This window comes from Staphylococcus sp. 11007852 (assembly GCF_011394325.1).
Classification (GTDB): domain Bacteria; phylum Bacillota; class Bacilli; order Staphylococcales; family Staphylococcaceae; genus Staphylococcus; species Staphylococcus agnetis.
In genome coordinates this window covers 57,672-115,342 of the sequence record NZ_JAANBJ010000004.1, presented here as the reverse complement: position 1 = coordinate 115,342, position 57,671 = coordinate 57,672, and the positions used below count along the sequence as shown (strand labels likewise).

Here is a 57,671-nt window from a genome sequence, read left to right as displayed (position 1 = left end):
GCAGATAAAGTTATTTGTTAAAATTATCAATCTATATATTATTTTTAAATTGTTTAAATAGGGTATATATAAATATAACGTGTGAGGTTGAATAAGGAGTGCGAAAATGATGAGAAACTATTACAAATGTACGGTACCACTTGTTATTGCTAGCACGATGACTTTAGGATTAATGGCACCTTCCATAGATGCAACAACACCATCTTCAGAAACACCGTCCCAAGTGACAACGGCAGAGGCAAATGTGCAACTGAGTCAACAACAAAAAGTTGCTTTAGCATATTATATTCAAGGCTATGATCAATATACCTTTACTCGAAATGACATTCAAAAAGGTAAATTTACGGTGACATGGATGAGTGGTGAAAAGCATGTGTATCCATTAAACAAAATCACGTTGGTGAAACAACCTAAAAAGGTAAACAACATTGAATTGATGCCAGGTGCACCGAAAGATATGGTCTTTTATCAAGTGTTACCTGCAAAAGGGAACTTTGCTACAATTGTAGGCGTAAGTAATTCGCAAGTTGTGATTGGTGGTACACAAAATGCATCTTCGTATAAAGATTTCTTAAAAGGTGCGAAAGTACAAGATATGTCTACGCTATATCAACAGTATCATAAAGATACGATGTATTCACTTATAGCCAATAAAATGGTGGTTACGACTACCTTTCCGAAATAACGTAATAAAATGAATGACCTCACACACATAAAAATAAGGGGCCTGGTACGATGAACCGGGCTCCTTATTTTAATCCTATAGCGTTAGAATAATAGCGTTTATTGAGATTGGCCTGTAATGAAATCGAGTTGTTTAACAGTATGCGCATCAAGTGTGCGGTAGGAAATCACGCCTAAACCTTTGACATTTGTTTCAGAAATAACAATTGATCCATCGTCATTCACTTTTTCAACAAAAGCGACATGACCATAATAGCGATCTGCACCAAATTGATTTGGTTGGAATACCACAGCATTATGTGGTTGAGGCGTGTCAGTCACTTTGTAACCTTTAGTTAAAGCGTTATAGCTCCAATCACTGGCATTACCCATATCACTTGCGATATGCGCATTATATTGCGCCATTCGGTGATAAACGTACCATGTACATTGTCCTTGCGGGTAGTTTGCTTTACCTCCTGCAACTTTAAAAGGTTGGAAATTTACATTTCGCAGAGTAGCAGGTTTTTGTACAGTACCTTCCGAAAGTGGGCTTGCTAATTCTGGATTGTCATAGCGTTCAAGGTCGTACGTTTCAATTAAATGAATTAATTTTTGATCATAGTCTGGATCTGTTGCATAAGTGCCAACTAATCCTTGTGCGGCTTTTTTGTAGTTATTGCTTTGACTTTTCCATACATTTTTATATATTGTAGGATTACCATCAATACCTTTTTTAATTAATGAAGCATAATCATTTAACGATTCTTTATCGCTCGGATATTTTCGGAAATCTGCAGTAATTTGATACATGTGTTTGCCATCTGATTCTAGTGTTTGAAACGGTACAGATGCGCCTTGATATTGCCCTTTCATTCCGAATAAATTATGATTGGGCGCTTTAGATAAATCACTGCGTCCAGAATCGGATTCGAGCACAGCTTGCGCAATCATCACTGATGCATAAATGCCTTCATTTTTAGCGATGTGATGTGCATGTGGTGCGATTTTGTTAATGAATGCACGTGTTTCCGGGTCTTCTATGACACGCAGTTGCGTTTTGTTGCCTTCAGGTTGTGTTTGAAATAGTGTTGTTTGACGTGTTGGTTTTGTCGCTTTATCAGACGCTTGTTGTGGTGCGTGGTCACGTGATGATGTTAAATCATCTTTTGAAGGGAGTTGTGGGTTCTCTTTTTGGTGATCAGTTTGAGGCGCCTCTTTATGAGACGAATTTTGTTCATTGTCACCATATTTTTTGAAAAATGCATCCATTCCTTCAGTTGAAGTTGTATGATTGTGAGTACGCGTTTCGGATGGCGTATTGCGTGCATCTTCAGTAGTATGATTGTCTGAAGTCGCATGAGCGACAGGTGTGAAAGAGGGCGCGACAAGCGTCGTCGCGATGAGTGTTCGAACTACATAATGTCTTTTCACTTAAGTGCTCCTTCCTTGATCATAATACGTTTGGCTTTGCCGACTAATAAAAATTTACACGTAAAACGGTGGGGCATAAAGACTTTTTACAAAAAATTAATGAATTTTTAAAGTTTAGAAATTTCAAATATATACATTTTAAATTTTACATGATTATAATAGATTAATAAAGACTTTTTCATTTTGAGGTGAAATTATGAAAAAACCCATCGATGTGTTTGAGATGGATGTGAAACAACTTATAAAAAGTCCTTTCGCTTGGCTCGTTGTGATGATATTAACGTTGTTACCAGCTTTATTCGTATGGTATGACTTGAGTGCCAATAAAGACCCATTTCAACAGACCCAACATATGAAAATAGGGGTGGTCAATGAAGACCAAGGCACACAAATTCAAAAGCGCAAAGTGAATATTAGTAAAGAAGTAGAACAACAATTGAAAACACAATACAAGTGGGATTGGCAGTTTGTAGACCGTCAAACTGCGGATAAAGCACTAAAACAAGGCGATTATGTTGCTGTTTTATACATACCTCAAACCTTTTCAAAGGATGTTACGGGCATTATACGTCAAAAACCGAAACAAACTACGGTAACCTATCACGTCAATGAAAAAGTTAATGCGATTACACCTAGACTCACTGATGCGACAATGGGTGAAGCTATTAAACAAGCGGATGCCTCTTTTAATCGTTCAGTGATGAAAGTATTGTTAGATGAAGCTAATCAACAGGGGATTCACCTTGAAGATCAATTACCGTCGTATCAAAAAATCCGAGATAGTATTGCTATTGCAAATGAGACATTGCCTAAAATTGAGCAGTTCAAACAATCGATGATAACATTAGATCAACAATTGAACAGCTTAGAGCAGCATACAGCGACATTGCAACAGGCTGATCAATATAAAAATGAAGCGATGGCAGCAACACAAAATTTAAATCAAGTGCATCAACAAAATCTTGCAACGTATGGACCTGTACTGAGTGGTCAGGCTAACGATATATCCGTTATAACGGGACAGTTGAATGAAGCGTTACCGCCATTATTCAATCAATATGATACGGTGAGAGCAGGATTAGAAAATAATGAACCGGGTGCGCGAGAGGCGTTACATCAACTGGCACAATCACTGGAAAGAGATTTGCCTTCTGTTGAAAATGAGGTCGCTGAGGCTAACAAAACGTTTGAAACGTTAGATAAAGATAATACACTTGAACATATTGTTAAATTGATGCGCACGGATTTGAAAAAGCAAGCGGGTGTCGCATCCAATCCTATTCATATTGACCGTCAAAGTCAATTCTCAGTGGAAAACTTTCAAAGTGGTATCACGCCTTTTGTGACGTCTTTAGGATTATGGCTTGGCATAGTGCTCACAATTTTAATCATTCCAACACGCCATGCTTACGACATGACATCGGAAACATTAACGTCAAGACACCATTTTCTTGGGAGACTGGGTATATATACCTTCATTACTTGTATGCAATTTGTAGCCATTTTAGTTGCGTTGATAGGTATTTTGAATATCTCAATGCAAAGTCATTTATTATTTATTGGGATGACGATGTACATTGGATTGATGTATATGTTAATGATTTATTCCATCGTGACCTTGTTTGGCAAGGTTGGTAAAATGATGACGGTATTGCTCCTCGCATTTCAATTTGTGGGCACGGATGGATTATTTCCTATCAACGTGTCACCATTATTCGTACAACACATTCAACCGTATTTACCGTTTTATCATAGTTTTAAAATTTTAAGAGAAGCGGTCGGCGGGGTAGTGTATGATGTATTAATAACTGAAACAGCTTGGCTTGGTTTATACGGATTAATTATTTTTATGGTGGCTTTTATCATATATCCATGGGTACGTCGCCCATACTTAAGACGCATCGAAAAACGAGGGCAATCTAAATTGTTTAAATCTTCCTTATAAAATATCAATTGACACTAAGATAATTTAAAAGATTGAAAAAAGCAGTAGCGCCTAAAATCGCTACTGCTTTTTGTTTAAGGTTGTTTGTGGTTGGCATTTGGTGTGTTATTATTTGGTTTTGGTGCAGGCTGTGTTGTTTGAGGTGGTTGTGGTTTTGGTTGTTCAGATGATGCAGGTTGTTGTGACGGTTCTGAGGTTGATGGTTTTTCTTGAGTAGGTGCTTTCTTAGGTTTTTGTTCAGTTGATGGTTCTTTTGGCTTTCGTGGTTCTGGTGTCGGTTGTACAGGGGGTTGGTAGGTTGGTTGTTGCGTCGTGTGATATTCTTGCGTCGGTTGCTCAAAGTATTGTTCTGATGTTGCTTCTTCAGTAGATTTATCTTCAGTTGATGGTTCCTTTTTATCATGTTTCTTTTGTTGTTCTTGCTTTTGTGCACTGTCATCTGTACGTGATTCATGTGTAAATGCTTTTATCGAAACTGCGACTAAAGCGACAATAAGCAACAAAATGACGATGGCAGATACAATTTTTTTCATGATCGTGGTAGCCTCCTTCAATCAGCCTTTTCATTAATTATAGTATAGCGAATAATACCCCAATTCGTAAGAGGTTAATCTCTTATTAGAATGTCATGCGATTTTAAAATGATAAATCCATATTTATAGCAATGTTTTAAATTTCAGAAGAAGTTCAACCTCAGTTTATATAAAAAGGAGCCTCATAATGAGACTCCCGTTGGTCATTCATTAGAATGAATGATACGATCCTATTTTAAGGATCCGAACTGCATATATAATGCAATTGCTCGCTTGAGATCGGCATAATTCAATTGATCATACCGCTGAGCTTCTCGAAAGCACGCTAAAATCTCATCAGACGTATGAAGTCCTTCAGGGAACTCAGCGTGTGCATGTATATGCCGTGCCAAATCACCTAAGGGCGTATCATCTTCTAAGAAATCTTGCATGTAATCATAAAAGCTCAAATAATTCACCTCATTTACGAGCCGAACTATATTATAGCACAAATTAAGGATAGTGATTCAAAAAAATGTAGTCATTGGCGTGTAACGATAAAAATGATTCGTAACAGAGATACCTTTTAATGCATTCCAGAATAAGTATGGTCTCTACTCTATATCACCATTCCTTTAGAAAGATTTACATTTCATTCTTCATGAATAATGTTAAACTAATAAGTAATACGGCATAGATAAAGAAAGGGAGTCAGCGATGATAGAAGCAAATGAAATTTTAGACAAAATGAAAAATCAAAAAATAAATTATGATAAAGTATTACGAAAAATGATTCAAAATTGGGAACGTGAAGGAGTAAGACCTAAAATTTTACTACATAGTTGTTGTGCACCTTGTAGTACGTATACGTTAGAATTTTTAACACAATATGCAGATATAGCGATATATTTTGCGAATCCGAATATTCATCCTAAAAATGAATATTTACGTCGTGCGAAAGTGCAAGAGCAATTCGTACACGATTTTAATGAGCGTACAGGCGCAAATGTGAAATATATCGAAGCCCCTTATAAACCACATGAATTTATGAAAATGGCAAAAGACAAAGGTGTCACGGATGCACCAGAGGGTGGCGCACGATGTTCCGCTTGTTTTGAGATGCGTTTAGATATGGTGGCGCAAGCAGCGGTAGACTTTGACTACGACTATTTTGGTAGTGCAATTACGTTGTCACCTAAAAAGAATGCCCAATTAATTAATGGCATTGGACTTGAAGTTCAAAAATTGTATGATGTGTTTTATTTACCGAGCGATTTCAAGAAAAACAAAGGTTATGAACGTTCGATAACAATGTGTCAAGAGTATGATATTTTCCGTCAATGTTATTGCGGATGTGTATTTGCGGCACAACAACAAGGGATTGATTTTAAAACAATTAATCGCCAAGCAAAGTTATTTTTAGATAGCATTGAGAAGTAATTGTAAAGATGATATGTCTCTTTTGTAATTAGTTTAGTAATGATTTAAACACATAAATATTATTGTGATATAATATTTGTTGTGTTTTAAATCTTGTTTTTAACTTTAACCTAGCTAAACGAAAGAAGGCACGACATATGATTGGTAAACAGAAGTTTTTGGTTGCGTGTTTATGTCCTGTTTTAGTAGCAGGATGTGGCATGCAGTCAAAAGCGGAAGACGATATTTTAGATGTAGAACTTCCACTTAAAACAACCCATATCGCACCTTATGAATCCGATGCATCGGTCAAAATGGGGGCGACTGAAACACTTTTTAAAGTCACAGATAATGGCACCATTCAACCTCATTTAGTCAAACATTATCAACAAGTGACACCACATACGCTTAAACTCACTTTAAAATCTCACATATATTTCCAAAATGGCGTACGTTTAACTGGAGAAAAAGTTAAGCATAGTTTAGAACAAGCACTAGCCAAAGGAGACTTATTAAAATCAACATTGCCTGTGAAACATATTTCCTCGGACGGGCAGTCATTAACGATTACAACGTCAGAACCTTATCCACAATTAATTTCTGAATTGGCAAGTCCATTTTCTGCAATTTATGACACGGAGGCAACTGAGAATGTTGCGCAACACCCGATTGGGACAGGGCCTTATGAGATTACTTCATATACTCCATCAAAAGGGATGACGCTAAAGCCGAATCGCCATTATTGGAACGGTAAGCCAAAACTTAAAGGTATTCGCGTGACGTATCAAGAAGATGGACTCACAAGGGTGAATCATTTAGAAGCAGGGGCAACGGATGTCATTACAGATGTGCCTGCGACGAATGTCGATCGTTTAAAAACAAATAAAGCTATACGCGTGCAACATGTGAGTGGCTATCGGACTCAAATGGTGCTCTATAACCATGAGAGTGCTAAAATGACATACTCTGTACGACAGGCCATAGATAAGGTGATAAATCGAGACGGCATTGTTAAGGCAATGTCACATGGTTATGCCACGCCGGCTAACGGTCCGTTTAATTCACATTTGGATTTTATTTCACATAAAGAAAGCCCAAAACAAAATATTGAAGCTGCACGTCACATAATGGCACGCGCCGGTTATAGCAATGCACATCCGCTTGACATTAACGTGATGACTTATGATGGGCGACCTGAACTTTCAAAAATTGCACAAGTACTACAATCTGATGCTCGAAAAGCATATATTCATATTCATTTACGCCAAGTGGATGATATTGAAAGTTTTCTCAGTCATAAACAACAATGGGATGCCTCGCTTTATAGTATAGGGACATATCCTCGGGGAGATACCGGTTACTTTTTTAATCAAGCCTATTTAAAACAAGGGGGCATTAATAAAGGCGGTTATCATAATGGTGAAATTGCGACATTAATACATCAATTGAACCATACGGTACAACATCGAGAAAGAAATCAATTATCGAATGAAATTATTCAAAAATCTCAACTTGCAGTGCCAAATAGCTATATTTCATACAATGATACGATTCATGCTTTAAGTGCGCATGTACATCATTTGAAAACAACGCCGAACGACATTGTACTTATTGATGAAAAGGTGGCCATCGATCATGATAAATAAATTGTTACGCCATCGCTTCATACATATGGTTCTGATTTTATGGGTGCTATCTACAATCACATTTATTCTAATGAAAATCACGCCTGGTGATCCTATTAGTCAACAATTATATGCAAATGACGTTCATGTATCTCAAGCACAATTAGATCATATGCAACGCGCACACGGCTTAAATCAACCGTTTCTACTCCAGTACCGCTCATGGTTAGGTCATATTGTGCGATTTGATTTTGGACGCAGTTACCAAACGGGTGCAGATGTCATGTCAGCGATTTTACAATATGCACCACCGACAATACTATTAGCGCTACTTACAATTTTTGTCGTGTTATGTATATCTCTACCACTTGGGATTGCTGCTGCTTGGCATCATCAACGGACGTTGGACTATACGATACGTATAGGGACGTCGATAGCGGTCAGTGTTCCCTCGTTTTTCTTAGCGATTTTACTATTATATGTATTTGCGGTTCGCCTACAATGGTTACCTATTGCAGGATTTTCATCACCATTGCATTTGATTTTACCCGTGACGGCATTGAGTGTAAGTATGTGTGCTTATTACGTGCGGTTAATTAGAATAACTCTATTGTCGCTATACCAAAGTAGAGAAGTTGAAATGGCGCGTTTTAAAGGCGTGTCCGAATGGTTTATTTTAGTGCATGTCGTTCTCAAACCCACATTAATCCCAGTCATAACGATGCTTGCATTATCAATGGGGAGCCTCATAGGTGGCACAGTGGTCATTGAAAATATTTTTGGCATCCCAGGTTTAGGACAATTTTTGATGGAGAGCATTCGCGCGCACGACTATCCTGTAATTCAAGGCATTGTATTATGTTTAGGTGTCGTTGTAGTGTTCAGTAATACCGCTGGTGACTATGTCGTTTCAAAATTAGATCCAAAACGACGTCAATCGCATGTTAAAACCTCAAAACATCATATAGACGTTATGCATAAGGAGGGGATGTAATGCGACATGCAATACCTAAAATAGTATGGATTTTATTGGGCTATGTCAGCGCCATTGTGATTGCGCAGTTTCTAGTGGATCCGAAAACGGCATATGACGTGCAACTTAATCATATTTTTGAACCGATGAGTGTGTCGCATTTACTAGGTACAGATGATTATGGACGAGATCTTTTTACAAGAATCGTTATTGGAGCACGTCAAACGTTAATTGTTAGTTTACTCACACTGATGTTGAGTGTATGTATCGGTGTGCCTTTAGGTCTGATTTCAGGTTATTTGGGTGGTAAAGTGGATACGTTAGTTATGCGTATCGTCGATATTGGTTTAGGAATACCAGAATTTATTTTAATGATTGCGATGGCGAGTTTTTTAACACCTAATATTTGGAATTTAGTCATCGCGATGGCGTTATTAAGATGGATGATGTATACACGATTGACCCGTCAAATCGTGGCCGGTTTAAATCGTGCGCAGTATGTACAAATGGCACAATTATTACAAGTACCGCATTGGAAAATTCTCACCCAGCATATGTGTCCACACATCTTTTCATCAATGCTCGTTATTGCCATTGTTGATTTTGGGAAGATCATGTTATACATTTCGGCGCTGTCATTTCTTGGGCTTGGTGCGCAACCGCCAACACCTGAATGGGGAGCAATGTTAAATGCTGGTAGAGATTATATGACATCAAAACCACTAATGATATTGGCACCAGCATTATGTATCACTGTAACGATACTGCTTTTCCAACTTACAGGTGATGCTTTAAGAGATTATTTTGAAAGGGAGCGACATTAAAGTGACTGCGATTCATTTGAAAGTTAAACAACTTATCGTCACACAAAACGCCAAACGTTATCTCGACATCTCTGACTTCATTGTACGTCAAAACCGTGTGACCGCATTAATAGGTCCAAGTGGCTCAGGTAAAACATTATTTACGAAATCCTTATTTCATCAATTACCATCATCGATGCATATTGAGCATGTGGCGTTCCAATATCATACAACGGATATGACAGATTTGAAATCATTGTTAGGTAAGCATATCGGTTATGTAAGTCAAGATTATTTATATACATTTAACGATCACACCACGCTAGATAAACAATTAGAGCAACTCTATCGCTACCATAAACCTAGTTCAAAAATTGACGCACAACGTAAAATACAACAAGCATTGGAGTGGGTAGGTTTAGGTGAATTAAATTTAAAAAAACGCTATCGATTTATGTTGTCTGGTGGGCAATTACAGCGTCTAGCAATCGCAAGTGTCATGATGTTAGAACCTGAAATGATTATTGGCAGATGAGCCCACAGCTTCGTTAGACGTAGTAAGTGGCGCACGGATCATTCAATTACTTCAACATTTAGTTGAAAAGCATGATGTTACGCTAGTCATCATCACACATGATTTGGCGCATGTCGCACAGTTGTGTGATGATCTGTATATTATCGATCAAGGTAAAATCGTGGCTTCGGGACCGTATAAAACATTTAATCGTGCACACGAACATCCACTAGTCTCACAATTGTTCCAATACCGTCACGCGATTCAAAGGGGGCAAGTTCGGTGATTCAACTTAAAAATGTTTCTTTAGGTGATACAGCGCAATGGCGTTTACGTCACATCAATTTAACGATTAAAGATGGTGAAAAAATTGGCATTATCGGTGAGAGTGGCTCGGGCAAAACGTCTTTAGGAGACCTGCTTATTGGCATACAAAGACCGACGGAAGGCGTTATTCACCATGACCTTCAAATACGCTTGCCGATTTTTCAACAAGCGTCATTGGCCTTTAATGCGAAACGAACACTTGGTGATTCTTTAGAAGAAACACATATTTTAGCACCAACGCGACAAAGCAGTGTTCATGAACGATGTATGCATTATATTCAGCAATTTGGATTATCGTCGGATATTATGAGACGGTATCCTTATGAGGTGAGTGGGGGACAATTACAACGCCTGAATATGATACGCACAATGATTGTTGAACCCGATTTAATTGTTTGTGATGAAATCACTGCGAATGTCGATGTATTAGTTGAACAAGATATGATAAAGCATTTGAACAAATATCATAACGACACGGGCAAAACGCTCGTAATCATCTCACATGACCTTGCTTTTTTATCACAGTGCGTTGAGCGCTTCGTTGTATTAGAAGATGGTTATTGTGTTGATGATTTTCATATTGACGACATGTTTCACGCATCGCGAAGCATGACAACAAAAAGATTCATTGAAGTTTATGACCCGCCACCAATAAAATAAAAAAACGGCTCAAATTCATTTGAATTTAGAGCCGTTTTGATTTGTGCTAAAACACGTCACCCGCTTGTGGTTTAACCTATTAATTTTACTTTTTCATGATGTCTTTATAAATCATATCTCCAATAATTTTAGACGCTTGACCGTTTTCGATGGAACAAAAGCGATTATAAAACGCGTCAATATTTGGAGCGTATTGAGATTTAATATCATCTAATTGTTTTAAACCTTCAATCAGTTCATCCGCTTTTGTATAAATAGGACCTGGTAAATCTTTGTGATAATCAATATAGAAACCACGCAAATTTTTATCATATTTTTCAATATCGTAAGCGAAGAAAAATTGGGGTTTTTTCAATATACCATAATCAAACATTACAGAAGAATAATCTGTAATTAATGCATCACTAATTAAATATAGTCTAGAAATATCATTATAGTGAGATACATCAATTGCAAAATCTTCGTAACCATTTAAATCAATTGCATTCGCAATTAAATAATGCATACGTAATAAAATCACATAGTCGTCGCCAAGGGTTGCTTGAAGTTTAGGCAAATCAATTTTTAATTCGAATGTGTATTTTCCTTTTTTAATAAATTCGTCATCACGCCATGTTGGAGCATACATGACGATTTTTTTACCTTCTGGAATATTCAATTCTTCTTTGATTTCTTTGTGAAGTTGTTCATCTTTTGCGCGGTTTACTAAGATGTCATTTCTAGGATAGCCAATTTCTAAAATGTTTTCTTGAGACATCCAAAATGCCGATCTAAATATTTCAGATGAATAACGGTTCGGTGAAATTAAATAATCCCAACGCGATGTTTCTTTATTAAAGTTTCGTTTGTAAAGAGATGTTGTTGTACCTGGCATACGTACGACTTTCATATCATTAGCTAGACGTTTTAAAGGTGTACCATGCCAAGTTTGAACGTAGGTTTGATTTGGTTTCTTATTTAAAAACAATGGGATACGTGCATTTGACACCCAAACTTTTGCTTCTGAGTATGCATTATAATAAGCTTTAGTATCTTTTTTTACTTTAGATGCACTGCCAGGAAGCTGACAATTTTCTGGGTCTTTGAGTATCCATTTGTAATTTAATTCGGGATAATGATGTTGCATATATTCATAAATATATTTTGGACTATCACTATAGTTTTTACCACCAAATGATTCAAAGATAACTGTTTTATCATTAACGTTCTCTTCTTTATCTGTTAAGAAATACTCAGAACGTTCTTTTCCTTTTTGTCGTAATGCAATACGTTTGGCATGACGCGTGATAAAGCGAAATTTGTTAATTCGCAAAGCAAGTTCGGGTTTTCTTAGAGCAAATGCTAGCATTTCTAATCCGAAGAGCAACTTTTTCTCAGTGATGATTGCGACATTTAAGTGACGTGCAACCTTAATAAGCGCTTCAGTATGCAATTGACTGCGACGTGGTGTTTCATCTAGATTTGGCATAAAATCTTGATGCAATTTTTGAATCATCTTTTCCTTAATGAAAGCACGCACAGGTCCTTTTTTTACTCGGGATAATGCATCGATAAAACTGTTTACATAGTCTTCAAATAAAATGTCGAAACTTTGTTCAGATAATGTATTCGTTTCAAAAGGATCGTAAACTTCTCCCTTAAAGTAAAATGGGAAGTGTGTGATACGTACAAAGTTGTGTACATATTGAACGTATTCAAGGATAAACGACCAATCGCTATATACTTTCAATGATTCGTTGAATTGAATATTATGAGCTTTAACAATTCCGGTTCTAAAAATAATGTTACAAGCTGTATGTTTTCTTAAAAATGAATTGGGATTACTTTTTGTATCAAAATATTGAACTTGTACGCGATCTTGATCAACAAATTGAGGCATCTTAAGGCTAAATTCATGAATTGGAGCAACTAAACCATCCAAACCATTCAAATGCTTAAGATAAAAATTGACTGCATATGTCGCTAATTTGTCGTCAGCATCTACAAACATAAAGTAAGGTGTTTCTACGTGTGTTAAACCCACGTTTCTGGCATGCGCATGGCCATGATTTTTGTCTAATTTTACATATTTAATTTCCTTATCGTAATCCTTAAGCGCATCCTTCATTAATTGTTCACTGTTATCCGTAGAACCATCATTGATAAAAATAAGGTCAAATGATTGGTTTCGTTGGCGTTTCAAATAGTCAATACACGACTCTATATACTCTGCTGAGTTATAGAATGGCACTATTATTGATAGTGCATTCATAAAGAATCATCCTCTCTTTGCAATACTAATTCTTTCGTATTATAGCATTTATTAAAGATATAAAATAGCGGTTATCCTTTCCTATATACAATATATAGATTATACGTTCGATAAAATTTATTTGAATGATTGTTGGTATACTAATTATAGGTTGCATTTAATAAAATATAATCGTAAACATAGTTGCTAGTGGGAGGGATTGGTTTTTAATAACATTTTATATATGTTTAAATATAACAAAAGACTTAAAAATCTGTTGTTAATTATTTTTGTTTTGTGAATTGGATTAAATTGTATAATTTGAATCTAAAGATAAGTGTGAAAAGGAGACTCTGAACTCCTGAGTTTATTTGGTTGTATCGAAGTTTAATACATACCTAATTTATAAAGTCATTTTTCGTATCTCAAAATATGAATGACTTTAATATTAATATCCAAATTGAAATTATAAAAAAATTCAAATAGAGGATAAGAGTTGTTAATAAGTTAATAGCTTTGGTAAAATTAAAAAAATATCAAAATTGTGGGTGAAAATGTGGGAAAATTAATTTCAGTTATTATACCTGTATATAATAAAGCATCATTTTTGGAACGTTGCATCGAATCATTAGTTCACTTGAAAAATCACGCATCTGTTGAAGCTATATTTGTAGATGATTGCTCAACAGATGGTTCCTTGGAAATTATAAAGCGCTATGAATCAAAATATGAAATGATAAGATGTGTTGAACTCTCAGAAAATACAGGTGGCCCAGCAGTACCACGTAACATAGGTATGGAGCAAGCTCAAGGGGAGTACCTTACATTTTTAGATGCTGATGATTGGTTAGATCATGAATATTTTACTGAATTTGTTGAACGAGTCAAGATAGACGATTCAGATATTGGATTTGGACGAACGTTCAAACATACCGATAAATCTATCTCTCAAGTTGCACGATTCCAATCTTACGACAATTTATCAGGACTTATACCTTATGAAATTGAAAAAGTTTTTCGTGCTGTAGGTCCACCGGGTAAAATTTTTAAAAAAGCACTTATTGAAAATCATAAATTAGAATTTAAGCATTGGAAATATGGGGAAGACAAATTATTTTTTATTGAATTAATATCGAAAGCAGCGTCAGCGACAATGACTACTTTACCTGTATATCATGTTAATCGTTATAGCCAAAATATTTCTTTAGTAAAGTCAACTACACCCTTTGAAAAAGCTAAAATCAACTATAGCTTATTAAAAGAAATCATTAATCTAAATATACCTTATGTAGCAAAGATGTATGCTGTTTCAAGGTTTATGGAATTAGATTTTATGAGCCGCTTCTTTTTTACTAAAACTTTTAATAAAGCTCCAAATAAAAATGATTTTTATGAATTATTTAAAAAAGCGTGTGATTTGATCGAAGAAACAGGAATACCTATGGATGCACTTTTTACGATTGAAAAGTATAAAGTTGCTTACCAATTTTTTAAGGAAAATCAAATTTACGAGTTTGAAAACTTCGTGAAAACGTTGGTGGAAGATGATACATTTTCTCGATATATTGAAAATGGAATCGTACACATTGATACTTCAAATAGAGTATTCCCTACGATAGAAGTCCTATGTTACCCTGTATATCAAGGAACACAGATATCAAATGGTGAAAAATTTGAAGTGATAGAGGTATTTAAACCGGAAAACGTGTCAATTAGAGGTGTGAGAGCAGTAGAGGTGCGTAATGATATAAACGAAATGGTAATTCCCTATAGTTTAAAAGGCAATAAAATTTATATCCCATCTGAAGCATTACAATTCCACACAGAGATACCATTCAATATTGCTATTGATTATTTAAAGTATGATACAGAAATGGTTTTTGCCACATACCCCTCTACGCAAACAGAAAATGTTATGAAAAGAAAAGCTTTTAAAGTTGAATTTTCTCCACTAGATAGTATTAAAATTGGGGATAAACGTTATTTTAAACATGCTCCTGAAAAAGTAGTTGTTTTAAAAAAAATAAAATTGTACCAAGATGTTGACTTTAATACTATGATATCTGTGGTAGAACCGGGTACGTTTTTTAAAATTAAAGGAGTTACAAATTCTTCAAATGGTATACCACGGTTAGAAACAATAGACGGACATATTTTAACGGCCAATATTGACTTTATTGAACCGCTTCAATCTGTTGATGCGACGGTGTATATGACAGAACGGCCACAATTTGTAGAAGTAATCAAAAAATGCAAATTATATACGGATCGTTCATTTAAAAATGAGCCGATTCGTAGCATAAAAGTCGGGGAAAGATTTGAGGTTGAAACGCTTATTTACACTTCTAACCATACTCCGAGAATAAAAACTATTAATGGCGAATATCTTACTGCAAACAAAAATTTTGTTAAAGAAGTATAGAAATATAGTGTTAGAAGGAAGCGAATCTGAATGATGCTTGAACGTGTACTACGTTATCGTATTTTGGTACCAATTATATTTTTCTATTTTGTGATGAGTGTGTTGACTCCCTTAACACATGATGATTTAGAATGGGCAACATCATACGGTACAGAAATGTTAAATTCATTTTATGCGACATTGAATGGTCGATATTTGGGCAATACATTTGAAGTTATTGCGACGAGAATCCCACCTTTTCGTTATGTCATCTATGTTTTATTTTCGATAGGTATATTACTAATTATTCAAAAGAGTGCAGATGATATTTTGGGGGAAGATCGCCAGCCTAGCTACCATTTATTAGTTCTGTTTACCTTGATTTTATGCATACCTGCGACGATTTATAGTCAAATTTATGGATGGTTTGCAGGTTTTTACAATTATGTACCTGCTACTTTTGCCTCGCTTGTCATATTAAGGTATTGTGTTAAATTGATGTATCATAAAACATTGTTATGGTGGGAAATGGTAATTTTGATGATCACTGCTTTATTAGGGCAATGGTTCATGGAGAGTATGACATTGTTTAACGTTGGAATTATTTTGATTGCGACACTAGTCTATTATGTACAATATAGGAAACATTTAAAACAATTTTTAATCGCTTTAATTAGTTCAGTATTAGGCGCTATTATAATGTTTATCAATCCACAATATGTCAAAATTTTTAGTGGACAGTCTGATTATCAAAAAGTGGGCAACAAAGAGGAAGGGTTGTTAAATAGAATATTAAAAACGTTCTTAACGCAATTTCCTGAACATATCATTTATCAATCTATTTTAATATTATTGATTGTCGCTATATTATTAGGCATACTCCTTTATCGTAGTGACATATCACTTGTAATTAAATGGAGTTTGTTTGTAGGACTTGCGAGTGCACCTATTTATACATTTTTTATACGTATACCATTTGATTTGAATTTAAAATTACATGAAACATCCATTGCACTCTTGGATTTTACAATTGCCATTTTATTTTATAGTGTGCTCATTGTGGCAACGTGTTATACATCCGTACCAAAACGTTTAAAGACGTACATAGTTTTATTATTTGTTACAATTCCAATAATGGTTGCACCATTATTAATTGTTCAACCGATTGGACCACGTAACTTTTATTCAGTATTTATTATATTTGTGATGGTGGCGTTTTTAATATACCGATATTTGTTTTTCGAAGGACCACAATGGCAGGGGCTTATTAAAATTTTTGCAATTACTTTCTCAAGTATATATATCATCATGTTTTTAATTATTGCAATTTCTGATCACACAAGAATTGCAAAAATTCATCATGCTACTACTGAAAATCCTAAACTTAAAACGTATTATATGAAACGTCTACCTTTTGAAGATTACATGCAACGATCTTCACCTGAAACGGAGCGCCGGAAAAGAATATTTAAAGAGTACTATGAAATACCTCAAAATATAAAACTCGAATTCCCACCTAAAGTTGGGAAAGACTCATAAAAAGAGGCTATGACATAAGGTATCAGTTCCGTAATAGAAACACCACAAAGATCCTTTGAATGGGATTTTGTGGTGTTTTTCATTTGTATTCTATTGGGGCTAGGAATTATGTCCCTAATCCTTCGTTTTTTTATTTCTTATGGTGTTCCATTTGAACTTCCATTTCGTCAGCAACTTGTTGTACGTGTGTACCTATGATGACTTGAGCTTGATGTTTACCATTTTTCATAATGCCGACAGCACCTGCTGACTTTATTTTTGCTTCATTCATAAGGGTTGTATCATGTAATTCTAAGCGGAGACGTGTTGCGCAATTGGTGAGTGATACAATGTTTTCATGTCCTCCAAGCCCTTCAAGAATGTCAGAAGCGGTTTGAAAGTATTTTGTTTGATGCGCATGTGTTTCATTTGCCGTTAAATTCACTTCGGGATCAGGTATTTCTGTACCACGTCCAGGTGTTTTAATGTTAAATTTAACAATCATAAAACGGAATATGACGTAATACAAGACGAAAAATACTAGACCTTGCAGTATAAGCATCAATGGTGTGTGGGCGATTGGGTTAATTAAAGATAAAATATAATCGATTAAGCCCGCACTGAATGAAAAACCAGCTGTCCATTGGAAAGTTGCCGCGATAAATAACGACAAACCAGTTAAAAAGGCATGGATGACATATAACTGTGGCGCAACAAACATAAACGCAAATTCAATAGGTTCAGTAATCCCTACAACAAAAGCAGAAATTGCGCCTGCTAACATTAAACTAGCGACTTGTTTTTTGTTTTTAGAGTCAGCTGTATGATACATCGCAAGTGCAGCTGCTGGCACGCCAAACATCATAATCGGGAAAAAGCCCGCCATATAGCGCCCTGTAATACCTTCAGTTCCTTTTTGACTTTGGAAATTTGCAATATCGTTTACACCTGCAACGTCAAACCAAAATACGGCGTTTAATGCATGGTGCAATCCTGTTGGGATCAGTAAGCGGTTAAAGAAACCATATAGGCCTGCACCAATAGGGCCAAGACCTAATATAAATTCACCAAAATTCACTAAACCAGAATATACAAATTGCCACACAAATAATAAAAGTCCTGCCAATATAACACTGAACAAAGCGGTCATAATTGGGACGAGTCGTTTCCCACTGAAAAAAGATAATGCGGTCGGAAGTTCAGTTGAAGCAAATTTATTATAAGCATATGCGGCAATTAAACCGACCAAAATACCGATAAACACGTTCCCATTGTTAATATTTGCAAAACCGGCATTGACATCTTTAACAGCGATGTTCAAATAGGCTGCAACATTTTCGGGTTTGAGTAACGTTGTCACCGTAAAAAACCCGACGACCGTGGCCAGCGCTACCGCACCGTCGTTTTTCTTAGCCATACCAAGTCCGACACCAATGGCAAAAAGCAATCCTAATTGACCAATAATACCCATCCCTGCATTGAAAAAGAACGTATACGCAGCATTTGTATTATTTGTAAACGCTGCGATGGTGTTTGCAATCGCTATTAAAATAGCAGCAGCAGGAAGGACAGCAACAGGTAGCATTAAGGATCTACCGATGCGTTGTAAAAAGTTAAGCATATGTACACCTTCTATTCCTAAAATATGAAGTCCTATCAAGCTCAATTGATAAGCACAATCATTATATAATAGCGCTTTCAAATTAGATAGAGGCATGATACAAAATATGCAAATTTGTAATATTGTGGATAATTAAACATGCAGGAAGACATTAACCTAATATGTATAAGTATCAAATGGGACAAAGATAATAGCCTCGATAATGTTTGAACGTATTTTATGCAATAAGCAGATCAGTGACAAAGCTATGAAGACAAGAAATATATACGATTCATTAAACACTGACTTTATGTTTTTATATTTAAAATTGGTAAGTTAGCGTGCAATTGAACACTTAGGAAATGTGTTTTGACAGTTAGGCAAAAAATATGCGTAACTGTTTGGAGGAAATAGTGATTTTCAACAGTTAAGCACACAAATTTAACAGTTAGGCAACTTTACAATATTTTAATTGAAATTTGGTAGACTACTTTTAAACTCGCCGAAGTGGGGAGCTACTTTTACTTTTGAAGGGATTGGTTTAATGAAAGAAACAAAACAACATCACACATTTTCAATTCGTAAGTCGGCGTTTGGCGCGGCTTCAGTAATGGTCGCATCATTTGTATTTGTCATCGGAGGGGGCGCGGCAGAAGCACATGAAACGACATCACAAGTAGCACCAACAATAGAAGGCACACAAACAACACAACCAGCATCATCCATGCATAAGACTCAAACGGCATCTTTACATACAGCTTCATCTGAACATATTGATGCCTCTAAGGTAGAAACGCCAATGACTACAAAAGCAGTTTCACCTTCAACAACAGAAGCAAAAGGTCAACCTGCGACGGATGTGACATCAACGCAACAACCTCAAACAGTGGTTCAACCTTCACGTCATGCACATGAGACACCGGTAGTTGATAAAGCACAGCAACATCCGCAATCAGCGATACAGGCGACGACGTCAGTACCACAGTCATCAACTACTCAAAAGTCAGATGAACCACATAAATCAGTAGAAACGGAAGCTCAATCTGTTGAACGTCCTACGTCTAACGTAGAACACCATGAAACTAAATCTGCTTCTAAAGTGACAACACCACCATCAATAGATCGTGAATTTAGCCATAAAATCATCAATGACCCGCATGCAGCTACAACAACGCAAGACAAAAAGGATGAAAAAAGCGCTGCGACTGAAGATTCAGTGTCAACCCAAAATGACAAAACAATGACGGCGCAACCGACACAAGTAGAAGCACCAAAAGTGAAATCGGCAACAACGCAAAATAACGTCACACAACAAGCTGGCGACAAAAAGCCAACGGTCAAAGCAGCACCAGAGGCTGTTCAAAACCCAGAAAAACCTAAGAATAAAGATCCATTTGTATTTGTTCATGGCTTTACTGGATTTGTAGGAGAAGTTGCAGCTAAAGGTGAAAATTATTGGGGTGGTACAAAAGCGAACTTACAAAATCATTTGCGTAAAGCAGGGTATGAAACATATGAAGCGAGTGTCAGTGCGCTTGCGAGCAATCATGAACGTGCGGTAGAACTTTATTATTATTTAAAAGGTGGACGTGTAGATTACGGGGCGGCACATTCTGCGAAATTTGGCCATGATCGCTATGGTAAAACGTATCAAGGTGTTTTAAAGGACTGGAAACCAGGAAATCCTGTACATTTTATCGGACATAGTATGGGAGGCCAAACGATTCGTTTATTAGAACATTATTTGCGTTTTGGTGATGCTGCTGAAATCGCGTATCAAAAACAACATGGTGGTGTCATCAGCGATTTATTTAAAGGTGGTCACGATGGTATGGTCACGTCAATTACAACAATTGCAACGCCACATAATGGGACACATGCCTCTGATGATATTGGTAACACGCCTACGATTCGTAATATTTTATATTCTTTTGCGCAAATGTCGAGTCATTTAGGAACGATTGACTTTGGTATGGACCACTGGGGGTTTAAGCGTAAAGATGGTGAATCATTAACCGATTATAATAAGCGTATTGCAGAAAGTAAAATTTGGGATTCTGAAGATACAGGGCTTTATGATTTAACACGAGAAGGGGCAGAAAAAATCAATCAAAAAACAGAGCTGAACCCAAATGTTTACTATAAAACATACACAGGTGTTGCAACGCATGAGACACAATTGGGCAAACATATCGCAGATTTAGGAATGGAATTTACAAAAATACTAACAGGTAATTATATTGGAAGTGTCGCTGACGTATTATGGCGTCCAAATGATGGATTAGTATCTGAGATTTCTTCACAACATCCATCTGACGAAGACAATATTAACGTAGATGAAAAATCAGACCTTCATAAAGGGACGTGGCAAGTGATGCCGACCATGAAAGGTTGGGATCATAGCGACTTTATCGGAAATGATGCCTTAGATACGAAACACACTGCATTAGAATTAACCAATTTCTATGATTCGATTACAGATTATTTAATGCGTATTGAAAAGGCCGAAAGAGTCTAGAAATGATAATGAATGACGAATTTAAAGTAACACATGCGAAAACCTTCAAAATGATAAAATTTGAAGGTTTTCGTATAAGTATGAGGTTATTATGTTTAATCAATCCATTGAACGACATCATTGAATGTACGTCGTGTTTTTTTACGAGTGGGGTCGTCAAGACGACAACCAAAAGCGACCATGACAGACGGATAATAATCATCTGTATGGATATATCCTTTATCCCTTAAAAGTTGAGCGACCTCTTCATATAAAAATCCTTCCATAGGACAAGAATCTATACCTAACATTGCGGCAGTGGTCATCATATTACCGAGTGGGATATAAGTTTGTTTACCAGCCCAATCCAGTAAAGTACGCTCATTTTGATATAAATCATTACTTTCATTTTGGAATTTAGAAGTGGCGTCTAATTTTTGTTGTGCCATTTCTGGTGACATTTGATGAATGACTTCTAACATGTGACGGACATAATCATTTTGTGGTCGAACATTTTTACGTGCTAAAATAAGAATAAAGTGACTCGCAGTATCCAATTGTTTTTGTGCGCCCCAGCAATAAGGTTTAAGGGCTTCACGCAAATCTTTATTTTGTATAACTAGAAATTTCCAAGGCTCTAATCCTAGGGAACTCGGGGATAAGCGGCCCGTTTCTAAAATGGTATGCATGTCGTCTTCACTTATTTTTTTAACAGGATCAAATTGCCGTATGGCATGACGAAAATGATAGGCATCGAGCACACGTTGTTGTACATCTTTCATTTAATATTCGCTCCTTTTAAGTAATCATACTTAAAGTATAGAAAAGATATACTTTAATTTAAAATGAAGTGTTTCATAAACATAACGGTATAAGTGATTGTCATACTATACGGGTAACTTAAATACAAAAGGGATAAGAAGGGATGATACAAATGAAAATGGATTTATGGCGCACATCTTTACCACTTAATGACATCACAGCCATCACACCAGTTTCAGGTGGAGATGTCAATGACGCATATAAATTAGAAACGTTAGAAGAAACGTATTTTCTTTTGATTCAACCAAACCGTTCTGAACAATTTTATGCAGCAGAAATTGCAGGACTCGAAGCATTTGAAAAAGCGGGTATTACTGCGCCTCGTGTTATCGCAAAAGGGGAAGTTGATGGTGACGCTTATTTAATATTAACCTATCTCGAAGAAGGGACGTCTGGACGTCAAGAAGATTTAGGCCGTCTCGTTGCCAAATTACATCGTACTGAAAGTGAAAATGGACGGTTCGGCTTTCATCTCCCGTGTGAAGGAGGCGACCATCGCTTCGATAATACATGGACTGATAATTGGGCGACGCTCTTCTTAGAACAACGCATCATGCCATTAAAACACATGATCGTCTCTCAAAATTTAATGACTCAGGAAGATTTGGCATTGTTTGAAAAAGTGTATGACATCATGTCGCAGACGTTAAGCCATCATACGAGTTGACCATCCTTGTTACACGGAGATTTATGGGCTGGCAACTATATGTTTTTAACAGATGGGACACCTGCATTGTTTGACCCATCACCATTATATGGGGATCGAGAATTTGACCTCGGAGCAACAAAAGTATTTGGCGGTTTTTCAGAAGCGTTTTATGCCGCTTATCATGAGGCCTATCCTTTAAGTGAAGGGGCGAGTTCACGCATTCAATTTTACGAATTGTATTTATTGTTAGTACATCTTGTGAAATTTGGGACAATGTATGCAGGTAGTGTACGTAAAGTCATGAAACAAATTGTTGCAAAAACATCAATATAAAACGGAGTGAGGCATCATGAATAACAAGAGACATCTAATGAATGTATTAAATGGTTTATGTTTCATATTATGGTTGATTGCACTGAGTTACTTAGGTCTCATGTATCACAAAATGCCTGATCAGGTTGGAACGCATTTTACGCTTTTAGGTCATACAGATGCTTTCGGGAATAAGGCGAATTTATGGCTGTTACCTGTGGTGTTTGTGTTGATTTGGAAGATAGGGGTGCTTTTAATCTATGCGCTACCTACTTTGCGCAATATACTATCAAATGATAAACAGCCGGTCGTCACACATCAATTCATTATTACCGGACTCTTTAGTATCATACATGTCACTGTTTGGATGCTGTATATGAATCAATTACATCATCTATTACACGGCGAACACAATATCACTGCAATTTTTACATTGTTACCGATTGTTTCAATATGTATTTATAGCATCATTCTCATTAGTTATGGATTTAAAAAACAACGAAAAAAGCGTCACAGGAACTGAATGTTTCTGTGACGTTTTTAATGAGGAAATTTATACCATAAAAATGCTCAATAGAACACAGACAATCATATGAATGATTACAGCAACCCACGCCCATTTTTTGATAGATGACACGTTGAATACAGCAATACCCAAAATAACCATGACGAGACAATATTTTGAATGCTTATCGCCTCTAAAATTGGATTTCCTGGTGAAAGGATATTTAATGACCCGATATTAATATCAGGTAGTTGCAATCCGAATCCCCATTGTAGGCTTAAAATCACAATCTGAGCGGCACAAGCGGATCGCATCATTCATATTTTAAATGGGTGTATTCAAAAAGAAGAGGTAAGGTTGCGAATACGAATCCTTTTACTGCTACTGATATAGATATGGCACGTCAAGTTAAAGGGGTTAAAGACGTCAAAATTAAAACAAATGATGAGAACGGTTTAACAAGTAAAGCAAGTAGCACGAATAAAAAAACAGACATCGCGATTAAGCCAGTCTCTTCCGCGAAAGACGTTGAAGAAGGTCAAGCATTTACAAAAGATGATAATGACATGACAGAGCGTGTGGCGACGATTAGTTCAGATGTTGTTGACACTTTATTCAAAGGCGATGCAATTGGAAAAACGATTTATATCGATGGAATGGGATTTACAGTTAAGGGCATTCATGATGAGTTTATGACCCCAAATCTCGTACAAGTTCCGACAAAAACAGTAAAACGATACTTACCTACGTTGACATCATCACTGCCGCAATTAGAAGTGACATTTCAAGAATCTATGAGTAAAAAAGAAGTTGGTAATGCCGTTGCAGATAAATTAAACAAAAATGGATCGGCAGTTGGAGATGGAACATATCAATATACAGATTTAGAAGCGTTAATGAAAAATATCAATAACGTGTTCGATGCCATTACCTATTTTGTGGCAGCAGTTGCAGGCATTTCATTATTTATAGCAGGTATTGGTGTGATGAATGTAATGTATATTTCAGTCGCAGAACGAACAGAAGAAATCGCGATTCGTCGTGCCTTTGGAGCAAAGGGGAGAGATATTGAATTGCAATTTCTCACAGAAAGTATTATTCTATGCTTGATTGGTGGCGTGATTGGTTTGGTTATCGGTATGAGTATTGCGTCTATCGTGGATGCATTAACGCCAGACTATATACGCAGTTCAGTCACTTTGGGTTCTGTTTTACTCGCTGTTGGTGTATCTTCATTCATTGGGATTGTTTTTGGATGGATTCCAGCACGTGTAGCTTCTAAGAAAGAACTTATCGATATTATCAAATAGTGTTAAAATGAGTGTTTTGTTGAAAGGTTAAAAAGAGGGAAAATGTAGAGTGAAAAATAGAAGTAGAGCTTTATTAAAGAAAGTAATGTTAGGTTTAGTAGCTTTAGTCATTTTGATAGGTAGTGCCAGTATTTATCGTTATTTCAAACGCCAACATGAACAACACCTTACAGAATTTATAACCCAGCAACATGCGAAAGATGGCATCAAATCGGATAAAATTCCGCGATTAAAAACAATGGTTGATCAAGATAACAGCACGTATGCTACGATTGATCAATATTTAAATAAGACTGATTTTAATGGGGGTATTGCCATTTTTGACAATGGCGAGTTGAAAATGAATAAAGGGTATGGGTTCCAAGATATCGAAGCCGGTAAAAAGAATGGGCCTAATACACTTTATCTCATTGGGTCAGCGCAAAAGTTTTTTACAGGGATGATGGTTAAAAAACTAGAATTAGATGGTAAAATCCATCTTAATGATCTCGTAGATGACTATTTGCCTGATTTTGAAACCAATCCAAAAATCACATTAAAAGATTTGATGTTACATCGTAGTGGTTTATATCGATATGAAGGCTCTCATGATATCTTGGATTTAGACGATGCTGTACAAGCCATTCATGATAAAGGGATTAATCCTAAAACGTATCATAAACATTTTTATAACGATGCGAATTATCTTGTGCTTGCGAAAGTGGTAGAAGAAGTCACGCAAAAAAGTTATACAGAAAACTATTATAAAGCATTTGCCAAGCCGTTCAATCTTAATCATAGTGCGTTTTATAATGATGTCCGATATCAAAAAGATATGGCCAAAGGATACAAATTAAGTGATCATATCCCCGTGTTTAAACAACCCGTGTTTTTAGATCAGTATTATGGTGCGGGCAATTTATATATGTCGCCTTACGATATGGGCAAGATGATTCGAAAATTGCAAACGAACCAAGTTTTTTCATCACAAGAAACAGAGTCGTATTTGCATGAAATTAAGTCTTCACGTTACCCAGAAAATTACCGTTATGGTTTTTATGTATTTCCAGACTTTAACCGCATTAATGGTGTGTTTTTTGGACAAACATTTACAGCTTACTTTAACGGTCGTTTTACAGTCGTTCTAGCCACAAATTATGAAAATCATAAACCGAATTTGAACGAAAATAAAATTAAACACATCTTTTTTGATATATTACAACAACCAAAAAGAAAAAATAAAATCTTATAAATAGCCTTATACTACCCGCAAAGTCGATGTCTATGTGGGTAGTTTTTTATGTTGTTTTTCAATAGAGAAAAGATACATTGTAACTATCAATAAAATCATCATTGTGTGATTAACGTCATATTATTGCATAGAATGATGCGTTTTATATACTGCGTCATCGTGGTATATAATAGGGATAATATATTGAACAGGAGGCTTTGATCATGAAAACTTTTTATAAAGCATGTGCTTATGTGGCCGGTATGATTGGGGTAATGGTCATGTGGGGCGTCGCGATTTTAACACTCCAACAATATCGTATTGACGCGGATATGAATAAAGATGTCAAAACATCATAACAACTTAGAAAATATGAGGTGATTGAATGAAAGTCCTACTCATCGAAGACAATCGCATGATTGGGGATTTACTTCAAAATATGTTGAAACTTCGTCAGTACACTGTAGATTGGTTAACGACTGGCGAAGAGGTAGCATTATATATGGATCAAATTCATTACGACATCATTCTCGTGGACTGGATGTTACCGGATACGAGTGGTGTGGATATTATCCAGCGCATACGTGATGGGGGCAATCCAGTCCCTATTATTATGTTAACAGCGAAATCGCAAACTACAGATAAAGTTGAAGGACTTACTGCAGGAGCAGATGATTATGTGACGAAACCGTTTGAGTTTGAAGAATTAGAAGCACGTATGCTTGCGGTAATGAAACGGTACCATGCGATAGACCATCACGTGAAAACAATAGGGAACGTGACGTTTGATTATCAAAAACATCATTTTATGAAAGATGGGCATATCTTAGAGTTTACCCAAAAAGAGTATCAATTATTAGAACTTTTATTTTTAAATGCGGTTGTTTCAAGGGGCTTAATTATTGAAAAAGTATGGTATTTAGATCAAATCGTAACTGACAATAATATTGATGCACTCGTTCGACAACTTAGAAAAAAATTAACGCAACTACATACATCACTTCAAATTAAAAGTATTCGCGGCGTGGGTTATAAATTGGAAGTGATAGCATGACAAACTATCGATTTTGGCCAGCTTTTCTAAAATATGCAGGAATGTTATTTGCCTTATTAAGTGTCTTGTTCATCATTATCGTTATCTTGTTTAGCTATAAATTGAATCAAGAAATTAATGAGACGGCTCAACGTCAGACATCAAGTGTTCAAACAACACTCGCACAACATCAAAAGGTCAATCCAACACATGATTATTTTGTTGTGAAACATGGAAAAATCATTGAGGCATCCACCCCATTTTCAACACGAGAACTTGAAACACGTTTTCTTCAGAATTCAACGACTACACCATATATTGATGAAAGTCGGTACGGCGTATTTGATGTGAGAACCGTCTCGCTCTCGAATGAAAGGACATTATATAGTTTAACGAATGTTCATGATTTCCATGAAACTAAAGGATTTTTAATTTCAGTATTAATTGGATGCTTTTTGCTAGGATTTATTTTAATGATGGGATTAGCGTATTATCTTGCGCAGCGTCCGATTAAAGTTTATGAACAATTGATGCACGATCAACGCCTGTTCATTCAAAATGCATCACATGAAATGAAAACACCCATCGCATCGTTGTTACTTGGAACACAGTATATCGTCATGCTTGAACATGAACATTTAAGTACGACGAGTAAGCAAACGTTAGCGCAAATGAAAACTGAAGTGACCTATATGCAACAACTCATAGACTCGATGTTAGAACCTGATATGACCATTAAAGATTTAGATGAGATTCACATTGCCACAGTGTTAGATGAAGCGGTTCAATCTGTTGAGATGGCATATCATATACCGATTAAACGTTTATATGCACGTCATTTGAAATATCCTATTTTGCCTTTACATTTAAAGCAAATTGTGAATATTTTGTTGGAAAATGCGGTGAAGCATAATGAATCTGATGTAAAGGTAGCTATAAGTGCATCGAAAACAATCAATGGTATTGAATTACGTGTGAGTGATGATGGTGTGGGCATTGCAAAAGAAGAACAGCAGCATATTTTTAAAAGATTTTACAGAGGTAACCAAAACCAAAAGGGGTCTGGTATTGGTTTAGCATTGTTGCAAGCACGTGTACATCAATATGGGGGTGTTGTAACGGTAATGTCAAAAAAAGGAAAAGGCACAACATTTTTAATAAAACTTTAAAAATTTCAGGTTCATTTCAGTTTTCCTCTATATAGTAAGCTTATAAAGAAAACAAGGGGTTGATTGATATGCCATTACATCCATTATTTGTACATTTTCCAATCGCATTATTATCATTTGCGACTTTAATTGCATTATTAAACGTGATTTTAAAGAAAAAAGATTTATCTTTCTCACTCGCACTCACTCTTATATTTGGTATGTTGTCTGGTGCCATCAGTTATTTACTTGGCGATAGTGGGGAAGAATATGCGATGCAACATTTTAACCCGCAACATGTCGAAAGTTTAGTACATTTACATGAAACGTTTGCCATGCTCGCTTTAATTGCTTATGGCTTTGCAACAGTCATCCAATTAGGCGGAATGTGGTTTAAAACATATGCAACTTATTCTAAATGGGGTGTACTTATCTTTACGGTCATCGGATTTGGACTATTAATTGTAGCTGGGCACTTAGGTGCAAGTATTACTTACGGGAACTAGGGAGGATTAAGGAATGCAAAGAAATTATTATTTCCACCATGTCGAACACCGAAAACTTCAAAAAAGTTCTAAAAAAACTTTATGGGCGTCATTAATCATTACATTATTTTTTACAATTGTAGAGTTTGCTGGAGGGATACTTTCTAACTCACTGGCATTACTTTCTGATTCATTTCACATGTTAAGTGATGTGATAGCACTTGGTTTGTCAATGGTGGCAATCTACTTTGCAAGCCGTAAACCAACTGCAAAATATACTTTTGGATATTTAAGATTTGAAATTATCGCTGCCTTTTTAAATGGTTTGGCATTAGCAATCATTTCAATTTGGATTTTTTATGAAGCAATCATGCGCATCATCTACCCAAAACCTGTTGAGAGTGGTTTAATGCTTGTTATTGCTACGATTGGTTTAATCGTGAACATCGTTTTAACGATCATTTTAATGCGCTCACTTAAAAGTGAAAACAATATTAATATCCAAAGTGCGTTATGGCACTTTATAGGAGACTTATTGAACTCCGTGGGTGTTATTTTAGCTGTGGTACTCATTTATTTTACAGGTATTCAAATGATTGACCCGATTTTAAGTATGGTCATTGCTGTAGTCATTTTACGTGGGGGCTACAAAATTATGCGTAATGCTGTATCGATTTTAATGGAATCAGTACCTGAGCATTTGGATACTGATGAAATTATGGATGATATGAAACGTGTGGATCAAGTCCTTGATGTACACGAATTCCATTTATGGTCCATTACAACTGAGCACTACTCATTAAGTGCACATGTTGTACTAGATAGTAAAAGTGGTCATGACGCATATGAAACGATAAATAAATTAGAACGATTGCTAAAAGAAAAGTACGGTTTATCCCATACAACACTTCAAATTGAACATTTAGAAATGAATCATTTAGATGAAGCTTACTTTGAAGAGATAAAATAAACCTTTTAAATAAATAAGTCAGTATTTTTGGCGTAATGAAATAGCCTTCGAATTCATGACCAGATGAATTTGAAGGCTATTCATATACGATTTTATGAGAAATGCCCATTGCGTCGTTACGAGGCGCAATAGAAGTTGCTGATAAATTGATATTAGAGATGTAACGCGAAATATTAAAGTTGATGCGTGGTAGGTTGGTTTTGCCCAGCTAACAGCAATATCCAAGTAACGATGATGAACGGTAGCGTTAAAATTGGAATGCCAAAGGGTTCTAATAGTGTAGCGATAGCGCCATAAATCATTGGTGTCAATACAATAATAAGCACGAGCATGAGATAACGATGATAACGTGTTAAGTTCCTAAATGTGACTGCCACAGCAATCACGGTCAATATTAAATTGTATCCCAAAAGCCCGTGGTTGAATGCCATCGCATCAGTGCCTAAAACATATACAAATAACATTGAAAGCACGTTGGCGATGATGACGAAAAAACCGGCCCATCCTGATGCAACAAAGAAAGCGATGATAATTAAGATGCCTGATACAACATTTTCAACGAGAAATATTTGACTCATACTATTAAAAAAAGCGACCACAGGGTGCAGAGGTTGTGTGACATCAATTGTTGCGGTGTGTTTCAAAGGTAAAACTTTGACAGTACTTTTTAAAAATGCAAATTGTTGATTCATGAGCAATACCATCCATGTCACCAACACAAATGGTGTTGTGAGTTCTGGAAGTTGATAACGCCGAAACACGGTCTGCATCGATTTAGCAAGTGGCATTGCGATAATCGTTGCAATCAAACACACCATGACAGTTTGCCATGTCATCACCATAAAAATAGTCAGTGCAATGGCAACAAGTACACTATTAAATCCTGCTAATCCTGCGTGAATTTCCTCTCTTGTATACCCAAACCATGGTGCGGTCACCAAACTGATGGCACTTCCTATCATAGCGGCCAAACCGACTTTCCAATCTCCTATCCACAGCGCAATCAGAATAAGTAATCCTGTCCAGACATTCTCAAGTAAAACGACTTGTGAAATATTCTTCAAAAAACTTTGTAGTGGTAAAGGCATGTTCAATCCCTCTTTCCAATAATTTCTCAAACATTAATCAAAAATCCGAATGGAAATAAGTTATATTAATATAGTTTGTTCGTAAGTGAAACCTTTTATGTGGGATAGATATAGTTATAAATTACTTTTCAATAATAACATAATTATTTGAAGGTGGTCATTTAAAGGATTATAATTTGTTTGTAAGTTTTATTTTTGCGAAAAGGGAGTGAGTGATGAGATGAATTTTACACAACGAGAACAAGATAAACTCATGCTTGTTGTTGCAGCTGATTTGGCACGACGCCGTAAAGCGCGTGGATTAAAGTTAAATCATCCTGAGGCAGTTGCATTAATCAGCTATGAGATTTTAGAAGGTGCACGTGATGGTAAATCTGTTGCAGAACTGATGAGTTATGGACGTGAAATTTTAAATAAAGATGATGTCATGGATGGCGTTGAATCAATGGTGACAGATATTGAAATAGAAGCCACGTTTCCAGATGGAACAAAACTTGTTACTATCCATCATCCGATTGTTTAGGAGGATTAAGATGAAACCAGGGGAAATCATAGTACAATCAAGTGAAATTATGATAAATGAAGGACGTTCAAACACGAAATTAACAGTAAAAAATAGTGGCGACCGCCCGGTTCAAGTGGGGTCACACTATCATTTTTACGAGGCCAATCCGGCATTAACGTTTAATCGCGAGGAAGCTTACGGGAAACATTTGGATATACCTGCTGGTGCTGCAGTACGCTTTGAGCCAGGAGATGAAAAAGAAATTCGTTTAGTGCGATATGCTGGAGAACAAAAAATATATGGCTTTCATGGTGAAGTTGATGGGCCACTCGATCAATCCCGCATCACAGCTCCAAATATGGAAGAGGGAAGTGACGTCAAATGAGTTTTAAAATGACTGAATCACAATATACAAGTTTGTACGGGCCAACAGTTGGAGACGCAATTCGTTTAGGAGATACCAATCTTTTTGCGAAAGTTGAGAAAGATTATGCTCAATATGGTGATGAAGTCGCGTTTGGTGGCGGAAAATCAATTCGTGATGGTATGGGACAAAACCCAAATGCAACACGTGACAATAAAAAAGTAGCAGACTTAGTCATTACGAATGCAGTGATTATCGATCATGATAAAGTGATCAAAGCTGATATCGGTGTGAAAAATGGATATATCATGAAAATAGGTAAAGCAGGAAACCCTGATATTATGGATAATGTGGACATTATCATTGGTGCTTCTACTGAAATCATTGCAGCGGAAGGAAGCATTATCACTGCTGGTGGCATTGATACCCACGTGCATTTTATTAACCCAGAACAATCCGAAATCGCATTAGAAAGCGGGATTACGACGCAAATTGGTGGCGGTACAGGTGCGACGGAAGGGACTAAAGCTACTACAGTAACACCAGGTTCTTGGCATGTACATCGTATGCTTCAAGCTGCAGAAGCGTTACCTGTTAACGTCGGTTTTACAGGTAAAGGTCAAGCGGTCAATCATACTGCATTAGTCGAACAAATCCATGCAGGTGTCATTGGTCTAAAAGTACATGAAGACTGGGGGGCAACACCGTCAGCATTACGTCATGCGTTAGAAGTGGCGGATGAGTATGATATTCAAATCGCGCTCCACGCAGATACACTTAACGAAGCCGGCTTTATGGAAGATACAATGAAAGCCATTGGTGACAAAGTGCTTCATATGTATCATACAGAAGGGGCCGGTGGCGGTCATGCGCCTGATTTAATTAAAGCAGCGGCATACAAAAATATTTTACCTTCATCAACAAACCCAACACTCCCGTATACACACAACACTGTTGATGAACATTTAGATATGGTTATGATAACGCACCATTTAAATGCATCGATTCCAGAAGATGTGGCATTTGCAGATTCACGAATTCGAAAAGAAACGATTGCAGCTGAAGATGTACTCCAAGATATGGGGGTCTTCAGTATGGTGAGTTCAGATTCCCAAGCAATGGGGCGTGTCGGTGAAGTGATTACGCGAACATGGCAAGTGGCACATCGAATGAAAGCGCAACGTGGTCCATTAGAAGGTGATGGTGAACATAACGACAACAATCGTATTCGCCGTTATATTTCAAAATATACGATTAACCCTGCGATTACACATGGGATTTCAGACTACGTGGGTTCAGTAGATGAAGGCAAATTGGCTGATTTAGTGATGTGGGATCCACGATTTTTTGGTGTAAAACCTACATTAGTAATTAAAGGTGGCTTAATCAATGTTGCTATCAATGGGGATGCCAATGGCTCTATTCCGACATCAGAACCAATCAAATATCGTCCGATGTATGGCCAATATGGTGGCAATATGCAAAGCACTTCTTTGACATTTGTGTCACAAGCTGCATATCAGGATGGCATACGTCGCACATTAGATTTAAAGCGACACGTGCGTCCAGTTAAAAATATCCGCAATCTTTCTAAAAAAGATATGGTGAATAATGATGCATTGCCTCAACTTGATGTGGATCCAGAAACATATGAAGTATTTGTAGATGGTGAGAAGATTACGAGTGAAGCAGCGACAGAATTGCCGTTAACACAACGCTATTTCTTATTCTAAACCTAAATATAAAACATAAAAATGCCTACAATTTTGGTTATTAAAATCAAAAGTGTAGGCATTTTTTATTTTATTAAAAAATAACATCGCTACATTTGGATTTTAAAATAAAATATACTATTGAAAAACTATTTCGCAATTGGTAAATTAAAAAGTGTAAAAAATGAATAGGGGTGTTTGATACATATGAAAAAAGGAATCGTTTTGATTATGATGTCATAGCTACTCGTTGCTTGTGGGAATGGCGAAGACAAGGGAAAAGAAAAAGCTGAAAAACCAACTAAGGAAAATACAACTGAAACGTTAAAATTATCAGATGCAGAGCAATATAAACCAGAGGGTGAATTTAAAGGTAAACATTATGAAACTAAGAAGTTTAAGGTTGATTTTCAAAAGATGTCTCGAGTAGAAATGACAGGTTTTGATAACAAAAAATTCCAAGCCATTGTGATAGGTTATGAAGTGACAAACAAATCAGATGAAAAAATTTCAGCAATCGACGCTTGGATAAAAGGTTTTAACATTTATCAAGAAGTAGATGGTAAGGCTAAAGAATTAGAAGTAACGCCGTTATTGGATGACTCACATAAAAGTGAGTATGATATGCTTTCAGATAAAAAAATAAAAAAAGGTGGCAAATATAAAGCGATGATTCTATTTAAGTTAGAAAATACATCGGACCCAATCATTATTGAGGGGACTAATGAGAATCATGAGTCACTAGGTAAACAAAAATTTAAATTAGAAGCATTTAACGATGGTAAGTTTTAGGGGGATGAAGCATATGAAAAAAATATTAAGTGCACTATGTGTATCAACGCTTTTGCTGAGTGGCTGTGGTCTTATTGGAAACGATAAAGATGACAAAAAAGCATCTGAGGAAAACATTGGGGATGGTTATTTTAAAGGTGACACATTAAGAACTAAAGATGCTGAAATTAAAATAAAAGGTTCAAAACTTGTAGAGAATTTTAGACAAGATGATAAAAGAGGACCTTATATCGTTTTTGAATATGAATATACGAATAAAAGTAAAAAAAATATGACCGCTGAAAAGTCATGGGATGATCATTTTGAACTTATTAAAGATACTAAAAATATCGAAGAAAAAATTTCAAAAAGTTATATTTATATTAAAGATAATACGAAGTATCATGACTTAAATGAGAATAGCAATGTATTAGTTAAACAGAATGACAATGTCACAGCAATAGTTGCTTATTCAATAAAAAAAGAACCTTCTAAATTAATACTCAAAGGCCATACTACAGATGACGAAATTGAATCAAAAGCATTAGGTGAAAAAGTCATTAAGGTTGAAAAATAATACATGTATTTATTGACTAAAAGCTATCAAAGCGTATTTAGAACGTTTTGATAGCTTTTATATATTACTTTTAAATTAAAAGATGTATTTGGCACTTGCACAGAGTTTTAATTAAAATGTCTTTCATAAAAGCGAAATAGAAGATATAGCAAAACCTATGTTTTTGAAAGGTAAATTAGAAATAAAAGAATGTCTTGTATAGTTAATTTAGACATGATACATTTAAAAATATGTTTAAACTACGTAATGATTCCGATTTATACAGAGAAGAATAGAGGTGCACAAATGATTTTATCTGACAACGATATTAAAGGATACATACAATCGGGAGCACTTAAAGTGTCGCCATATGAGGCATCACATGTTGAGCCTGCTTCTATTGATTTAACGTTAGCAGATCATTTTTTAAGACCATTACAACCAATGAATGGTACACAAAAGTTAAGCGAGCCTATTCGGTATGAAGAAATCCATCAAAAGAGTGTAGTGGTTCCAGCACATGGATTTATTTTGGCGACGACCCAAGAATATATTAAACTACCTGAAAACTTAACTGGCTTTGTTGAAGGTAGAAGTTCGATTGGACGTGCAGGATTATTTATTCAAAACGCAGGGTGGGTTGATCCTGGTTTTGAAGGTGCAATCACATTAGAACTGTATAATGCGAATGACTTTCCTTTAGAAATTGAACAGAATCAACGTATTTGTCAAATTGTTTTAGCAGAAACAAAAACCGCACCCGATGCGATTTATTCAGGAAAATATCAAGGTCAAGCCACGACTACAGGAAGCCGCGTATTTAGAGACTGGATGAAGGATGGTGGCTATTAATGGAAATCGTAATTATGACAGGGTTTTTAGGTGGTGGTAAGACATCAACTTTAAACTTTCTTATCCAAGATGCGATTGATCACAATTTGAAGCCTGCTGTCATCATGAATGATTTTGGAGAACGTAATGTAGACCAATATTTTATAAGTGAACCAATACATATTAAAACAATGACGAATGGTTGTATTTGTTGCACGTTTAAAAAAGATGTTGCATCACAACTTCATTCCATTTATTTAGAGCATCAACCTGACATTATTTTTATTGAATGTAGTGGACTTGCACATCCATTAGAAGTGTATGATGCATGTTTGACGCCGGTGTTGACACCTATAGTAGAGCGTGTACGCATGTTAGGTGTTATCGATGCGTCTGTATATGATCAAAAAGATGACTATCCAGAAGATATTCGTAATTTGATTAAAGAACAAACGCAATTTTGTAGTCATTTAATTTTAAATAAAATAGATCTTATCGATACAACGCGTTTACTTTATATCGTTAATAAACTTGAAGCAGATTATCCGGGCATTCCTTACGTTCTGACACAATTTGGAGAAGTGACGTTAAATGAAATGCCTGAACAAGCGGTGATTGAACAGCAATCACGTCCAACAACACATGGTGCACTGACGCAATGCTTCCACGAATTTAATAAACCTATTAAACAATCCGCACTTATAGAAGGCTTGAAACAGTTAGAAGGACACATTTATCGTGTGAAAGGGTTTGTTGAGGTTGAAGGCATTGACCAACCGTGTATTATGCAATATGTTCCAGGACACCTCGAACTTAAACCGTGTCAAATGGATATGCCATCCTATTTAGTTGTCATCGGTCATCAACTTTGTCCGAAAAAAGTAATGCATACATTTGATGATGTCGAAATGGCATCTTAAGATATGAAAAAGAGGGGTTATTGACCGACTATTGTAGCCTGTTAAAATGGCGCTAAGATAGGTACAACATACCCAAATGTATATAGCCATCAACATTCATTGATTCGTGAATGTTGATGTTTTTTTAAATTAAATAGTAAAGAGTGTAATTATAGATGATATGAACTATATGTCACAATATGTACAAAGGGATACGTTGAGTAAGCGTTTTCAAAGTGTTAAAATGAAGGTGTAAAGATAAGAGCCATATTATAAAAAAGGGGTGACATTTTATGTATGAAAATGTACTAGTTCCTTATGATTTTGGGAATAGCTTCAAAAACGTACCGGATCAATTGAAAAAATTAACACATGGCGCTACAACGTATAACATCGTTATTTTTAACGTGATTTCTGAAACAGAATTGGCGAATTATGTGCGATACCAAGGTAAGCACTTTGAGGACGTTGTTGAAGAAAAGAAAGAAGAAATGCGACCATTTCTTAACACTTTAGATGAGCATGATTTGATATATCAAATTAAATTTACTACTGGAAGTCCTACGCACGAAATTGTAAATGAAATTGAAGGGTACGATTATGACATTGTTGTAATGAGTAACAAACGTGCGGAAATGGATATTAAGCATGTGCTTGGTCATGTCACACATAAAATTGCAAAACGGGTAAATGTGCCTGTACTTATAGTGAAATAATAGCATGTTTTTAGCCTTCGAATATTGACCTCATGTCATGGGGGCAATATGATGCGCATAGGATAATGAAACATCGCGGTTAAAATTGATATCGCCTTCAAAGTTCATCTCATGATGAATTTTGAAGGCTTTTTCGTGTTGAAATAGGGATTACCTTAAAATACTTATTTACGCTTTACATTGTTAAAGTGTTCTCATATAATGAACAAGTGACTTTATAAAACTAATTTTATAAAATATTCAGAAAATTTAATATAATGTTGTTTTTAGGAAGGGAATTTCAAGTGAATAAATTTGTAATTATATCTGGATTGATGCTGTTTTCTTTATTCTTTGGAGCGGGTAATTTAATTTTCCCTCCAATGTTAGGGCATACAGCAGGTATCCACGTTTGGCAAGCAATGTCTGGTTTTGTCATAACTGGGATATTGTTACCGTGTTTAGCAGTTATTATCGTTGCCTATTATAATGAAGGAGTTGAAAGTATCGGCAATCGAATTCATCCCATTTTTGGTACGACATTTGCCTTTGTCGTTTACTTAACGGCAGGTGCTTTTTATGGTATTCCAAGGGCTTCAAACGTTGCATATGAAATAGGTGTTGCCCCGATATTACCTGTGCACAATACGGCCACTCTTGTCGCTTTTGCGATATGTTTTTTCACAATCGTAACACTTTTGGCGATGTTTCCTACACGTATCATGAATGTTTTGGGTAAATATTTGACACCTATATTACTGGTTGTTATCGGATTATTATCTTTATTAGCTATTATCAACGCCGAACAGTCGCCAGTTGCTTCAAAAGGCGCCTTTGTCCAACAACCGACATTAAACGGGGTGCTTGAAGGCTATTTTACGCTAGATGTATTAGGTGCGCTAATATTTTCGGTTGTCGTGGTCAATCAATTTAAAGCCCATGGTGTGACTGGGAAACGTCAATTAACAATACGCGTATTGCAAGCGGTGCTCATTGCAGCAACTTTGCTCGGTGCAGTTTATATGGCACTTGCTTGGATGGGAGCGACGACGCCTTCTTCAGAAACCATCCATAATGGGACGTCTATATTAACATACCAATCAACGCGTGTTTTTGGCATGTATGGACATTATTTGTTTGCACTCATCGTGTTGCTTGCGTGTTTAACGACATGCGTCGGATTAATCAACGCATGTGCATCATTTACAATCAATTATGTCCCTAAGTTAGGCTATAAAAGACTAGTATTGTTATTTGCAACATTTGGCTTGTTTTTTACGACATTTGGTTTAAATACGATTTTAAAAATCGCACAGCCGATCTTGTTATTTATTTATCCCGTTGCGATTGTTCTCGTGCTAGTGTCGCTTGTTAATATGGTCTTTCCGTATCGTTTAAGATGGACTTATATCATTCCTACAATGGTGACATTACTTTTATCCATTGTTCAAGTGGCATTAACATTCAACTGGACAATTCCATGGCTTACAGATTTTTACCAACGTATGCCGTTAGCCGCATCTCAACTTGGATGGCTCATCCCATTTGTGATTTGTACATGTGTGGGGCTAGTCATCGATCATATATATCATAAACATATTGCAACAGTATAATGTGTTTTAATCACTGCTGAGAAATCATGAACCCTCTATTTTATCCTTTCGATAATACAGAGGGTTTTTTACGAGATAAAATAATGCATTTAATTTGTGGAAATAAGGTACAAAGCTATTATATTAAGATAGCAATGATTTAAGCACCACTGCTTGATTGTGTTGCGTGTCTTTTGCGCCATAAAGCAGATGGACATCTTCTTGAGTATCTCGAATAATGGATTTTAAAGTAGCTAAAGCTTCTTGTTGTGCTTTATTGTTTTTCAATTCATTTTCGTATTTTGTTTTAAACGCATCAAATTTGTCTGCGTCATGATTAAACCATTTTCTTAAAGAGGAAGAAGGTCCAATGTCTTTAAGCCAGTAATCGATTTTGGCTTCATCTTTAGACACACCCCTTGGCCAAACACGGTCAACTAATACGCGAACACCTTTTTTAGAAGATGAACTATAAATTCTTTGGACATAAATAGCCACAATCATCCCTCCTTTATCGGTCTTTTTCCCTTAAGCAGTCATGTTTAACGCAATAACTGGAAGATCAGCGTGCCAACATAATTGCCAATCACATAACCGAGTGTACCTACAATAAGAATTGGACCGATTAAGCCATGCCATCCTTTACTAATTGCAAGCGCCGCAGCTGTCGTTGGTCCTCCTGCAGTAGCATTAGAAGCAAGCAACATTTCTTCAATATTAAATTTAAAGAGCCGTCCAATCATTAGTGTGAGTCCTAGATTACATATTAAAATAATGATGACAAAGATAAAGAGGAGCGGCGCAGTTTTAAAAATAACCGCAAAGGATGCGGGTGTCCCAATGACAACGAAAAAATTATAAATCATAAATGTTCCGATTTCATTTGCACCATTAAGCTTGTCAAAGAATCGTTCGAAACGCATCACTAATAACAGCGTTATTGTTGTAATTAGTAAATATGGATCTCCAAAAAATGTTACGAGTGTCTTCATGATCACCCATGATTGAGGTATAAGGTTATTTAACCAATCTGACAACGTAAAACTCAATGCGACAATCGCTACAGATAGGCCAAAAGCAATCGCAATATCGTTTAAGTGAACGGGTTTTGCCTCCCAGTAATCATGATGATGTGCCGGTTGATGTTGCGTGTCATAGGAAGTCTTAAACCATTTTTTTATAAAAGAGAATTGGGGCAATGCGATTAATAAAATGAAGTAGAGTGCCATTACACTATTATCTGCGACAAATGTAGATGAAATGAGATCACTGGGGGGTGTGAGCTTTGCGCTTAATGCTGCAAAGTTAACACCACCTCCTATATAACTACCAGTCATCATTGCAGCGATTTTTTTTAGATGCGGAATGTGTGGATGTAAAAAAGCATATGCAATGATGACACCAATGACTGTTCCGGCACTGGCAATTAAGAAGATGCATAATAAACGTTTACTTTCATTCCAAATTTTCTTTAAGTTAGATTGAAACAATAATAACGGAATAGATAACGGAACAATATAGTCCCAGACTATATCATATGCTGGCGCCTTAGTAGGTATAATATTTAAATTAGAAAGCAACATAGCACCTAAAAGTGCGATAATCGCGCCTGATATGATTTTAGCAATTTTAAATTGTTGTTCTAAAATAATGCTGATTGCCGCCCATCCAATGATAAAAGCAAGTAATAACCACGTTTGATTTTGAGAAATAATTGTTCCGAAAATCATATGATTCCCCCTTAAAAGAAACACTTTTATCTATTTTATATTTTACAAAATGATTTGTCGATAAGGGTAAAATGTGACGTCTTTATGTTTTGGTAATAGAAAAAGCACTGAATAAAATGGAATATGCTAAAATAAATATGTAATTATATAAGTGGAGGTGTGCCATATAATGACAATAGTTATTGGCATATTAATCATTCTCTCTGTAGTTGCTTGGATAAAAGCGGTAATGGTTTCTAAAAAAGAGGGCGAGGCCGCTAAGAAGCAACTGAACACATGGGTGATGATTGGTGCAGTACTTACAGTATTATCACTGAGTTTAATGTTTATTGTCTCACAAAATTCTTAAATACATGTCATAAAATAGGTGATGCATTGGATTATAAAATGTGTATCATCTTTTTCTTATACGTATCTTACAAGGTTTAAAAGTACATTAAATTTTTAAAAGATTGGCCCTTTTAAAGTTAAAATATGATAGGACTTTTGATTTTATACGGGATGGTGACACATGCTACTCATAAATACGATAATTATTTTAATTTTATTCTTGCTTATAGGATTTCTAGTGGGACACGAAGAAGGAAGATTGGTTTTTATTAAAGCCATTGCGATTGGAACCCTTTTAATTTTCTTGAGTTATATTACCATTTTGATAGGTTCATTCGTAGTTTGGTTACCAATGGTGTTATTATTTGATATTACCGATGGTATCTTTCAAATTGGCCTTATAACAATGCTACTTAGTGGTATCATTCAATATATCTTTTTAAGGTTCATGAGTCGTAAAATTGTTATAAGTGACACGTTAATACAAATTTTAGAATACTTCATTCAATGGTTATTAATTTATTTTACGTTGTATCAATTCGTGGCAAATCAATTAAAAGGATTGGCTGATATCGATGTTCAAAATTTATTTGCCAACTTATTGACGGTAGACAGTATCAATATCTTTATTTTACCTTCCTTATTGGTGAGTTGGATTTCAATCTCTATGGTGAGAATGAGTCGAAAACAGCTTAAAGACCACAAATAACATAATGAAAAATCTCAAAACATGGCAATTTTGTTGCGTTTTGAGATTTTTTTGTTTTTTAGTTCAAAAGAATATTGTTTGTGAAATGATTTGATGCTACACTTTAAATGATAATGATTTTCATTGTCGATGTTTGTAAGGGTGAAAAGGAGACAGAATGATGCGCTATTTTATGAATGGCTATGTGTTGTTTGTCACACTCACTATCCTTACTGTGTGCTCTTTGTTCATTGGGGTGAGTAGCGTTCCGATTACAGCGCTATTTAACCTTAATGATGATCAACTGAATGTTCTATTCGCAAGTCGTATTCCCCGTACCGTAAGTATTCTTATCGCTGGGAGTTCACTCGCATTAGCTGGTTTAATTATGCAACAAATGATGCAAAATAAATTTGTTAGTCCTACGACAGCTGGAACGATGGAATGGGCGAAATTAGGGATTTTAATTTCTCTTGTTTTTTTTCCATCAGAACATATCCTATTAAAATTGTTGTTTGCTGTGCTATTAAGTGTAGCGGGCACATTTTTATTTGTTCAAATGGTACAACGCATACGATTTAAAGATGTTATTTTTGTTCCGCTGATTGGTATTATGCTCGGTGGTATCATCTCCAGTTTTTCAACATTTATCGCTTTGAAAACCAATGCGGTACAAAGTTTAGGGAACTGGATGAATGGTAATTTTGCCATTATTACGAGTGGACGCTATGAGGTCTTGTACCTAAGCATACCGTTACTTGTGATGACTTATGTATTTGCAAATCAATTTACAATTGCAGGTATGGGTCGTGATTTTAGTAAAAATTTAGGGCTGAATTATGATGTCATCATAAACATCGGCTTGTTTATAACTGCTACAATTACGGCGTTGGTTGTTGTCACAGTCGGAACGCTTCCATTTTTAGGTCTTATCGTACCCAACATCGTTTCTATCTTTAAAGGAGATCATCTGAAAAATGCTTTGCCACATACAGCAATGCTCGGCGCCATTTTTGTGATGTTTTCAGATATAGTTGGACGTGTTGTCGTTTACCCGTATGAAATCAATATTGGTTTAACGATTGGTATGTTCGGAACTATCATTTTTATTATTATGTTGATGAAAGGACGTCGTCAGTATGCGTAATTCGTCCTTAAAAAAGCTCATCATTTTAATTGTCGCAACCATCATGATTGGTGCGATGTATTTGTTGATTGGTCTTGATTTTGAAATTTTTGAGTATCAGTTTAGTAGTCGTTTGAGAAAACTCTTCTTAATGATCCTCGTTGGTGCAGCAATCGCCGCGTCTACTGTCATTTTCCAAGCCATCACCGTGAACCGTTTATTAACACCTTCCATCATGGGACTTGATGCTGTATATCTATTTAGTAAAGTATTAATTCTTTTTATTTTCGGCGCAAGTTCTATATTTATTACAAATTTTTATTTAAATTTTGCAGTGACATTGGTCGTAATGGTCATTTTCGCATTGATTTTATTTGAAGGTATTTTTAAATATGGTCAATTTTCGGTGTATTTTATTTTGTTAATTGGCGTCATTTTAGGAACATTTTTTAGAAGTATTACCGGTTTTCTTGAATTATTAATTAATCCTGAAGATTTTCTTGTTGTTCAAAGTGCGATGTTTGCTAACTTTGACGGGTCAAATCCAACACTAGTAACCTTAAGTGCCATCGCTTTAACGATTTTGTTACTTGTTACAGTGAAGATGTTGCCGTATTTAGATGTATTATTACTTGGTCGCGCTCAGGCGATTAACCTTGGTGTGAACTATACACAAATGACACGCATGTTGCTCATTTTAGTTGCACTGATGGTTGCCATAGCAACTGCACTTGTTGGACCTATTACATTTCTTGGATTATTAACTATAAACTTAGCACATGAGCTCATTAAAAATTTCGAACATCGTTATATTTTACCAGCAACAATTTGTATCAGTTGGATCAGTTTATTTGTCGCACAGTGGATTGTAGAGCACTTATTTGAAGCAACAACACAAGTTAGTATTTTAATTAACCTCATTGGAGGCATTTACTTTATCTATCTTTTAATGAGGCGGAGGGAAACGACATGATTCGCATTCAGCATTTGAATCAATTTATTGATGACAAGCAAATACTTACTGATGTGAGTGTTGATATACAAAAAGGACGATTGACTTCACTGATTGGACCCAACGGTGCCGGCAAAAGTACATTATTGTCAGCCATCAGTCGCCTACGAGATTTTCAAGAAGGTCAAGTCGAAATCGAAGATACGCCTTTAAATGACTATGGGTCACAAGCTTTATCTCAGAAATTGTCGATTTTAAAACAAACGAACCATACAGAATTAAACATCACTGTTGAACAGTTGGTCAACTTTGGTCGTTTTCCATACTCTAAAGGCTATTTAAAGAATGAAGATAAAGCAAAAGTAAATGAAGCAATTGCATTATTGAAGTTGGACGACATACGGCACCGTTATCTTAAAACGTTATCAGGCGGTCAACGCCAACGTGCATACATTGCCATGACAATTGCACAAGATACGGAATATATACTTTTAGATGAACCGTTAAACAACTTAGATATGAAACATTCTGTTCAAATTATGCAAACCTTACGTGAACTCGCAGTTTTTCATAACAAAACAATCGTTGTTGTGTTACATGATATTAATTTTGCATCTGTATACTCTGATGATATCGTCGCTTTAAAAGATGGCAAAGTAGTGAAAGCTGGCCATAAACGTGACGTCATTGACTCAGCGGTATTAAAACAACTCTATGATATGGATGTTAAAATTGAAACGATTCGAGGTCAACAAATTTGTATTTATTTTGATGAACTACCTTGTATGTATCATCAAATGTCTCATAAAGTAATGAGTTAAATGAGGAGGACAATATGAAAAAGTTAGGATTATTATTAATGGTTGCGATGGTCTTTGTATTAGTCGCATGTGGTAATGATGACAATAAGTCATCTAAAAAAGGTGGTTCTAAAGAGACTGTAGAAGTTAAAAATGATTTTAAATTGCGTGGTAAAGCAGATGACGGTAGCCAAGATAAAGCATATTCGGATACAGTAGAAGTGCCTAAAAATCCGCAAAAAGCAGTCGTGTTTGACTACGGTGCATTAAAAACATTAGAAGAAATGGGGCTTAAAGATAAAGTAGCCGCATTACCTAAAGGTGAAGGTAACGCACAATTACCAGATTTCTTAGATGATTTTAAATCAGACAAATATCAAAACACGGGTTCCTTAAAAGAAATCAACTTTGATGTTATTGCAAAAGTTAAACCAGATGTGATTTATTTATCAGCACGTACAGCAAATCAAAAAAATATTGATGAGTTGAAAAAAGCTGCACCAGACGCTCCAATCGTTTATATGGGCGCAAAAAATGATGATTTCATAGAATCTATGAAAAACGACACAAGCATTCTTGGTAAAATTTATGATACTGAAAAGAAAGCAGAAGCTTTAAATAAAGAATTAGATGAAAAGATTGCAGAAGTAAAAGCAAAAACAAAAAACTTAGATTTAAAAGCAATGTATTTACTTGTTAATGAAGGTGAATTATCTACTTTTGGAGCGGGAGACCGTTTCGGTAACCTCGTATTCGATACGTTAGGGTTCAAACCAGTTGATGATAATATTAAGAAAAGCAGTCATGGTCAAAACGTGACAAATGAATATGTGAGTGAGAAAAATCCAGATATCATCTTCGCGATGGATCGTGGTAAAGCAATCGGTGAAAAATCAACAGCAAAACAAGTTCTAGGCAACAATGTCATTAAAAATGTGAAAGCTGTTAAAAATGGTAAAGTTTTAGAATTAGATCCTAAACTTTGGTACTTTGCTTCAGGTTCTACAACAACGACAATAGAGCAAATTGAAGAAATAGAAGAAGGATTAAAATTAGATAAATAAAATTCTAAAATCAATTTAGGGGTTAGGACGTTAGCTATAATGTCCGAGCCCCTTTTTTATGGGAATGAACAATTGAGAAGCATATTACTCTCAATTACTATTGAAATTTTTAAAGGCTTGTTTTTAACGATTTAGCGATCTATGCCATTAAATAGATGTAGGAATCCCTTCATCTTGTATCAAATTGTTAAATCTTCAATACATATCAATCGCCTTCAAAGTGCATTTAATTATGTACTTTGAAGGCTTTTAAATTGATAGGAAGGTGTTATTCCAAACGCTGTATATATGATGATTTTAATCTTGATTGAAATTATTTTTAATGAAACGCTCTAATACTTGAACTAATTGTTCCATGTCGTCACCTTCGACATTTAATTCTTTGTATACTTCATTCGTGACTTTAAATAAATAGTCGCGCACTTCAATGCCTTTATTGGTCAAAGAAATATTCAGGTTTCGTTCATCTTCTTCATTACGAAGTTTTTGAACGAATCCTTTTTGGTCAAGCTTTTTTATTAATGGTGTGAGTGTACCTGAATTTAAATAAATACGATTGCCTAATGTTTTAATATTTACAACTTCATTAGGCTGTATCGCTTTTAAAGTAATGTATGACGTATACGTCAAATCGTATGACTTTAAGTGTGTCGCGTACTTCTTAATGACTTCTTTAGAAGCAACATAAAATAAAAAACATAGTTCATTTTTTAAGTCATCATGTTCTAATGTCATCATATTGGCCCCCTTGATCTCTTTATAATAGTATAACACTTTTTTCTTGATAGACGCAGAACGGTTACATATAATTGAATTGAACTTAATTTAATCAAAATAATATTTATTATGGTGAGAGAGGGATGTTGTTATATGAAAGATTTTAAATCCGTATTAGAAAGTCGACGTTCGGTTAAACAATTTGATCAGAATGTAAAAATTCCGCGAGAAGAAATGGAAGAAATGATCACACTTACTACGAAAGCACCATCATCTGTAAATATGCAACCTTGGCGTTTTGTCGTAGTTGATACACCTGAAGGAAAAGATATACTACGTCCGTTAGTGCAGTTTAACACGCGTCAAAATGATACATCTGCAGCTATGGTTGTTATTTTTGGAGATATGAAGAACTATGAATATGCTGATAAAATATATGATGATGCGGTTGAAAAAGGGTTCATGCCACAAGAAGTTAAAGATGTTCAAGTTGCGAAATTTGTTGAGCTATATGAAAGCTTAGATCGCCAAGGTATGAATGATATTGTTAAAATCGACAGTAGTTTGGCAGCGATGCAATTTATGCTCATTGCACGATATTATGGTTATGATACAAATCCGATTGGCGGCTTTGAAAAAGATGTTATTGCAGAAGCGCTAGGACTCGATTCAGAACGCTATATGCCTGTGATGATCATTGCAGTGGGTAAAGCAGCTGTGGAAGGGCGTGAATCCGTACGTCTACCGGTAGAGGATGTATTGTCATTTCGCTAAAACATAAAAAATAATCTTAATATTAAAAGCACCCCTTACAACTATCAAATTTGTTGCTAAAGTAGTACATTAGTAATGAAAGAGATAAAGTACGGGGTGACTGTATGTTTGTAGAGAAAAAAATACCCATTAATATTGAAAATTTAAAAAGTGAAGTTGCAACGTATACACAAAAAGCGATACATTCTGAGGATAATATCGAACAAGTTGTACAATTTATTAAGTTAGAACATATTTATGGGGCGGCATTAGAAGAAATTAGTACAAAACTTCATATTTTAGATCAAGATTTTCAGTTGAAAAATGCACATAATCCGATTCATCATATGGAAAGACGTGTGAAAAAAATACCGAGCTTATTACAAAAGTTGAAGCGAAAAGGGTTTGAAATTTCGGCCCAATCCGCACAATCACATATTATGGATATTGCAGGGATTCGTGTTGTATGTAATTACATGAATGATATTTATAACGTTGAGCAACTATTATTGCAACAAGCAGACATAAAGCTGTTAAAACGAAAAGATTATATTCAGTATCCTAAAGCAAATGGCTATAAAAGTTTGCATATTGTCGTGTCCGTTCCAGTATTTTTAACAGATGGCACGATTGAAGCGCCTGTAGAAATACAGCTAAGAACGATTGGTATGGATATGTGGGCGAGTTTAGAACATCAATTACATTATAAATCAACCAATAGTGATAGAGACATGTATCGTCAAACTTTAAGAGAATGTGCGCTTGAAATAGGGGACGTAGAACGCAAAATGGAACGAATCCATTTAAATATCCAACAAGATCAACTTAATGAGCATTAAAAAAATGTGCCGTAAAATCACACGATGTGATGTTAACGGCACTTTTTTTATTTTAAACGGTATAAACTTCGTTGTCCATGTGGCAATGATTCAATGAAAGCAGCTGGATTTTCAGCATAACGATTGCCGATGCCATCTTTCATACGTTGAAAATGTAGATGAGGACCTGTCGTTTGTTTACCAGTATTACCCGATTGTGCAATAACATCCTGAGCTTTTACCACATCTCCTGGTTTCACCTTAAACGTATTTAAGTGCATATACCATTGATAATATCGCTTATTGGATTCTTGAATTTCAAGTACATTTCCACCAAACTGATTTTTAAATGTTCGGGTCACTGTGCCGTCTGTAGCAGCCAGAATATCGGTATTTTCAGGCAAATGATAATCAATACCATAATGACGGTTGTCTCCATTAAACTTTAAACCATTGGCATATGTTCCAAACCCGTGAGTTTCACGGTCTTGATGTAAAATATGTGTGAATGACATATTATTTTGGATATCTTGGATAAATTGTTGTACACGTGAGTGATAAATGATTACTAATAAAGTGATTGTCGTAACGATGAGCGCACTTAAAACTATTCTCATTATCTTCTTCATTGAGATGTTCCTTTTTAGAAGTATTGAAATGAGTGTACCCAATCATATGGTGTCGTGCCAATAAGTTGCTCATAAGAAGGCATCGAAGCAAATAGGAAAGAGGGATGAGGTGACAAGTAAAGATAAAAAAACACGCTACTTATGAAAGTAACGTGTTTTGGATTATCTTATCTGTAGATGAAGTTTTGTGAAGCAGCTTGACTAGCTGATAAGGTACGTGATGTTACAACACCAGCGCCGTGACCGTAGTTCATTTCAGAAACTGTTACAGAACCATTTTTGCCTACGCTTTCAACGTATGCAACGTGACCGTAAGGACCAACTGATGTTTGCATGATAGCGCCTGCTCTTGGTGTATTGTTTACTGTGTAACCAGCAGCACGTGCAGCGCTTGCCCAGTTATTCGCATTACCCCAAGTGTTACCGATACCGCCACCTACACGGTTATATACGTAGTACGTACATTGACCAGCAGTGTAAAGATTAGCACCACCACGAGATGTGAAACGAACTGGTGTGCTTGAGTAACCTGAGTTAGAAGGTGCTGGCGCAACAGTTGTTGTTGTGTTGTAGCTTGTAGTTGAAGCAGCAGGTGCTTGAACAGTGCTTTGTGCATTATAGTTATAGCTATAATTGTAATTATAGTTTGGTGCTGAGTAGTTATAATTGTATGAATTGTTTTCATAGTTATATCTCGCAGCAGGTGTTGCTGTTGTATAATATTGTGAAGAATAGCTATAGTTATAGCTTCCGTTATAGTTGTAATAATAGAAATCATACACACCGTTAGCGTCAAATGTGTAGTAAGTGTATTGTGCAGATGGATCCCAGTTACCATCTAAAGTATGGTGTTTGTTACCATATTGATCTACTGTAATATAGTCGTTAGTCTCTTGAGAATAATAAGTTGAATATGCATATGAAGATGTGTGTTGCTCAGCAGCTTGAGCATCATCTTGTGCAGCAACTCCTAAAGTAACCAAGCCGAACGTAGCGATTGTAGCAGTAGTTAATTTTTTCATTGTAAAAAAGTCTCCCTATCTAAATTTTAATATCGTTTTCTATGTGCTTCATGCAATCCTCTAGAATCATAGCACATATTATTAAGAAGTAAAGCGTTGTAAACAATTTTAAGTCGTACTGTAACAAAACTGAAATAAAAGATAACAATTTGACTCATTAATAGTTATTTGGAAACAAAAAATTATAAAGCTTGGGTAGGCGATTTTTAAAATATCAATGTGAAATATTACGCTTTTTTCTTTCTGATTAGGAGCATGATAGGAAGAGATAATTTATTAAAATATTGAGAACTTTATTTAATGATTAAATTATTTATCGAATAATGCTAGATTGAAAATGTGCTTAATGAATAGAAGTAAACGTAAATAAAAAATTACACATATATAATAGAAGAAAAGCGGTACAAAAGATGAAAAGTTATTTTTAAAATATGTAGATAGATTCTAATGATGAAGGTGACAACAAGAGTGGCACTGTAAATTTATTGAATGTATAAATTTATGATATATGCAAAATAAGAATGCGATAAAGTGATCATATCGCAATTAAGAAAAAGGGGGCATCCATTTTATTTACGTAGTACCGCAGCACAGTAAATAATGAATGATAGTGCTTTAATTTTAAATATAGATGAGATACTTAATTCACAACGTTCAGGCACATGTACGATTTAAAATGGCTATCGTAGCATATATAGCGTTATTAAATTTCGAACTGAATGAAAAATAAAGGAATAGATATAAAAAAGAGCCCTATGAAGGACTCTTTAAAGAAAGCATTAAATTATGCTGTTACCCAGTGACCAGCGCCACCAGTGTTATATAAGTGTTGCGCGAATTTATCTTGAACTGCAGCTGGAGCTTGAGCTGGGTTAACACCTACGTATGAAGGGTCAACTTGTTGTGCTACAGCGTTCCATGTTGATGGTAAGAATTGGTAAGCACCTGCAGCACCTGATGATGGGTTAATTGCTGAGTAGTCACCACCAGATTCACGTTGTTTGATTAATTGTAAGTGTGAGTTTACACCTGAACCACTTGTAGATGTAGTTGATGTTTTTGGTGCTTGTGTTGCAGCTGGTGCTTGAGTAGAAGCTTGTTGGTTAGATTGAACTGCTGCTGCATTGTTAGTTTCAGCTTGAGTAGAAGCTTGAGCTGAAACGTCTTGAGTTTGAGCTACAGCTGCTTGACCATAACCATTGTATGACCAACCGAAGTACGTACCATCTGACCAGAAGTGGAAGTTAGTACCTTTGTAAGTGAATTTGTAATCGTAAGCACCTGCTTGGATAGGTGATTGATTTAATGATGGATCGTTATTTAAAGCTTTATGCGCTAAAGCTGCTTTATCAATTGAAGATTGAGATACTTCACTTGCGTGAGCGTCTGTTGTATGCGCAGCGACACCTGTCGCACCGATTGCTACTGCTAAAGATGATGCTAATAATGTTTTTTTCATAATTGAAAGTCCTCCAAATAAAATTTTTTTCATTTTCAAAAAGTCTGCTTAACTAAAAATTTCAACAATCACACTCTAACAGGCATCTGGATTGATGTAAATTACGAGTTGATAACAAAACATTACGAGAGTATTTCAAAATGATGTTCTGTAATGTGATTGTGATGTGAGATGTTTATATCTATTTCATTAAGATAAACTCAAAAGGTCAACAGCATGAATTACAACCGTATTCTGAAAATAAAGAAAATATACCGTTATATTACAAATATTACAGAAAATCATAGAATTGTAATTTAGATGTCAGGTGTTTGATGACGCTAACAGTAAAAAATAACAAAAAAGTGGTATTTACCTTTTAGAATGTTGATTGCTATCTTTTAAAACACGTATAATAGACTAACCGAGGTGAAGAGATATGGACAAGAAAATTGAAGCACTACAACTTAAAGCCGCAGTATTAACACGTGAAAGCCATGCGCTTGGAATACCCGTAATGGTTGTGTTTGAGGGTGTGCCCGCTTCTGGCAAAACACGCTTAACCAATGAGTTACTATTAACATTAGATGCGAAGTACACACATTTTATCGCCACTAAAACACCTTCTGAACATGATTTGCGTTATCAATTCTTACAAAATTATTGGAATACACTCCCTTCTAAAGGAGATATTAATATTTATTTTAGAAGTTGGTACGCACATTTTATTGATTATAAGATCCATGGGATAAAGAAAAGTACATTTAAACATTATGATAAATTAAAAGCTGAAATCCGCGCATTTGAATCAATGCTTCAAAACGATGCGCATGAAATTATTAAATTTTATATTCAAATTAATGAAGAAAAGCGTCAAGAACATATTAATGAAATGAAAGATAATCCTTTAACAAATTGGAAAGCACAAGAATATGAAAATGTAATCCCTTCAGATGTGTATCGTCAAGAATTTCAACATATACTCAATGATGAATGGGAAGTGATTGACTATACAAATAGAACACACGCAATACAACATATGTATGAACATTTGATAGCGCGACTGGAAAAAGCCATTCACCGATATCACAATCGTAAAAAGAAAATAAATGGTGCCTTTAGTGAACCATTTTCTACAGACATTTTTAATGTTCAAATTGAAAAAACACGTAAAAGTGATTATGACGCATTACTACTATCATTACAATTACGACTTAAAGAGTTACAATTCGCCTTATATGAACGTAAAATTCCGCTCATTTTAGTTTATGAAGGCATGGATGCTGCAGGTAAAGGCGGCAATATTAAACGTGTCAGAGAATATCTTGATCCAACTGGCTATGAAGTGAATGCAATTAGTGCACCTACTGATGTTGAATTAAATCATCATTACTTATGGCGTTTTGCGAAAGATATGCCTAAGAGTGGTCATATTGAAATTTTTGATCGTAGCTGGTACGGCCGCGTCCTCGTAGAACGTGTTGAAGGTTTTGCTACGTACGATGAATGGTCTCGAGCCTACGATGAAATTAATGCATTTGAACAAATGTGGGTCAACGACGGAGCTATTGTGTTGAAATTTTTTCTTACTTTAGATAAAGATGAACAACTCAAACGATTTAAAGATAGAGAACAAAATATTAATAAACAATGGAAAATTACCGATGAAGATTGGAGGAATCGTAAAAAATGGGATCTATATTTAGAAGCCAGTCATGATATGATAGAAAAGACACAACACCCGCATGCACCTTGGCTGATTGTACCAGCTGATCATAAAAAATCTGCGCGTATCGAAGTGCTAAAATATATTATACAAAAATGTGAAGAAAGATTATGGGGCGTTAAATATTATTAAATTTAGGGCTTATGACTTATGCAATTTTGACGAATTTCTACTATAATAATAGTTAAATAATTTTCATACATGTTTGTGTAAATGAAAAGTTAGAAAAGAGACTGAGGAGCATTCATGTTATTTAATCACTACGAGCCATATACTGTTAAGTTATCTCATCATGATGGAGACGTATTAGAAATGGTCACAATAGGAGATAATGATTCTGAAAATGTTATTGTGTTACTTCACGGTGCCATAATGAACTACAAAATCATGACAGTATTTGCGAAATATCTTCATCATGCCAAGTTAATATTTATCAATTGTCCTGGTCGTGGAAAAAGTACGTCGCTTTCGAGAATGGATCATAATTTAGAAGATTATGCTACGCGTATTAATGAAGCGTTAGAACAAGAACTTGCGCACAGTAACATCAAACGTATGGCTATGATTGGTTATTCGATGGGTGGGCTAATTGCGACTAAAATCGCCGGATATAATACACTTCCTATCACGCATCTCATTTATTTAAATAGTGCTGCGAAAATTGATTATAAAGAATTACGCATTTCCAAGCTTTTTTATGAAGTTTTTAAAGACATTAAGCCTGATCACCAAGATGGAATGATTAAGAGTATCCCGGAATTTATATTGGATCAAGGTGTTTCGAAAAAGCATTCGGATAAATTCAATTTTACGGAATACTTAGCACCTGTTGATGCGATGATTACGGATTTAATGTATACGCTGAAAGCAGATTATTTAGAGGATATTGATAAAATTAAACATATGCCTAAAGTGTTGTTTTTATTAGGAGAAGATGATGTCATCTTCCCAAACAAAGATTCGGCTGTCACTGTCGAGAAATTCGAATCACGGCATGCAGAAGTCAAATCCATCATCTATCCAGAAGTTGGTCACTTAGACTTTTTACGTGTATTAGATAAAGGAAATGGTGGCAATATTGGAAGTATTGAACATAATATTAATGCATGGTTAAATCTATCACAAACAACGACCAATGAATTGTCATGAAAGTACGATGAATAAGGAGTAGGATATGAATCTCAATGATTTTTTATTCTGCTCCTTTAACTTTAAACTTATAAATAAGGAGTTTTAAAATGTGGATTGATATCACGCACGCACTCTCCAAAGATTGGGCCGAGTGGCCAGGAGATACACCGTTTCAATTCAATTATTTTGCGACAAAAGCACAAACACATTCTGTGAATATCGGTGAAATTGTTGGAAGTACACATATTGCAACACATGTCGATGCACCTAAACACTTTGATGATGATGGATTGACGATAGATGCATTACCAGTAGAACGATTTATTGGCAAAGCGACAGTAGTAACTTTATTAGATATACCTGTCATTGAAGTAGACTATCTTAAAAGTTGTCCCATTGAAGGAACCATTATTTTAATTCAGACACAGCGCGAAAGTCATCCATCAGTTTTTCCAGAAGAAATACCTGTACTCAGTATTGCAGCGATTGACTACCTTGCTTCTATAGGTATCGAAGTCATTGGTGTGGATGTACCATCGGTGGATCCTATTGACTCGGAAACGCTTGAAAATCATCATCGTATTGCACATCATGAAATGTATAATATAGAAAACTTATACTTGGCCCATGTTAAGGCGGGTATTTATCAATTTATTGGGTTGCCGTTAAAAATAAGTGGTGCGGATGCATCATATATTCGTGCAGTAATTCAACCGATATCATGATAAAATTAAGATTGTGATACAATAGGAACGATTTTGATAAAGAATAGAGGCACAATGAGTATGGAAAATATTGAAAAGAAATACACCACCATGCCGTTATTGTTCATCATTTTATTAGGTACAATGACTGCATTTGGACCCCTTTTATCAGATATGTATAGCCCAGCATTACCTTTAGTTCAAAAAGATTTAATGACATCGACATCAGAGACACAGTTGACATTATCTATAGCGATGATTGGGATCGCGATAGGACAATTTATGTTTGGAATTATGGCAGATCGCATATCACGACGTACATTAGCGATGATGATTTTATGCGTGCTGATCGCAGCCTCATTATGTATTGCAATCAGTCATTCTGTTTATGCCTTACTCTCATTAAGGTTTGTACAAGGGCTTGCAAGTGGTGGTGCGATTGTTATCGCACGTGCAATTGCTGGAGAAACTTTTAAAGGTGCGTATCTCAGTCGCTTCTTTACGGCACTTATGGTTGTTAATGGTTTGATTTCAATTTTAGCTCCTTTAGCCAATGCATTATTGTTATCATTTGGAACTTGGCGTTATATCTTTTTCGCATTAGCTGGCATAGGGGCGATTTTATTGCTATCTGTGATGGTTCACCCACATATGAAAACCATTCAACACAGTCAAACGAAGGCAAAGAAACTTTCAGTAGTCTTTAAAGATTTTATACAATTGATTAGAACACCATCATTTGTATTACCCATGTTATTGCAAGGCGTCACATATATAATGATTTTCAGTTATGGTGCAGGTGCACCATTTATTACTCAAAATGTATATGGCATGACGCCACAATCGTTTAGTCTTTTGATGGTGTTAGTTGGAATTGGATTAATCCTTTCAAGTCAAGTTTCTAATGTCTGTCTACGTTTTATGCCACAACTTCGAGTACTTACGTTATTTATTATGATTCAAGTTGTTGGCGCGATCCTTACGATTATCGTGTGCGCTTTTCATTTGCCAGTCGCTTATTTAGTAGTAAGTTTATTCATTACAGTGACACCTGTTACAGCGATTGGACCAATTGCATTTAGTTTAGCGATGCAAATGAGAACTGGGGGAAGTGGCAGTGCTTCCAGCCTATTAGGTTTAGTTCAATTTATATTAGGTAGTTCGATTGCGCCATTGATAGGTATTCAAGGACCAGAAAGTGTGATTCCGTATTGTATCGTGTTAGGCGTCACAACGATATTATTATTAGGGCTTGGTCATTTTACATTTCATCGATTAAAACATCACATTCATTAAATAAAGCATGTGATTTGAAGTCTTCAAATTTATGGGAAACCTTAATTTGAAGGCTTTTTTATGTTAATCCTACAAGAGATTTAATGTCGTGTGCATTTCATTGTCCGATAAGAGATTGAAACATTGTGCGTAAATACACTATAAAAATATAGATGAAACAACAAAATTTACTTTGATATGTATACGTATTCTGATACTATATAAACATCTGTATTATATTGAACTAAACATAAAGGAATGAAACAATTTGAAACGTCAAGCCACGTACAACTTTAAACACAAAGCGCAACGATTTTCGATTCGTAAATTAAACATCGGTCTCGCATCGGTCGTATTTGGGACATTATTTTATTTAAATGTTTCTGAAGATCTCCAAGCTGCTGAAACTTTCAATGCGTCACCAACATCTTTTCAAAAAGAAGGTGAGAATCCTTCTGAAAACACTATAAATTATCAAACTGAAACACATGATGGCTTAAAGGATAATGTCATAACACTTACACATTTAATCAATCCAATACCAGCTGATCAGAAAACAGCTGAATATCATTTTACGTCTCCAATTGAAAGACAAATGACATCTTTACGTTCAGCGCAACCTGATACATTTGAAGCAGATGTACTTCAAACTCCCACTGTGCATATACAACAAGCAGGGAACCATCATATTAATGGGACAGCTCAACCTAATGTGACAGTCGTTGCTCGTGTTAATGAGGGGCAAAAATTGGAAACGGCAGCGACCGCTGATGGGATGTGGTCTATAACAGTACCTATGCCTTTAAACATGAATGATACGATTACTGCCTATGCGGTTAACAGTGCAGGGCAACAATCGGGAACTTACTCGACACATGTGATTGATACGTTACCTCCGAATCCTCCAGGTGTATCGTATTTAGAAATAGGAAAAAATATCATTACAGGAACAGGTGACCAATATCGAAATAGAATTGTCGCATGGTTTCCTGACGGTCAAATGATGTGGACAAAAGTTGGAAAAAATGGAACATGGATGATGGGTGTGCCGTATGAAACGCAGATGAAATTAAAAGTAGGTGATGTCGTTCAGGTGTATGAAAATGATACTGCCAATAATCGTTCAGAAGTGGCTTATGTGCACGTAGTAGAAGCACCAAGTCCAGCAATAGCATCTTCTCAACCAGTGAATACAGAATCAACACCTGAAGTATCAGTACTTAAAGAAGAGGAATCAACATCGGTTGTAGAAACGGTCCCTTCTGAAATTGAGAAAGTCGATGAAATAGTGCCATCAGCACCTGAATTAAGTGAATCTTTGACAACACCTCTACAAAAAGAGGATATCTCACAAGAGGCGCAAACAACACCGGTCACCGTACCTGTGCCACAAGAAGATCAAATAAGAGAAGAATCAGAAACTTCTAAATTGGTTGAGACTGCGCCTGAAACAATCGAATCTAAGGAAGATAATGCATCCGACGCTGTTATGTCACAAGAAACTACAGAAGTGGCAACTCCACCTTCAACAATTGCATTAGATACCGAAGTGATCGAAGCACCCACGTCGGTAGCGCCTTTGAATCATGAGAAGATTTCCGTTCCTGTTTCAGAAGAGGCGTTACAAAATGATATGGGTGTCGATGATGCACAAGCGTTAATCTTGATTCCATTATTAGATGATGAAAGAGTAAGTGAAACATCTATAACGAATACAACAGATGAAGCTGCTACACCTAAGGAACAATGGATGAATATAGATGATGCGTCGTCTGGTGGCATTGAACATGGAATAGTGTTAAATCATATAATGATGCTTGAACAAGATGAAAAGGGCATTCAAGGTGTGCTGGCTGACAAAGGATTACCGATGTCGAACAAAGCGGGCGCATCTGAAGGGAAATATTTCAAACACGCGCATGTTGAGAACAACACGAGCAATGACAGCAAAGCACATGGTGCACGTTGGAAAAAATTACCTGAAACAGGTAACATGAATGAATCATTAGTGATGAGTTTAGGAAGTATCGTGTTAGGTGTGGCATTACTGTATCGCACGTTCAAACGACGTAAGCACTTGAATTTAATGAAGTAGATAAGTATTATTTTTTTTATGTTATAGAGTGGCGTTAAACGAGTGATGGTCATGCTGTATTGCACGACAGCGGACTGATAATAAGCATCGTCATT

At 35.8% G+C, this 57,671-nt stretch carries 54 protein-coding genes and 2 pseudogenes; 43 read left to right on the top strand and 13 right to left on the bottom strand.

The annotated features are described in order from the left end of the window. The first annotated feature begins 106 nt into the window (after positions 1–106). Complete coding sequence (locus G8Y85_RS01020) at positions 107–685, top strand: hypothetical protein (RefSeq protein WP_165805301.1); 579 nt, start codon at positions 107–109, stop codon at positions 683–685. A gap of 98 nt (positions 686–783) precedes the next feature. Here the strand turns inward: G8Y85_RS01020 and G8Y85_RS01015 are convergent, their stop codons facing one another. Further along, on the bottom strand, positions 784–2,097 hold the full coding sequence (locus G8Y85_RS01015; RefSeq protein ID WP_234022036.1) for a glucosaminidase domain-containing protein: 1,314 nt from the start codon (positions 2,095–2,097) through the stop codon (positions 784–786). Between the two features lie 196 nt (positions 2,098–2,293). On the opposite strand from G8Y85_RS01015, the gene G8Y85_RS01010 reads away from it, so the two are divergent. After that, entirely contained in the window at positions 2,294–4,042 is a 1,749-nt protein-coding gene (locus G8Y85_RS01010) for a YhgE/Pip domain-containing protein (RefSeq protein WP_165805300.1), read from the top strand. Between the two features lie 74 nt (positions 4,043–4,116). Here the strand turns inward: G8Y85_RS01010 and G8Y85_RS01005 are convergent, their stop codons facing one another. Both G8Y85_RS01005 and G8Y85_RS12495 read right to left on the bottom strand, forming a co-directional pair. Next, a complete protein-coding gene (locus G8Y85_RS01005) occupies positions 4,117–4,575 on the bottom strand; it encodes a hypothetical protein (protein ID WP_085622773.1) in 459 nt (152 codons plus the stop codon). A 230-nt stretch (positions 4,576–4,805) separates the two neighbouring features. After that, positions 4,806–5,033: a YozE family protein gene (locus G8Y85_RS12495; RefSeq protein WP_157950530.1), complete on the bottom strand. Its 228-nt coding sequence runs from the start codon at positions 5,031–5,033 to the stop codon at positions 4,806–4,808. Positions 5,034–5,271: 238 nt separating this feature from the next. Between G8Y85_RS12495 and G8Y85_RS00995 the strand changes: the two genes are divergently transcribed. The 7 genes from G8Y85_RS00995 (at position 5,272) to G8Y85_RS00965 (ending at position 10,875) form a co-directional block, all read left to right on the top strand. Next, on the top strand, positions 5,272–5,994 hold the full coding sequence (locus tag G8Y85_RS00995) for an epoxyqueuosine reductase QueH (protein WP_060551843.1): 723 nt from the start codon (positions 5,272–5,274) through the stop codon (positions 5,992–5,994). A gap of 137 nt (positions 5,995–6,131) precedes the next feature. Further along, positions 6,132–7,619, top strand: coding sequence for an ABC transporter substrate-binding protein (locus tag G8Y85_RS00990; RefSeq protein ID WP_165805299.1), 1,488 nt, complete (start codon positions 6,132–6,134; stop codon positions 7,617–7,619). Next, entirely contained in the window at positions 7,609–8,592 is a 984-nt protein-coding gene (gene nikB / locus G8Y85_RS00985) for a nickel ABC transporter permease (protein WP_165805298.1), read from the top strand. The genes G8Y85_RS00990 and nikB overlap by 11 nt, the downstream gene beginning before the upstream one ends. Continuing rightward, entirely contained in the window at positions 8,592–9,395 is an 804-nt protein-coding gene (gene nikC, locus G8Y85_RS00980) for a nickel transporter permease (protein WP_103346301.1), read from the top strand. Before nikB ends, nikC begins: the two co-directional genes overlap by 1 nt. Position 9,396: 1 nt before the next feature. Further along, complete coding sequence (locus G8Y85_RS00975) at positions 9,397–9,909, top strand: ATP-binding cassette domain-containing protein (protein WP_165805297.1); 513 nt, start codon at positions 9,397–9,399, stop codon at positions 9,907–9,909. Then, the gene (locus G8Y85_RS00970; protein WP_165805296.1) at positions 9,899–10,174 is read left to right on the top strand and encodes an ATP-binding cassette domain-containing protein; all 276 of its coding nucleotides are present in this window, start codon (positions 9,899–9,901) and stop codon (positions 10,172–10,174) included. Before G8Y85_RS00975 ends, G8Y85_RS00970 begins: the two co-directional genes overlap by 11 nt. Then, positions 10,171–10,875 carry an ATP-binding cassette domain-containing protein gene (locus tag G8Y85_RS00965; protein ID WP_103346302.1) on the top strand — a complete coding sequence of 235 codons (705 nt, stop codon included), beginning with the start codon at positions 10,171–10,173 and terminating at the stop codon, positions 10,873–10,875. The genes G8Y85_RS00970 and G8Y85_RS00965 overlap by 4 nt, the downstream gene beginning before the upstream one ends. A gap of 85 nt (positions 10,876–10,960) precedes the next feature. Here the strand turns inward: G8Y85_RS00965 and G8Y85_RS00960 are convergent, their stop codons facing one another. After that, positions 10,961–13,126 (bottom strand): bifunctional glycosyltransferase/CDP-glycerol:glycerophosphate glycerophosphotransferase, encoded by a 2,166-nt coding sequence (locus tag G8Y85_RS00960; RefSeq protein WP_103346490.1) that lies wholly within the window; start codon positions 13,124–13,126, stop codon positions 10,961–10,963. Positions 13,127–13,649: 523 nt separating this feature from the next. On the opposite strand from G8Y85_RS00960, the gene G8Y85_RS12475 reads away from it, so the two are divergent. Next, the gene (locus tag G8Y85_RS12475; protein WP_165805295.1) at positions 13,650–15,527 is read left to right on the top strand and encodes a DUF5776 domain-containing protein; all 1,878 of its coding nucleotides are present in this window, start codon (positions 13,650–13,652) and stop codon (positions 15,525–15,527) included. A gap of 30 nt (positions 15,528–15,557) precedes the next feature. Then, the gene (locus tag G8Y85_RS00950) at positions 15,558–17,045 is read left to right on the top strand and encodes a DUF6056 family protein (RefSeq protein ID WP_165805294.1); all 1,488 of its coding nucleotides are present in this window, start codon (positions 15,558–15,560) and stop codon (positions 17,043–17,045) included. A 130-nt stretch (positions 17,046–17,175) separates the two neighbouring features. Here G8Y85_RS00950 and nagE read toward each other — a convergent pair whose 3' ends face one another. After that, complete coding sequence (gene nagE, locus G8Y85_RS00945; protein WP_103345170.1) at positions 17,176–18,645, bottom strand: N-acetylglucosamine-specific PTS transporter subunit IIBC; 1,470 nt, start codon at positions 18,643–18,645, stop codon at positions 17,176–17,178. Between the two features lie 451 nt (positions 18,646–19,096). Between nagE and lip the strand changes: the two genes are divergently transcribed. Beyond that, entirely contained in the window at positions 19,097–21,142 is a 2,046-nt protein-coding gene (lip, locus tag G8Y85_RS00940; RefSeq protein ID WP_165805293.1) for a YSIRK-targeted triacylglycerol lipase, read from the top strand. Positions 21,143–21,237: 95 nt separating this feature from the next. On the opposite strand, the gene G8Y85_RS00935 is transcribed toward lip, so the two are convergent. Further along, positions 21,238–21,903: an NAD(P)H-dependent oxidoreductase gene (locus G8Y85_RS00935; RefSeq protein WP_165805292.1), complete on the bottom strand. Its 666-nt coding sequence runs from the start codon at positions 21,901–21,903 to the stop codon at positions 21,238–21,240. 158 nt (positions 21,904–22,061) lie between these two features. On the opposite strand from G8Y85_RS00935, the pseudogene G8Y85_RS00930 reads away from it, so the two are divergent. From G8Y85_RS00930 to G8Y85_RS00895, 9 genes and pseudogenes are all read left to right on the top strand, one after another. Further along, positions 22,062–22,925 (top strand): annotated as a pseudogene (locus tag G8Y85_RS00930) (fructosamine kinase family protein). Between the two features lie 16 nt (positions 22,926–22,941). Next, positions 22,942–23,427 (top strand): DUF1648 domain-containing protein, encoded by a 486-nt coding sequence (locus G8Y85_RS00925; RefSeq protein ID WP_165805291.1) that lies wholly within the window; start codon positions 22,942–22,944, stop codon positions 23,425–23,427. A 314-nt stretch (positions 23,428–23,741) separates the two neighbouring features. Further along, a complete protein-coding gene (locus G8Y85_RS00920) occupies positions 23,742–24,719 on the top strand; it encodes an ABC transporter permease (protein WP_342448008.1) in 978 nt (325 codons plus the stop codon). Between the two features lie 85 nt (positions 24,720–24,804). Next, positions 24,805–25,950, top strand: coding sequence for a serine hydrolase domain-containing protein (locus tag G8Y85_RS00915; protein WP_165805307.1), 1,146 nt, complete (start codon positions 24,805–24,807; stop codon positions 25,948–25,950). Between the two features lie 203 nt (positions 25,951–26,153). Next, positions 26,154–26,288: a hypothetical protein gene (locus tag G8Y85_RS12425; RefSeq protein WP_256903602.1), complete on the top strand. Its 135-nt coding sequence runs from the start codon at positions 26,154–26,156 to the stop codon at positions 26,286–26,288. A gap of 26 nt (positions 26,289–26,314) precedes the next feature. After that, on the top strand, positions 26,315–26,983 hold the full coding sequence (locus tag G8Y85_RS00910; protein ID WP_103345166.1) for a response regulator transcription factor: 669 nt from the start codon (positions 26,315–26,317) through the stop codon (positions 26,981–26,983). Next, a complete protein-coding gene (locus tag G8Y85_RS00905) occupies positions 26,980–28,131 on the top strand; it encodes a sensor histidine kinase (protein WP_165805290.1) in 1,152 nt (383 codons plus the stop codon). The genes G8Y85_RS00910 and G8Y85_RS00905 overlap by 4 nt, the downstream gene beginning before the upstream one ends. Positions 28,132–28,199: 68 nt before the next feature. Then, positions 28,200–28,616: a DUF2231 domain-containing protein gene (locus G8Y85_RS00900; RefSeq protein ID WP_103345164.1), complete on the top strand. Its 417-nt coding sequence runs from the start codon at positions 28,200–28,202 to the stop codon at positions 28,614–28,616. A gap of 13 nt (positions 28,617–28,629) precedes the next feature. Continuing rightward, positions 28,630–29,565 (top strand): cation diffusion facilitator family transporter, encoded by a 936-nt coding sequence (locus tag G8Y85_RS00895; RefSeq protein WP_037567325.1) that lies wholly within the window; start codon positions 28,630–28,632, stop codon positions 29,563–29,565. Between the two features lie 173 nt (positions 29,566–29,738). Here G8Y85_RS00895 and yut read toward each other — a convergent pair whose 3' ends face one another. Continuing rightward, a complete protein-coding gene (gene yut, locus G8Y85_RS00890) occupies positions 29,739–30,653 on the bottom strand; it encodes an urea transporter (protein WP_165805289.1) in 915 nt (304 codons plus the stop codon). A gap of 220 nt (positions 30,654–30,873) precedes the next feature. Between yut and G8Y85_RS00885 the strand changes: the two genes are divergently transcribed. The 9 genes and pseudogenes from G8Y85_RS00885 to brnQ all read left to right on the top strand — a co-directional run bounded on the left by G8Y85_RS00885 (position 30,874) and on the right by brnQ (position 38,599). Then, the gene (locus G8Y85_RS00885) at positions 30,874–31,176 is read left to right on the top strand and encodes an urease subunit gamma (RefSeq protein WP_060551826.1); all 303 of its coding nucleotides are present in this window, start codon (positions 30,874–30,876) and stop codon (positions 31,174–31,176) included. 10 nt (positions 31,177–31,186) lie between these two features. Further along, entirely contained in the window at positions 31,187–31,543 is a 357-nt protein-coding gene (locus G8Y85_RS00880) for an urease subunit beta (RefSeq protein WP_060551825.1), read from the top strand. Continuing rightward, positions 31,540–33,255 carry an urease subunit alpha gene (gene ureC / locus G8Y85_RS00875; RefSeq protein WP_085741096.1) on the top strand — a complete coding sequence of 572 codons (1,716 nt, stop codon included), beginning with the start codon at positions 31,540–31,542 and terminating at the stop codon, positions 33,253–33,255. Before G8Y85_RS00880 ends, ureC begins: the two co-directional genes overlap by 4 nt. Positions 33,256–33,591: 336 nt before the next feature. Then, a pseudogene (locus G8Y85_RS00870) lies at positions 33,592–34,026 on the top strand (DUF5067 domain-containing protein); the annotation flags it as partial. Positions 34,027–34,039: 13 nt separating this feature from the next. Continuing rightward, positions 34,040–34,582, top strand: a complete 543-nt coding sequence (locus G8Y85_RS00865; RefSeq protein WP_060551822.1) for a DUF5067 domain-containing protein — start codon at positions 34,040–34,042, stop codon at positions 34,580–34,582. A 285-nt stretch (positions 34,583–34,867) separates the two neighbouring features. Then, positions 34,868–35,413: a dCTP deaminase gene (gene dcd, locus G8Y85_RS00860; protein WP_165805306.1), complete on the top strand. Its 546-nt coding sequence runs from the start codon at positions 34,868–34,870 to the stop codon at positions 35,411–35,413. After that, on the top strand, positions 35,413–36,312 hold the full coding sequence (locus G8Y85_RS00855; RefSeq protein WP_037567311.1) for a CobW family GTP-binding protein: 900 nt from the start codon (positions 35,413–35,415) through the stop codon (positions 36,310–36,312). Before dcd ends, G8Y85_RS00855 begins: the two co-directional genes overlap by 1 nt. Positions 36,313–36,584: 272 nt before the next feature. After that, positions 36,585–37,007: a universal stress protein gene (locus tag G8Y85_RS00850; RefSeq protein ID WP_165805288.1), complete on the top strand. Its 423-nt coding sequence runs from the start codon at positions 36,585–36,587 to the stop codon at positions 37,005–37,007. A gap of 284 nt (positions 37,008–37,291) precedes the next feature. Beyond that, positions 37,292–38,599, top strand: a complete 1,308-nt coding sequence (brnQ, locus tag G8Y85_RS00845) for a branched-chain amino acid transport system II carrier protein (RefSeq protein ID WP_103345159.1) — start codon at positions 37,292–37,294, stop codon at positions 38,597–38,599. Positions 38,600–38,722: 123 nt separating this feature from the next. Here brnQ and G8Y85_RS00840 read toward each other — a convergent pair whose 3' ends face one another. Continuing rightward, a complete protein-coding gene (locus G8Y85_RS00840; protein ID WP_165805287.1) occupies positions 38,723–39,076 on the bottom strand; it encodes a DUF488 family protein, N3 subclade in 354 nt (117 codons plus the stop codon). Between the two features lie 44 nt (positions 39,077–39,120). Further along, entirely contained in the window at positions 39,121–40,308 is a 1,188-nt protein-coding gene (locus G8Y85_RS00835; protein ID WP_165805286.1) for a DUF819 family protein, read from the bottom strand. Positions 40,309–40,477: 169 nt separating this feature from the next. Here G8Y85_RS00835 and G8Y85_RS00830 point away from each other — a divergent pair, with 169 nt between their 5' ends. The 6 genes from G8Y85_RS00830 to G8Y85_RS00805 all read left to right on the top strand — a co-directional run bounded on the left by G8Y85_RS00830 (position 40,478) and on the right by G8Y85_RS00805 (position 45,268). Next, positions 40,478–40,657 carry a hypothetical protein gene (locus tag G8Y85_RS00830; protein ID WP_165805285.1) on the top strand — a complete coding sequence of 60 codons (180 nt, stop codon included), beginning with the start codon at positions 40,478–40,480 and terminating at the stop codon, positions 40,655–40,657. Between the two features lie 162 nt (positions 40,658–40,819). After that, positions 40,820–41,347 (top strand): SA1002 family membrane protein, encoded by a 528-nt coding sequence (locus G8Y85_RS00825; RefSeq protein ID WP_039644023.1) that lies wholly within the window; start codon positions 40,820–40,822, stop codon positions 41,345–41,347. A 160-nt stretch (positions 41,348–41,507) separates the two neighbouring features. Further along, positions 41,508–42,473, top strand: a complete 966-nt coding sequence (locus G8Y85_RS00820; RefSeq protein WP_165805305.1) for an ABC transporter permease — start codon at positions 41,508–41,510, stop codon at positions 42,471–42,473. Then, positions 42,466–43,425, top strand: coding sequence for an iron chelate uptake ABC transporter family permease subunit (locus tag G8Y85_RS00815; RefSeq protein ID WP_060551813.1), 960 nt, complete (start codon positions 42,466–42,468; stop codon positions 43,423–43,425). The genes G8Y85_RS00820 and G8Y85_RS00815 overlap by 8 nt, the downstream gene beginning before the upstream one ends. Then, positions 43,422–44,225 (top strand): iron ABC transporter ATP-binding protein, encoded by an 804-nt coding sequence (locus G8Y85_RS00810; protein WP_165805284.1) that lies wholly within the window; start codon positions 43,422–43,424, stop codon positions 44,223–44,225. The genes G8Y85_RS00815 and G8Y85_RS00810 overlap by 4 nt, the downstream gene beginning before the upstream one ends. A gap of 14 nt (positions 44,226–44,239) precedes the next feature. Then, complete coding sequence (locus tag G8Y85_RS00805; RefSeq protein ID WP_060551811.1) at positions 44,240–45,268, top strand: ferrated catecholamine ABC transporter substrate-binding lipoprotein SstD; 1,029 nt, start codon at positions 44,240–44,242, stop codon at positions 45,266–45,268. 297 nt (positions 45,269–45,565) lie between these two features. Here G8Y85_RS00805 and G8Y85_RS00800 read toward each other — a convergent pair whose 3' ends face one another. Then, complete coding sequence (locus G8Y85_RS00800; protein WP_165805304.1) at positions 45,566–46,003, bottom strand: MarR family winged helix-turn-helix transcriptional regulator; 438 nt, start codon at positions 46,001–46,003, stop codon at positions 45,566–45,568. Positions 46,004–46,138: 135 nt separating this feature from the next. Here G8Y85_RS00800 and G8Y85_RS00795 point away from each other — a divergent pair, with 135 nt between their 5' ends. Then, positions 46,139–46,759: a nitroreductase family protein gene (locus tag G8Y85_RS00795; protein ID WP_107401087.1), complete on the top strand. Its 621-nt coding sequence runs from the start codon at positions 46,139–46,141 to the stop codon at positions 46,757–46,759. A gap of 104 nt (positions 46,760–46,863) precedes the next feature. Continuing rightward, positions 46,864–47,577 carry a GTP pyrophosphokinase gene (locus G8Y85_RS00790; protein WP_060551808.1) on the top strand — a complete coding sequence of 238 codons (714 nt, stop codon included), beginning with the start codon at positions 46,864–46,866 and terminating at the stop codon, positions 47,575–47,577. A gap of 47 nt (positions 47,578–47,624) precedes the next feature. On the opposite strand, the gene G8Y85_RS00785 is transcribed toward G8Y85_RS00790, so the two are convergent. From G8Y85_RS00785 to G8Y85_RS00775, 3 genes are all read right to left on the bottom strand, one after another. Beyond that, positions 47,625–48,173 (bottom strand): M23 family metallopeptidase, encoded by a 549-nt coding sequence (locus G8Y85_RS00785; protein WP_241954752.1) that lies wholly within the window; start codon positions 48,171–48,173, stop codon positions 47,625–47,627. Positions 48,174–48,352: 179 nt separating this feature from the next. Continuing rightward, on the bottom strand, positions 48,353–49,207 hold the full coding sequence (locus G8Y85_RS00780) for a CHAP domain-containing protein (RefSeq protein ID WP_165805283.1): 855 nt from the start codon (positions 49,205–49,207) through the stop codon (positions 48,353–48,355). A gap of 784 nt (positions 49,208–49,991) precedes the next feature. Then, positions 49,992–50,666 (bottom strand): transglycosylase family protein, encoded by a 675-nt coding sequence (locus tag G8Y85_RS00775; RefSeq protein ID WP_060551805.1) that lies wholly within the window; start codon positions 50,664–50,666, stop codon positions 49,992–49,994. Positions 50,667–51,084: 418 nt separating this feature from the next. On the opposite strand from G8Y85_RS00775, the gene G8Y85_RS00770 reads away from it, so the two are divergent. The 5 genes from G8Y85_RS00770 to G8Y85_RS00750 all read left to right on the top strand — a co-directional run bounded on the left by G8Y85_RS00770 (position 51,085) and on the right by G8Y85_RS00750 (position 57,576). Further along, positions 51,085–52,503: a phosphate--AMP phosphotransferase gene (locus G8Y85_RS00770; RefSeq protein ID WP_165805282.1), complete on the top strand. Its 1,419-nt coding sequence runs from the start codon at positions 51,085–51,087 to the stop codon at positions 52,501–52,503. Positions 52,504–52,617: 114 nt separating this feature from the next. Next, positions 52,618–53,520, top strand: a complete 903-nt coding sequence (locus G8Y85_RS00765) for an alpha/beta fold hydrolase (protein ID WP_103345152.1) — start codon at positions 52,618–52,620, stop codon at positions 53,518–53,520. 89 nt (positions 53,521–53,609) lie between these two features. Further along, complete coding sequence (locus tag G8Y85_RS00760) at positions 53,610–54,227, top strand: cyclase family protein (protein ID WP_165805281.1); 618 nt, start codon at positions 53,610–53,612, stop codon at positions 54,225–54,227. Between the two features lie 60 nt (positions 54,228–54,287). Next, positions 54,288–55,502 carry a Bcr/CflA family efflux MFS transporter gene (locus G8Y85_RS00755; RefSeq protein ID WP_165805280.1) on the top strand — a complete coding sequence of 405 codons (1,215 nt, stop codon included), beginning with the start codon at positions 54,288–54,290 and terminating at the stop codon, positions 55,500–55,502. A 247-nt stretch (positions 55,503–55,749) separates the two neighbouring features. Then, a complete protein-coding gene (locus G8Y85_RS00750) occupies positions 55,750–57,576 on the top strand; it encodes a YSIRK-type signal peptide-containing protein (protein ID WP_165805279.1) in 1,827 nt (608 codons plus the stop codon). Positions 57,577–57,671: the final 95 nt, after the last annotated feature.

Excerpts from the sequence above, each read along its gene's own strand:
- G8Y85_RS01020 (WP_165805301.1), top strand. The coding sequence starts at position 107 with ATGATGAGAAACTATTACAAATGTACGGTACCACTTGTTATTGCTAGC.
- G8Y85_RS01010 (WP_165805300.1), top strand. The coding sequence starts at position 2,294 with ATGAAAAAACCCATCGATGTGTTTGAGATGGATGTGAAACAACTTATA.
- G8Y85_RS01005 (WP_085622773.1), bottom strand. The coding sequence starts at position 4,575 with ATGAAAAAAATTGTATCTGCCATCGTCATTTTGTTGCTTATTGTCGCT.
- G8Y85_RS00995 (WP_060551843.1), top strand. The coding sequence starts at position 5,272 with ATGATAGAAGCAAATGAAATTTTAGACAAAATGAAAAATCAAAAAATA.
- G8Y85_RS00990 (WP_165805299.1), top strand. The coding sequence starts at position 6,132 with ATGATTGGTAAACAGAAGTTTTTGGTTGCGTGTTTATGTCCTGTTTTA.
- nikB (WP_165805298.1), top strand. The coding sequence starts at position 7,609 with ATGATAAATAAATTGTTACGCCATCGCTTCATACATATGGTTCTGATT.
- nikC (WP_103346301.1), top strand. The coding sequence starts at position 8,592 with ATGCGACATGCAATACCTAAAATAGTATGGATTTTATTGGGCTATGTC.
- G8Y85_RS00960 (WP_103346490.1), bottom strand. The coding sequence starts at position 13,126 with ATGAATGCACTATCAATAATAGTGCCATTCTATAACTCAGCAGAGTAT.
- G8Y85_RS00950 (WP_165805294.1), top strand. The coding sequence starts at position 15,558 with ATGATGCTTGAACGTGTACTACGTTATCGTATTTTGGTACCAATTATA.
- nagE (WP_103345170.1), bottom strand. The coding sequence starts at position 18,645 with ATGCTTAACTTTTTACAACGCATCGGTAGATCCTTAATGCTACCTGTT.
- G8Y85_RS00935 (WP_165805292.1), bottom strand. The coding sequence starts at position 21,903 with ATGAAAGATGTACAACAACGTGTGCTCGATGCCTATCATTTTCGTCAT.
- G8Y85_RS00925 (WP_165805291.1), top strand. The coding sequence starts at position 22,942 with ATGAATAACAAGAGACATCTAATGAATGTATTAAATGGTTTATGTTTC.
- G8Y85_RS00915 (WP_165805307.1), top strand. The coding sequence starts at position 24,805 with ATGTTAGGTTTAGTAGCTTTAGTCATTTTGATAGGTAGTGCCAGTATT.
- G8Y85_RS12425 (WP_256903602.1), top strand. The coding sequence starts at position 26,154 with ATGAAAACTTTTTATAAAGCATGTGCTTATGTGGCCGGTATGATTGGG.
- G8Y85_RS00910 (WP_103345166.1), top strand. The coding sequence starts at position 26,315 with ATGAAAGTCCTACTCATCGAAGACAATCGCATGATTGGGGATTTACTT.
- G8Y85_RS00905 (WP_165805290.1), top strand. The coding sequence starts at position 26,980 with ATGACAAACTATCGATTTTGGCCAGCTTTTCTAAAATATGCAGGAATG.
- G8Y85_RS00900 (WP_103345164.1), top strand. The coding sequence starts at position 28,200 with ATGCCATTACATCCATTATTTGTACATTTTCCAATCGCATTATTATCA.
- G8Y85_RS00895 (WP_037567325.1), top strand. The coding sequence starts at position 28,630 with ATGCAAAGAAATTATTATTTCCACCATGTCGAACACCGAAAACTTCAA.
- yut (WP_165805289.1), bottom strand. The coding sequence starts at position 30,653 with ATGCCTTTACCACTACAAAGTTTTTTGAAGAATATTTCACAAGTCGTT.
- G8Y85_RS00885 (WP_060551826.1), top strand. The coding sequence starts at position 30,874 with ATGAATTTTACACAACGAGAACAAGATAAACTCATGCTTGTTGTTGCA.
- G8Y85_RS00880 (WP_060551825.1), top strand. The coding sequence starts at position 31,187 with ATGAAACCAGGGGAAATCATAGTACAATCAAGTGAAATTATGATAAAT.
- ureC (WP_085741096.1), top strand. The coding sequence starts at position 31,540 with ATGAGTTTTAAAATGACTGAATCACAATATACAAGTTTGTACGGGCCA.
- G8Y85_RS00865 (WP_060551822.1), top strand. The coding sequence starts at position 34,040 with ATGAAAAAAATATTAAGTGCACTATGTGTATCAACGCTTTTGCTGAGT.
- dcd (WP_165805306.1), top strand. The coding sequence starts at position 34,868 with ATGATTTTATCTGACAACGATATTAAAGGATACATACAATCGGGAGCA.
- G8Y85_RS00855 (WP_037567311.1), top strand. The coding sequence starts at position 35,413 with ATGGAAATCGTAATTATGACAGGGTTTTTAGGTGGTGGTAAGACATCA.
- G8Y85_RS00850 (WP_165805288.1), top strand. The coding sequence starts at position 36,585 with ATGTATGAAAATGTACTAGTTCCTTATGATTTTGGGAATAGCTTCAAA.
- G8Y85_RS00835 (WP_165805286.1), bottom strand. The coding sequence starts at position 40,308 with ATGATTTTCGGAACAATTATTTCTCAAAATCAAACGTGGTTATTACTT.
- G8Y85_RS00830 (WP_165805285.1), top strand. The coding sequence starts at position 40,478 with ATGACAATAGTTATTGGCATATTAATCATTCTCTCTGTAGTTGCTTGG.
- G8Y85_RS00825 (WP_039644023.1), top strand. The coding sequence starts at position 40,820 with ATGCTACTCATAAATACGATAATTATTTTAATTTTATTCTTGCTTATA.
- G8Y85_RS00820 (WP_165805305.1), top strand. The coding sequence starts at position 41,508 with ATGCGCTATTTTATGAATGGCTATGTGTTGTTTGTCACACTCACTATC.
- G8Y85_RS00815 (WP_060551813.1), top strand. The coding sequence starts at position 42,466 with ATGCGTAATTCGTCCTTAAAAAAGCTCATCATTTTAATTGTCGCAACC.
- G8Y85_RS00810 (WP_165805284.1), top strand. The coding sequence starts at position 43,422 with ATGATTCGCATTCAGCATTTGAATCAATTTATTGATGACAAGCAAATA.
- G8Y85_RS00805 (WP_060551811.1), top strand. The coding sequence starts at position 44,240 with ATGAAAAAGTTAGGATTATTATTAATGGTTGCGATGGTCTTTGTATTA.
- G8Y85_RS00800 (WP_165805304.1), bottom strand. The coding sequence starts at position 46,003 with ATGACATTAGAACATGATGACTTAAAAAATGAACTATGTTTTTTATTT.
- G8Y85_RS00795 (WP_107401087.1), top strand. The coding sequence starts at position 46,139 with ATGAAAGATTTTAAATCCGTATTAGAAAGTCGACGTTCGGTTAAACAA.
- G8Y85_RS00790 (WP_060551808.1), top strand. The coding sequence starts at position 46,864 with ATGTTTGTAGAGAAAAAAATACCCATTAATATTGAAAATTTAAAAAGT.
- G8Y85_RS00785 (WP_241954752.1), bottom strand. The coding sequence starts at position 48,173 with ATGAGAATAGTTTTAAGTGCGCTCATCGTTACGACAATCACTTTATTA.
- G8Y85_RS00780 (WP_165805283.1), bottom strand. The coding sequence starts at position 49,207 with ATGAAAAAATTAACTACTGCTACAATCGCTACGTTCGGCTTGGTTACT.
- G8Y85_RS00775 (WP_060551805.1), bottom strand. The coding sequence starts at position 50,666 with ATGAAAAAAACATTATTAGCATCATCTTTAGCAGTAGCAATCGGTGCG.
- G8Y85_RS00770 (WP_165805282.1), top strand. The coding sequence starts at position 51,085 with ATGGACAAGAAAATTGAAGCACTACAACTTAAAGCCGCAGTATTAACA.
- G8Y85_RS00765 (WP_103345152.1), top strand. The coding sequence starts at position 52,618 with ATGTTATTTAATCACTACGAGCCATATACTGTTAAGTTATCTCATCAT.
- G8Y85_RS00760 (WP_165805281.1), top strand. The coding sequence starts at position 53,610 with ATGTGGATTGATATCACGCACGCACTCTCCAAAGATTGGGCCGAGTGG.
- G8Y85_RS00755 (WP_165805280.1), top strand. The coding sequence starts at position 54,288 with ATGGAAAATATTGAAAAGAAATACACCACCATGCCGTTATTGTTCATC.